We start from the raw sequence: 56,425 nt of genomic DNA on the forward strand, positions 1-56,425 counted from the left end.
GATCCGGCGCACGTGGTGGACGCGGTCGGCCGGTTCGGCGTGCGCACCATGTTCGCCTCCCCCGCCGTGCTGATTCCGCTGCTGCGCCACATCGAGGACACCGGCGCGGAACTGCCCACCCTGGACAGCATCTACTCCGGCGGCGCACCCGTCCCGGACTGGTGCATCGAGGGCCTCCGGCGGGTGCTGCCCGAACACGCCCGGGTGTACTCCGGCTACGGTTCCACCGAGGCACTGCCCATGGCCACCATCGAATCCCGGGAACTGCTCGGTGAGCTGGTCGAGCAGGCGCACAACGGATCCGGCGTCTGCGTCGGCCGCCCCGCCCTGCACGTGCGGGCCCGCATCATCCCCGTCACCGACGACCCGCTGCCCACCTGGGCCGACGTCGAGGCCCGCACCGTGGACCTGGCGCTCTCCCGCGGCATCGGCGAACTCGTGGTGACCGGACCCAATGTGAGCACCCGCTACCTCTGGCCCGAACAGGCCAACCTGGTCGGCAAGATCGTCGACGGGGACGTCGTCTGGCATCGCACCGGCGACCTGGCCTGGCTCGACGACGAGGGCCGGATCCGGTTCTGCGGGCGCAAGAGTCAGCGCCTGGACACCGCGGCGGGCCCGATGTTCACCGTGCAGGTGGAGCAGGTCTTCAATACCCTCCCCGGCGTCGCCCGCACCGCCCTGGTCGGCGTCGGCGAACGCGGGGCGCAACGACCGGTGCTTTGCGTGGAACTCGAGGCCGGCGCCGATCAGCAGGAGGTCGAGGACCAATTGTCCAAGCGCCGGGACGAATTCGAGATCACCGCGCCGGTCACCGGTTTCCTCTTCCACCCGAAGTTCCCGGTCGACATCCGCCACAACGCCAAGATCGGCCGGGAACGGCTGACGGTCTGGGCCGCCAAGCAGCTCAGCGAATAGGAGGCAACGCATGAGACAGCTTGCCCTGCAGGCAGTCCCGGTGCTCGGCGTACTGAGCACCGTCACCGGCATGTTCGCCGTCGTGCGCATCTCGGTCCGCATGGTCGCCGACGAGCTGGCCAGCCGCAGCGTCCGGGAGACGGTGTGAAGGCCCTGGTGACGGGCGCCTCCGGTTTTCTGGGCGGCGCGCTGGTGCGACGGCTGGTCCGCGACGGCAACCACGAGGTGGCGATCCTGGTGCGGCCCACCAGCAATCTGCGCGACCTGGCACCGGTGCTGGGCCAGGTCCGGATCGTCACCGGGGACCTCTCCGACGCACAGTCCCTGGACCGCGCCGCGACCGGGATCGATGTCGTATTCCACAGTGCCGCACGGGTGGACGAGCGCGGAACGCGCGCACAGTTCTACGCGGAGAACACCGCCGCCACCGCGCGGCTACTGGCCGCGGCCCGATCCGCCGGCGCGGGACGATTCGTTTTCGTGTCGAGTCCTAGCGCGCTCATGGACCGTGATGGCGGCGACCAAATCGATATCGACGAGTCGGTTCCGTATCCGCGGCGCTATCTCAACCACTACTGCGAAACCAAGGCCGAGGCGGAACGCCTGGTGCTGCAGGCGAATACGCCGGAGTTCACCACCTGCGCGCTGCGACCCCGGGCCATCTGGGGCGCCGGCGACCGCTCGGGGCCGATCGTGCGGCTGCTGGAGCGCGCGGCGGCGGGCACCCTGCCGGATCTGTCCGGCGGCCACGAGGTATATGCCTCGCTCTGCCATGTGGACAATATCGTCGACGCCTGTGTCAAGGCTGCCACCAGCGAGAATGTCGGCGGCAAGGCGTATTTCATCGCCGATGCCGAGCAGACGAACGTCTGGCGCTTCCTGGTGCGGATCGCCACCGAACTCGGCTATCAGCCGCCGCGGCGCAAGCTGGATCCGCGGCTGGTGCGGGCGATCGTCGAGATCATCGAAAACCTCAGGCGCGTACCGTATCTGGCCACGCACTGGACGCCCCCGCTGTCGCGGTATTCGGTCGCGGTCATGACCCGGTCGGGCACCTACGACACCGCGGCCGCCACCCGCGATTTCGGATACCGGCCCGTAATCGACCGGGATACCGGCATGACCGAACTGAAATCCTGGCTGCGCACCGGGGAGGTGGATCGCCGAATAACACGCTGACCAGCAATCGGACGCAATCCTGCGAACCTTGTGTTACGCCGAGTACCGGCTAGCATGGGTGGCACTGCCGCGCGCGACGCGCGACACCGCTACTCAATGAGGAGAGCGCCCGATGCCGGTGTTCGACTATCACGGGGTGTCCGTCACATACGAACACGCCGGATCGGGTGATCCGATCGTATTCCTGCACAATATCGGCGGCGACCGCCGCATCTGGGTGAACCAGATGCGGGCGCTGTCGGGGACGAACAGCGTGTACGCGCTGGATCTGATCGGCTACGGCGAATCCGATACCCCGGCCGGCGGATACACCATCGAGAACTATCTGCGGATGCTGACGGAGTTCATCGAGGCCCAGCGGCTGCACCGGGTGACGCTGGTGGGGAACTGTTTCGGTAGCGCGCTGTCGCTGCTGTACGCGCGGCGGAATCCGGCGAACGTGCGCGCACTCGTGCTGTGCAGTCCACTGACGGCCAATACGCTGCGGCCCACCCCGACCGGCCTGACCGCACGGCTGGCGAGCCGCATGAAGCTCGATCCCGTCGCCGGCGTGATCCGATTGCCCGCGCTGGCAGCCGGACTGGTGGTGCGCGAACAGCTCGGGCCGCGCGGACGCACCATGGACCGCGCCGCCTTCGCCGAACTGCGGCACCGGTGGGCCGAGCCGCAGCGGCTGCTGCCGCCCGCCGCCATCGCCCGCGATCTGCCGAAACTGGCTGTGCTGGACGGCTTCCGGCCCGATGCGGACTTCCCGCCGATCACCACCGTGTGGGGTGCGAAGAACCACATCCTGTCCGCCGCCGCCGGGGCCCGGCTGAACGAGACCCTGGCGCCGGTGCGGGCGATCACGCTGCCGGAATGCGGGCATCTGGTGATGCTCGAGGATCCGGACGCCGTCACCACCGCCATCCGCTCGGCCACCCGCACCGCCATGGCGGGCTGACAGCCCCGAAAACGCAGCGCACGGACCGTTTCGGTCCGTGCGCTTTTCGGCGCTTGCAACCGTATCAATGAGACTATAAGCTCGTCTCAACGCAACAGTATCAATGAGACTATGGAGCTCGAATGACCACCCAGACCGCCCCCGCCGTCCACCCCGAACTCGCCGGCATCCTGGCCGCCCTGCCCCACCGACCGGGCACCTTCACCGATATCGAGGCCACCCGGCGCAACTTCCAGGCCGCCATGGACCGGCTGCCCCTGGACACCTCGCGGGTCGAGATCCGGAACCTGGAGCTCGACGGGCCCGACGGGAACAAGATCCCGGTCAGCGTCTACCGGCCCCGGGGCGTGCAGGGCACGCTGCCCGCCGTCCTGCACATCCACGGCGGCAGCTTCGCCTTCGGCGCCTCACAGCCGGGCCAGGACCGCACCGCCATCGAGATCGCGGAAGTCGTCGGTGCGGTAGCCGTTTCGGTCGACTACCGGCTGGCGCCCGAAAACCCGTATCCGGCCGGGCTCGAGGACTGCTACACCACCCTCGAATGGATGGTCGCGCACGCCGCGGAGCTGGACATCGACACCGACCGCATCGCCGTCACCGGAAAGTCCGCCGGCGGCGGCCTCACCGCGGCCCTGGCCCTGCTCACCCGGGACCGCCGCGGCCCGGCCATCGCCTACCAATCCCTCATGATCCCGACCACCGACGATCGCCACGACACCGAATCCGCGCGCGCCATCACCGACCCGCGCATCCTCAACAACACCGATATGAACGAGACCTACCGCCACTACCTGCGCGGCACCACCGATATCCCGATCTACGCCGGCCCCGCCCGCGCCACCGACCTGTCCGGCCTGCCCCCGGCCTTCGTCCTGGTCTGCGATATGGACCCGCTGCGCGACGAGGCCCTCGACTACGCCCGTCGCCTCATGGACGCCGGCATCCCGGTCACCGTGCGCAATGTCCCCGGCGCCTGGCACCTGTTCGAACTCCACGGACCCGAGACGAAGCCGGCCCGCACGATGATTCGCGGCTGGCTCACCGATCTCCGCACGGCCCTGGAGGATTGACCGCTACCGCCCACCCCGGCATGACAATTCCCGGCACGCCGGTAATGATGATCTTCGGTCCCGATCGAGACGACACCGTCCGGTCAGCCCACCGCCGTGCTGACCGAGACAATGACAGGAGCGCCCCGTGGCACCGAATCCCCAGTCCACGCCACCTCCGGCCATCGCGGACACCACCGAATCCGCCGCCATCGCAGACCCCTCGGTCAGCGCCGAATCCCCCGTTATTGCCGATTCCCCGGGCACTGCCGAATCCTCGGTCATCGTCGAAAACTTCGGGACCGCGCGCATCGGTACTCGCATCGTGGATCCCGTCCTGCGGACGACACTGCAGCAGGTACTGCGCGCCGCCGCGTGGGTGGGGAATCAGGGCCCGCGCGAGGCGGAGTTCGTCTTCCTGGCCGGTCGGTACTCCGAGGCGCCCGCCCGCATCATCGGCGGGACGCCGCGCGGCATCCGGCGGCGGCCGGTGCGGTTCGAGCACTGCGAGGCCGAATGGCTCTGGGATGCACGGCTTCCCGATCCGAGCGCGGAGCACGATGCCGCGATCCTCTACTTCCACGGCGGCGCGTTCGTCGCGGGCGGGCTGAACAGCTACCGGCGGTATACCGCCCGCATGGCGCGCACCAGCGCGCTGCCGGTGCTCACCGTCGACTATCGGCAGCTGCCCTACAACCACATTCGCGACAGCCTGCACGACGGGCTGGAGGCCTACCGCTCCCTGCTGGATGCCGGTTTCCCGGCCGGGCGGCTGATTCTCGCGGGTGATTCGGCCGGCGGCGGGCTGGCCCTGCGACTCGCACTGGCGGCCCGGGACCTGGGAATGCCACTGCCCGCGGGCATTTCGGTCACCTCACCGTGGGCCGATTTCGACTCCACGGCGCGCCTCGCGCACCCCAATGCGCGCCATGATGCGGTCCTGCCCACGGCCGGGCCGGACATGGTCGTGCGGCGCGGTATCGCCATCGACGGCAAGGTCGATCCGCGCTGGTCGGTGGTGAACCACGACTTCACCGGTCTGCCACCGATACTCGTGCAGGTCGGGTCCGAGGAGATGCTGCTCAGCGACGCCCTCGAGATCGCGAAGCGTTGCGAGGAGGCCCATGTCCCGCTCCGCCTGCAGATCCGCAGCCGGACCCCGCACTCCATGATCTATCTGGGTGCGGGCCTGCTCGGCGACGGCCGCGCGGCCATGGCGGATGCCGCCGCCTTCCACCGCGGCGTCCTCGACACGCCCGCCGGCGGCACCCGGGTTGCCTGAAGACCGGCCGATGGCAGACTGAACGCGATCGGATCCGATGCAGGAGGCTCGAATGTCCCAGCCCACTGATGCTTCCCGGCGCGCGGTGTTCATCACCGGCGCGGGCGCCGGTATCGGACGCGCCATCGCCTTGCGCTTCGCCGCCGAGGGCTGGACGGTCGGTCTCTACGACGTCGACAAGGCCGCCGTCGCCCGGGTCGCCGGTGAGATCGGCGGGCCCGTCGTCCAAGGCTCGTTCGATGTCACCGATCCGGCCGGCTGGGAGCGCACGCTCACCGAATTCACCGATGCCACCGGGCGTTTGGATCTGCTGGTCAACAATGCGGGGATCCTGTACTCCGGACCGCTCGCCGAGATCGATCTCGAACGCCAGCATCGGCTGATCGACGTGAACCTCAAAGGCGTACTGAACGGCTGTCATTCCGCGCTGCCGCACCTGCGCCGGACGCCGGGCAGTCAGGTCATCAATCTCGCCTCCGCCTCGGCGCTCTACGGCCAGCCCGGACTGGCGACCTACGGCGCCACCAAGGCGGCGGTCCGAAGCCTCACCGAGGCACTGGATCTGGAGTGGCGGCACTACGGCATCGCCGTGCGCGACATCCTGCCGCTGTTCGTCGCCACCGGCATGATGGTCGAGGTCGAGCGCGGCGCGAAGAGCGCGGGGCGGCTCGGCGTGCACCTCACACCCGAGGACGTCGCCACGGCGGTGTGGGAGACCGCCACCGCGCGCAGCCCGTTCCGCGGACCGCACGTACTGGTCGGAATCCAGACCAAACTCACCAGCGTGGCCCAGCGCCTCGGACCGCCGTGGCTCACCCGCTGGGTCGTCGGCGTCCTCAGCCGGGCGGACTCCCTCTAGCCTTGCGCGCGTTCCGGTCCGGAACTCTCCTGCAACGCGCTGACCTGCACGGACTTCCGCACCGGCATTGAGTGCGAATCCCCCGCAGCCCACAGTTGTCTGGTGCGAAGTGGTGAGGTTTTTGCGGGATACCGGATCGAACGCGAACTCGGAACAGGCGGTGCGGGAACGGTATATCTGGCCCGGCATGCACGACTACGCCGGCGCGATGCCCTGAAGGTGCCCAGCACGGTGAGCAGCCGGCGAGATTTCCCGGAGCACTTCCTGCGCGAGGCCGAATTCGCCGCCCGGCTGCACCACCCGAATGTCGTCGCCATCCACGGCAGCGGCATCCACGAGGGCTGCCCATGGATCGCCATGCAATACGTATCAGGCTGCGATGCCGAACAATTGGCGCGCGCCGCCGCACCCTTGCCGGCCCGGCGCGCGGTGCACATCATCACCGAGGCCGCCCGCGGACTCGACGCCGCCCACGCCGCCGGACTACTGCACCGCGATGTGAAACCCGCCAACCTGCTCATCGCACCCACCGCCGCGGGACCGGACCGGGTCCTGGTCACCGACTTCGGCATCGCCAGGGCGACGGATCCGTCCGGATCGCCCGCCACGGACTGCGAACTCACCGCCACCCCGGCCTATGCCGCACCCGAACAGATCTCCGGCATCCCCGTCGACCGGCGCGCCGACGTCTACGCCCTGGGCGGCACCCTGTTCCGGCTGCTCACCGGTGCGCTGCCCTTCGCCCGCCGCACACCGGAAGCCATGCTCACCGCACACCTCTACGCACCGCCGCCGCAACCCAGCGCCGTGAACCCCGCGGTCCCACCCGAATTCGACGCCGTCATCGCCCGCGCCATGGCCAAGCGGCCCGCGGACCGCTACCCCGGCTGCGGCGCACTCGCGGCCGCCGCGCGTATCGCACTGTACGGCGCCACGCATCGGGAGCCGGTCCTCGTTTTCGCCTAGCCCTGACAAGCCGCCCCAAATGCGCTCGGATACAAGGGCTGACGTGCGAACTCCGGTCCGAGATGAGATCGAACGCGCCCACTCGTAGAATGCGAAACACGAACAGAAGATTTCGCGAGAGGGGAACGGTGCTCACCATCGGGCAGCTCGCCGATGCCGCGGGCGTGACCGTGCACACCGTTCGCTGCTACCACCAGCGCGGCATCCTCCCCGAACCCGAGCGCGACGACACCGGCTACCAGCGCTACGACGCGCAGGCCGTGGTCGACCTGATTCGCATCCGGACCCTCGCCGACGCGGGCGTCCCGCTCACTCGCATCGACAGCCTGCTCCGCGCGCGGCCCGCCGAATTCGCCTCGGCGGAAAGAGTTTTCCTACCCCTCGAGGTGGTCGATGTCCTGGAACGCATGCGCGCGCTGAGAGTGAGCGAACGCATGATCCGGCTCGAACGCGACGCCTGGATCCTCATGGTCGCCATCGACGCCGACTCGGTGCCGCAGTGGGTGCGCCAGAAGAACGCCGCCTTCGACGATCCGGAACTACGCAACCTCTATCTCACCTGCGACCAGGCCTTCGACTGGCCGCCCCGCGATCCCCGCGTGGACCGGCTCATCGACACCATCGACGCCTGGGACGCCGCCCACCGCGACGGCCCGAGCCAGGCCGATTCGCTCGCCATCATCCTCGACCGCATGCAGGAACACTCACCGGCCTGGCAGCGCATCCTGGATGTCTTGGCACTCCGGTCGCGCCGCGGCGGCTGACTCGATTCGCGCGCAATCGGGCACATTCGACAGTGCTGAACGACGCGAACAATCGGTTAACAATCCGCCGGTAATCCGAGGTCGGCGACTATCGAGACCGGCGTCATGACGGTCCTCGCCATGACCTCGAAACGACTTCTTAACGGAATGATCGTCGTCACCGCAATTTCTCGGCAAACGGCCCATAGTCTGCTTCCAGCTGGACAACCGACCAACATCTCTAGGAAGCAGTACCCCGCATGTCGCACATTCTTCGCACGCGGCGCCGCGCCGCGGTCGTCCTCACCGCCGCCCTCCTCGCCCTCGGCGCGAATTCCGCTGCGGCCATGGCGGATCCGGACACCATCCCCGGCTCCCACTCCTCCGACACCGTCGGCTACGGGCCGGAACTCACCGACGAAGCCGCCGCCGTCGCCTACGGACTCGCCAATCCCGATGTGGCGCCGCAGGGCTCGAACGACTGGGGCTGCAAACCCGACGCCGCCCACCCGCGGCCGATCGTGCTGGTGCACGGCACCTGGGCCAGCGCCTTCAGCGCCTACTCCTACATGTCACCGCAATTGGCCAAGGCCGGCTACTGCGTCTTCACCTTCAACTACGGTCGCGCCGACTCCCCCGGCCAGGGCCTGGTGCAGCCCACCATCGGCGCCACCGGCTACATCGAGGACTCCGGCGCCCAGCTGGCCGGCTTCGTCGACCGCGTACTCGCCGCCACCGGCGCCGCCCAGGTCGACACCATCGGGCATTCGCAGGGCGGGGTCGTCATCCGCCAATACCTGAAATTCGACGGCGGCGCGGATGCGGCGAACCCGGCGAACAACAAGGTGAGCCACGTGATCACTTACGGCGCAACCAATCACGGCACCACGCTGAGCGGGCTCGGCAATCTGCTCGGCGCCTTCAAGGGCACGCTCGGACTGGACCTGAACAACCCCACCGAAACCCTCATCGGCCACGCGGGAATTCAGCAGTTGGTCGGCTCGCCCGTGCTCACCAGGCTGAACGAGGGCGGCGACACCATGCCCGGCATCGACTACACCATCGTGGGCGACCAGTACGACGAGGTCTCCACCCCCTACACCGCCACCTATCTCACCGCCGGCCCCGGCGCCACCGTCCACGACGTCCTGCTCCAGGACGGCTGCGCCCTCGACACCTCCGACCACAACTCCATGGTCTTCTCCCCGCGCGCCGTCTCGCTCGCCCTGCACGCCATCGACCCCGCCGCCCACCCCGATCTGGTCTGCACCACCAACCCCTGGCTGCTCTGACCGGACACGAAAAAGGCCGGGCCCCAACCGGGCCCGGCCTGCCGTAGCGGCGACTCAGCCGAAGTGGCACACGTAGTGCACGGGTTCCAGCACCTCGATCTCGAAGCTGGAGTTGCCCGGCACCGAGAACGACTCGCCGCCCTTGTAACTCGTGGCCTCGGACTCGCCCGCCAGCTTGACCGTGCAGGCGCCCTCGATCAGCTCCATGATTTCCGGCGCGCCCGTATTGAACGTCAACGTGGCGGGCAGGATCACACCGACCGACTTATTGGTGCCGTCGGCCAGCTCGATGCTGTGGCTCACGCATTTCCCGTCGAAGTAGACATTCGCCTTCTTCGTGACGGTGACATTCTCGAACGTCGTCATGGACTCTCCTCGCAGATAGGGAACCCGGACAGCCTACTGTGCCCGGTTCCGGGCAATTCGCTCAGACGATCATGAACACTCCTCACTTCGGCGTCATTTGGCGTCTGCGTAACATTCCACCACCGCGGTGGTGAAAGGGAAGCGAACCGGGGTGGGGCCGAAGGCAATTCGGCCCGCGGTGGCAGCCGCGGTCGCGATCATTCCGGCGACCTTCTCCGCTTCCTCGGCCGGGCAGTGGACTATCACCTCGTCGTGCTGGAAGAAGACGAGTTCGGCCTGTAGGCCCGCGTGGGTCATGGCATGGCGCAGACCCGCCAGGAGCAGGAGGGTCCAGTCCGCCGCGCTGCCCTGGACGACGAAGTTGCGGGTGAAGCGGCCCCGGGCGCGCGCTCTCGGGGTGCTGCCGTAGGCGACGGGCTGTCCGTCGTCGAGGTTGGCGTCGTCGGAGGCGGCGGCGGGTGGGCTGGTGCGGCCGAACCAGGTGCGGACGAGGCGGCCCTGTTCGCCGGCGGTGGCGGCATCGTCGACATAGGCCACCGCGGCCGGGTAGCGGCGGCGGAGTTCGGCCATGTGGGTGAGGGCGTCGCCGGAGGTCTGACCGTAGATGGCGCCCAGGAGGGCGATTTTGGCCTGGGCGCGGTCACCGCCGAAGGCGCGGGCGGCCAGGTCGGCGTAGAGGTCCTCGTCGCGGCCGGCCACCTCCATCAGGCCCGGATCGCGCGAGATCGCCGCGAGGACACGGGGTTCCATCTGGTCGGCGTCGGCGACCACCAGGCGCCAGCCGGGATCGGCGCGGATGGCCTGCCGAATCACCTTCGGAATCTGCAGGGCGCCACCACCATTGGCGGTCCAGCGGCCGGTGACGGTGCCGCCCGGCACGTATTCGGGCCGGAAACGGCCGTCATGGACCCACTGCTCGAGCCAGGACCAGCTGTGCGCGGTGTACAGGCGGTAGAGCTTCTTGTAAGCCAGCAATGGCTCGACCGCGGGGTGATCGACCTCCTGCAGCTCCCACTTTCGCGTGGACGACAGCGAGATGCCCACGCGCCCGAAGGCTTTGATGATCTCGTTCGGCAGATCCGGCCGGACCCGCACACCGCCGAAGGCCCGCGCTATCTCGTCGGTCAGCTCCACCATGCGCCGCGGTTCCATCCCGCCCGAAATCCGTTCGCCCAGCAGGCTTTCCAGCAACTCGCGATGGACGTCCGCGTGCCACGGGATCCCGGCCCGGGACATTTCCGTGGCCACCAGCATGCCCGCCGATTCGGCGGCGAGCAGCAAGCGCATCCGCTCCGGATATTCGGTCTTCGCCGTGCGGGCCACCTGTCCGGCGTAAACCTCCAGCAGCGCCGCGAACTCGTCCGTCCCGGACGGCAGCGGCACCGGCCCCGACTCGAACAGGGACGGCTGCGTCTCGGCGGTCCGCACCGGCGCGTCGGGAGGGACCGGCAACCTGTGCAGGCGCGCCCAGGCGGCCGCTAGCGAACGGGCCTGCCCCGACTGCCCTTCCTCGTGCCCGATCAGCAACGCCTCCGCGGCCTCCACGTCATAACACCGCTCGACCCGCACCCCGGCCGCCAGCAGCCGCCGATAGATCTCCGGCGTCGATCGCCACACCCACCGCTCCGCCTCGGGCCGCGACCGCACCGCCGCCGCGAGCGAGGACTCGTCCACCACCGGTCCGGCAGGCCGACCGTCCCGATCGAGCGGACACACCCGTGCCCCGCCCTCCCCCGTTTCCGCCACCGCCCATCGCATACCGAGAAGTCTCCCAGTGGCCACAGACATATTCGCCGACATCCACCCGGTAGGGTAGCCGGGAAGTTGCTACCAGCCGTTGGGTAGTTCCCGGCGGGGACGAGGAAGTCGACATGAGGGTTCGCGCGTCCGGATTGATCGTCACCGCCGTCATCCCGGTGCTGGCCATCGCCGGTTGTACCAACAGTCAGAAGTCATCGGATGCGACGGTCACGACCACCGCGACCACCAAGGGCAGCCCCACCCCCGCACCGTGCATGGACGAGAACGGGCACGGACCGGACGGCGCGCAACCGTGCGATACGAATCCGGCCAAGGGCCAACCGGTTCCGCTCGGTGCTGCCACCGAGGTGCCGACTCCCGCGGACGCATATATGGCGATCTACGCGCCCGCTCGGTGGGAAGGGGCCGCGACCGCGATCAGCTGCACCGCCACCGATGCGTCGAATCAGCCGATCACCGTGCAGCCGCCCAGCGCGGAACAGGTGGGTAGCAAGGAGATCGACGGCTCCGCCTGGAATGTCGTGTTCACCTATGGCGCCGCACCGGGCAAGACCACCCTCACCTGCAGCCCGAGCGGCAATGGCGCCCTGCCCACCGATGAGGGACCGCTGTTCGTGCGGGTCATGCCCGTCGGCATGCAGATGCGGTGATCCGGTCTGTCTTGCGGTGCCAGTGAAATGCCAGCGCGGCCACCCAGACTCGGACGCGGCAGTCACGTTCCGGCGTTGCATCTCGTCCACGGAGCAGCGACGAGATGGGAAGAGGTAGCGAAAGATGAAGGCAGCGCGCATTCACCAGCGTGACGGCGAGGGATTGGTGTACGAGGACGCGCCCGCACCGGTACACGTGACCGGCGATGTGGTGGTCGAGGTGCGGGCGGCCTCCTTCGTCCCGGACGAACTGAACTGGCCCGGCACCTGGGTGGATCGCGCCGGGAAGGACCGGACGCCGTCCATCCCGGCCCACGAGGTGGCCGGTGTGGTGAGCGAAGTCCATTACGGCACCACCGGTTTCGCCGTCGGCGATCGGGTCTTCGGGCTCACCGACTGGCATCGGGACGGCGCCGCAGCCGAATTCGTGGCCGTCGAGGCGCGCAATCTCGCACTGCTGCCGGCGGCACTGGACTTCACCTCGGCCGCCGCGCTCCCCCTCGCCGGTCTGACCGCGTGGCAGGGTCTGTTCGTGCACGGCGGACTGCAGGCGGGCCAGCGGGTGGTCATACACGGTGCGGGCGGCGGCACCGGGCTGCTGGCCGTGCAACTCGCGCACGATGCCGGCGCACACGTCATCGCCACCGGGCGCGCCAAAGCGGCCACGATCGCGAACGAGTCCGGCGCCTGCCGATTCGTCGATCTGGAACACGATCGGCTCGAAGACATCGAGGACGTGGACCTGGTATTCGACACCATCGGCGGCGATATCCTCGCCCGCTCGGCCGGGCTGCTGCGCCCCGGCGGCGCATTGGTGTCCATCACCGCTCCCCCGCCGGTCGCCCCCGCCGACGGCCGGACCGCCTTCTTCATCGTCGAGCCCAACCACGAGCAGCTGGTCGAACTGGCGCAGCGCGCGGAGGCGGGCCGGATCCGCCCGCATGTGGGCGCGGTGTTCCCGCTCGCGGACGCGGCGCGGGCGTTCGCCACCAAGCGCGGCACCCTCGGCAAGGTTGTGCTGCAACCCTGACGGGTTACGGTGGGGTGCACCTGGCATCGATCGGCCTCGGGGAGGCGACTTGCGCACCACCGTTCGCGTTCTGTTCGTTGTACTGGCTCTGATCTGCGGTTCGGGGCTGTGGTCGCCCATGGCGGGCGCCACGCCCACCGCGAATATCGACGATGCCACCTCCGCGAAGCTCGACAGTCTGCTGGCGCTGCGCACCGGGATTCCGGCCGGCACCGCGAGAGGTGATGTGATCGACCAGCTCTCGGCGCGCTTCCTCGGCACCCCGTACGGCCCGGACATGCTGATCGGCTCGGCCACCCAGCCGGAACAGCTGGTCGTCGACCTGCGGCGGGTGGATTGCTTCACGTTCCTGGATTACGTGGAGGCGCTCAGCAGGTCGTCCGACCGCGCCGATTTCATGAACAAGCTGGTCGAAACCCGATATACCAACGGCCAGATCGACTTCCAGCATCGCAAGAACTTCTTCACCGACTGGGCGAATACGCCCCGCGTCGCCGCCACCGATATCACCGGCACGCTGAGCTCGTCCGCGGTCGTCCTCACAAAGCAGCTCAACGCGAAAGCCGATGGCGGCAACTATCTTCCGGGCATTCCGGTGGTGGCCCGCAACATCACCTACATCCCCGCGAATGCCGTGAACGACGCGGTCATCTCGCAGCTGCACACCGGTGACTACATCGGCGCCTACGCCGACGAGCCCGGCCTGGACGTCACCCACGTCGGTATCTTCGTCCAGACCGCCAACGGCCCGGTATTCCGCAATGCCAGTTCACTGTCGGCCTACCAGGTCGTCGACACCCCGTTCTCGCAGTACGTCGCGACCACGCCCGGCATTCTGGTGTTGCGGCCCAACTGATTCCGGCCGGGCCGCCGTCCCGTCAGGCCGCCGAGGTCACGCGGTAGACGTCGTAGACGCCTTCCACATTGCGGACCACGTTCAGCAGATGCCCGAGGTGCTTCGGGTCGCCCATCTCGAAAGTGAACTTGGAGATGGCGACTCGATCACCGGAGGTGGTGACCGCGGCGGACAGGATGTTCACCTTCTCGTCGGCCAGCACCTTCGTCACATCGGACAGCAGCCGGGTGCGATCCAGGGCCTCGATCTGAATGGCCACCAGGAAGACCGAGGACGGCGACGGCGCCCACTTCACCTCGATGATGCGTTCCGGTTCCGCGCGCAGCGAATCCGCATTGGTGCAATCGGTCCGGTGCACGCTGACCGCGCCGCCGCGAGTCACGAAACCCATGATCTCGTCGCCGGGCACCGGCGTGCAGCACTTGGCCAGCTTGGAGACCGTGCCGGGCGCGCCCGGAATCTCCACGCCCGCATCGCCGGTCGTGCGCTGCCGCGCCGGAACCGTGGACGGAGTGGACCGTTCGGCGAGCTCGTTCTCCACATCGCTGACACCGCCGAGCTGCGCCATGAGCCGCTGCACCACATGATGCGCGGACACCTGGTTCTCGCCGACCGCCGCGTACAGCGCGGAGATATCGGTGTAGTGCAGTTCGTGCGCCAGCGCGGACATGGCGTCCACGCTCATCAGCCGCTGCAGCGGCAGGCCCGAGCGCCGGACCTCCTTGCTGATCGCGTCCTTACCGGCCTCGAGGGCTTCCTCGCGGCGTTCCTTGGCGAACCACTGCCGGATCTTGGCCTTGGCGCGTGGGGACACCACGAAGTTCGACCAGTCCCGGGAGGGTCCGGCGTTCTGCGCCTTCGAGGTGAAGATCTCGACGACCTCACCGTTCTCCAGCTGCCGTTCCAGCGCTACCAGGCGCCCGTTGACGCGGGCGCCGATGCAGCGATGCCCGACCTCGGTGTGCACGGCGTACGCGAAGTCCACCGGAGTCGACTTCTGCGGCAACGTGATCACATCGCCCTTGGGCGTGAACACGAAGATCTCCGGCGATTTCAGGTCGAAGCGCAGCGACTCCAGGAACTCGGCCGGGTCCGCGGCTTCCCGCTGCCAGTCCAGCAGCTGCCGCATCCAGGCCATATCGTCGACCTCGGTGGAGTCCGAGGAATGCTTGCCCTTGGTCTCCTTGTATCGCCAGTGCGCGGCGATGCCGAATTCCGCGGTGCGGTGCATGTCCTGGGTGCGGATCTGCACTTCCAGAGGCTTGCCGTCCGGACCCACGACCGTGGTGTGCAGCGACTGGTAGACGCCGTAGCGCGGTTGCGCGATGTAGTCCTTGAACCGGCCGGCCATCGGCTGCCACAGCGAATGCACCACGCCCACAGCGGCATAGCAGTCGCGCACCTCGTCGCAGAGGATGCGGATGCCGACCAGGTCATGGATGTCGTCGAAGTCCTTACCCTTGACGATCATCTTCTGATAGATCGACCAGTAGTGCTTCGGACGGCCTTCCACGATGGCCTTGATGCGACTCGCCTCGAGCGTGTTCACGATCTCGGCGCGCACCTTGGCCAGGTACGTGTCACGTGAGGGCGCGCGATCGGCGACCAGGCGCACGATCTCGTCGTATTTCTTGGGGTGCAGGATCGCGAAGGCGAGGTCCTCCAGCTCCCATTTGACCGTGGCCATACCCAGCCGGTGCGCCAGCGGCGCGATCACCTCGAGGGTTTCGCGCGCCTTCTTGGCCTGCTTCTCCGGCGGCAGGAAACGCATGGTGCGCATGTTGTGCAGCCGGTCGGCGACCTTGATCACCAGCACGCGCGGGTCGCGGGCCATGGCGATGATCATCTTGCGGATGGTCTCGGCCTCGGCGGCGGCGCCCAGGTTGACCTTGTCCAGCTTGGTGACGCCGTCGACCAGGTGCGCGACCTCGGACCCGAAGTCGTTGGTCAGCTCTTCGAGCGAGTAGCCGGTGTCCTCGACGGTGTCGTGCAGCAGCGCCGCGACCAGGGTGGTGGTGTCCATGCCGAGTTCGGCCAGGATGTTCGCGACGGCCAGCGGGTGCGTGATGTACGGGTCGCCCGACTTACGGAATTGGTGCTGGTGCTTCTCGTCCGCGACATCGAAAGCTCGTTGCAGCAGCGCGAGATTCGCCTTCGGGTACAGCTCACGATGCACGGTGGCGAGCGGTTCCAGCACCGGCTTGACCGCGGCGATGCCGCGCTGACCGGTCATGCGGCGGGCGAGGCGGGCACGCACACGGCGGGAGGCGGAAGTGGGTACGGCAGCGGAGGCATTGCGTGGAGTCGCGGCGGGCTGTCCGTTTGCCGGGGTGGCGGACGAACCGTTGTCGGATTGCCCGGCGTTCGCTTTCTCCAAATGCTGTGTCATGCCACCGCCTCTCTCGGCCTCGATTCGGATCACCTTATCGGACCGTTCAACCACCCGGACCTCCCACTTTAGTCCTGGATTCACATGGACACCGGGACGCGGATCCCGGCGGCAGCGGTAAGGGCCGGAGAGCAGAGGATACCGCCGTCGGGGCCCGGTTCGAGGCAGCATTGCGTCCGGATTGCTCAGGTGTCCGCAATGCGCCTCGACAGTGTGCTGTCACTCCTGCCCGACAGCGTGCTGTCACTCGGACCCCGCCGGCGTGCTGTCACTCCTCCGCGATTTCGATGAGCCCGTCCGCGGACAGCCCGAGGCGACGGGTCACCCCGATCTCGTCCAGGAACCGGGCATCGTGGCTGACCACCACCAACGCTCCCTGGAAGCTCGCCAGCGCCTCGGCGAGGTGCCGCAGGCTGGGCAGATCCAGATTGTTGGTGGGTTCGTCGAGCAGCAGCAGCCGCGGCGCGGGTTCGGCCAGCAAGAGCATGGCCAGCGCCGCACGCAGGCGTTCCCCACCGGACAGCGCGCCCGCGAGTACATCGGCATCGGCGCCGCGGAACAGGAACCGGGCCAATTGGGCCCGAATCTGTTCCGGCTTCGCGTGCGGCGCGGCGTCGGCGACATTCTCGAACACCGACCGCTGCTCGTCGAAGATGTCCAGCCGCTGCGGCAGCAACCGCCACGGCACCTTCGGCGCTTCCGCGCAGATGCGCTGCAGCAGGGTGGTTTTGCCCGCCCCGTTGCGCCCGGTGAGGGCGATGCGTTCTGGCCCGGCGATTTTCAGGGTCACCATCGGGCCGTTGGCCAGCACCACCCGATCCAGTTCGATCACGTCCTGCCCCGGGTAGAGCCGGGTGCCGGGCAGGTCGACCCGGATTTCCCGGTCGTCGCGCAGCAGCTCCTGAGCCTGTGTCAGTTGATCCTTGGCCTCCTCGACCTTGCCGATGTGGTTATTGCGCAACTTGCCCGCCGAGACCTGGGCCTGGCGTTTGCGTTCGGACATGATGATCTTGGGTTCGCGTTTCTGATCCCACATCTTCTGTCCGTAGCGCAGCCGCTTATCGAGTTTGATCCGCGCCTCGACCAATTCGCGGGATTGTTTGCGCACATCGCTGCGGGCATCGCGGACGGCCGCACGGGCCGCCTCCTGCTCGATCTCGATGATCCGTTCGTACTCGGTGAAATTGCCGCCGAACGAGCGGATCTCACCCTGCCGCAGTTCGGCGATGGCGTTCACCCGCTCCAGCAGCTCCCGATCGTGGCTCACCGTCAGCACTGTGCCGGGGAACTGGCCGACCACCTCGTAAAGGTGTTCGCGGGCAACCTGATCCAGATTGTTGGTCGGTTCGTCCAGTAGCAGCACATCGGGTTCGCGCAGCAGTTCGGCGACCAGGCCGAGCAGTACCGTCTCGCCGCCGGACAAGGTGTCCAGCCGGCGGTCCAGTTGCGCGACATCGCCTGCGACATAGTGCAATCCGAGCTTGCCGAGCAGCGCCACCGCGCGTTCCTCGATATCCCAGGCGGCGCCCACGAATTCGAAGTCGGCCTCGCCGCCGGTACCGGATTCGATGCGGTGCAGTGCTTTTCGCACCTCGGCGATGCCCAGCACCGCGTCGACCCGCTGCCCCGCGGCCAGGCCGATGTCCTGGCGCAGGTAGCCCAGGCGGCCGGGCAGCGTGATCGAGCCACGCTGGGGGCTCAGTTCACCGGTGATCAGCCGCAGCAGGGTCGATTTACCGGCGCCGTTGCTGCCCACCAGGCCGATATGCCCGGCGCTCAGTACGGCGTCGAGGCCGTCGAAGACGGGGGTGCCGTCCGGCCACGCGAAGGTGAGATCGGAAATAGATACAGAAGTAGATGACATACGAGCCTCCCGAGGGGTAACGCGAAGAATGCGGCGCACGTATGCGGGCCGCGCAGCGCTTACCTCAGAAGACCAACGTCATGACTCCGATCGACGGCAATAAGACTCGTAGCAAGTTACTCGCAGCAACGATGCAGTGCAAGAACATATTCCGGTGAGCCGGGTCTCAGCGCGCCATGCGGCGGGCCTTCATGCCGTTGAGCAGGGGCACTTGCGACACCTGACCGTTCTGTTCGGCGTGCAGCATGCGGCCGCTGCCGATATAGACGCCGACATCGGCCGGACCGCGCGGGCCGAAGTGGCCGAACACCAGGTCACCGGGCTTCGCATTGATGAGCGGCACCTCGACGCCCTGTTCCCACTGCTGTTCGGCGGTGCGCGGCAGATTGACGCTGCCGCCGGTGGCGGCGAAGACCGCGGCGGCGGTGAAGCCCGCCTCGTCGAAGCCGCCGCTGGTCGGTCCGCCGGGCCCGCCGCCGCCGAAAACGTATGGCGTGCCGAGCCATTGCTCACCGGCGGACACGATCTGGGGTCCGAGATCGGCGTTCGAGTCGGGCTGGAAGCGGCCGTCGCTGCCCATGCTGCGGTAGTTGGGCTCGGACTGCAGAATGCGCTCCACGTAGGGCCGCGTCTCGGTGAAGTGGCGCGGAATCTGGTCCGGCATACCGCCGGAGGACAGCACCGCGCCCTCGCCGGCGTTGTAGGCGGCGATGGTCAGCGCGGTCAGGTCGCCGGACACCTTGCCCTGCGCCATCCAGCCTTCGATGGTCTTGGCGATGGCGCACATATAGCGGCCCTGGCCGATGATGCCGTCGGCCGGATCCATCGGGTCGGCGTAGCCCTTGCCGTCGGCGTCTATGACGAACGGCTGCCCGTCGGGGGCCAGTTCCTTGGCGGTGCCGGGCATGAACTGCGCGATGCCCTCCGCGCCGTCCGGGGAGATGGCGCCGACATTGAAGCCGGATTCGGCGGCGCCCTGCGCGGCCAGCAGGGAGGCGGTGATCTCGGGGCAGATCGACCCGGCGCGGCGGTACCAGACCTCGAACTGGGCGGGCACCTTGCCGGAGGCGAGGTTGCCGCCGGCGGTGCCGAATCCGTTCTCGCAGTACGGCATGACGGGTGCGGGGATGGTGCCGCCCTGCAGCCAGGGCATGGGGTCGACCTGATGCCCGCCCGTCAACCGGCCGCCCGGTACGAGTTCGAAATGCAAATGCGGGCCCGAGGATTCACCATTACTGCCGACATCGGCGATGTGCTGGCCCATGGTGACGATGTCGCCGGTCTTGACGTAGATGCCATTGGCATACATATGCCCGTAAACCGTCGAGAAACGAGCGCCGCTCCCATCGACCGAGTCGATGACCACCCAGTCACCGAAGCCCGACGCGGCACCGGACGCGACCACCAGACCATCGGCGGCCGCGTAGATCGGAGTGCCCGCCGGAGCCGCGAAGTCCACGCCCATATGCGTGCCGCCGCGCGCGCCGAAACCATCGGTAATGGTGAATTGCCCTGGGGGAATCGGGTATCCGTGCCGCCCGCCGCCGCCGATGGCGCCCGCCTCGTTCACGGTGCCGGGCGCGGCGGCCAGCGAGACGTTCGGCGCGGACACACTGGGTCCGGCATCGTCGCCCTTGATGGTCACCTGGACCCGATCCATCCGATTGCTTGCCGGGTTCCCGCGGTCGTCCAGGGGCTTCCACTGAATGCCGGAGGCGGCGCCCGGAGTCCAGCTGCGCTGCTTCCAGATCACATAGTCGATCTTGAAGTTGGCGGCGCTCTCCTGCAGGAACTGCACGATCGCATCGCCTTTGGCCTGATCCGCGCCGACGATGAATTCCACCGCGCGCCCGGCCTTCAGATCCGGGAAGGCGGGATCATTGACGACGCCGCGCATATCCATCATCCCGAATCGCGCGACGGTGCAGCGCAGCACGCGCAGGGCGCCGTCCTGCAGGCCGGCCTCGGCGGCCGAACCGGTGGCCGGGCAGTTGGGTTCGGTGAGCGCGGGGGTGGCCGACGGAATCGCGGGTGTGCCCGGCGAACAGTTGGTTTCGGTCGAGGGCAGGATGATGACGACGACCAGGGTGATCAGCGAGAGGACGGCGCCGGCGGCGATGCCCAGGACGACTTTGGGCTTCACGCCCGAACGCTCACGACCGCCGCGGTGATCACCCGGACATCATGCCATGTCCGACACCCACTTTCACCGACCGCGGAGTCCGTTTCAGTCCGCGATCTTGGCGGCCGTTCCGACCGGCGACCTCTGATTGAACTGCCAGTTTCCGGGCATAGCGTGGGATATGCCCTACTATTACCCCCGCTCTTACTCCGAGGGCGCCGCGGCACGAATCGTCAGCCTCGTCGGTGGCCTCTTCGCACTGATCGAGGGCGTCTACATCCTCATGATCGTCCTCAACGCCGATGAAGCCAACCGCTTCTTCACCTTCATCAAGGGACTCGCGGTGCCGCTGGCGCTGTTCTTCCCCGGACTCTTCCACACCGGCAACGCCCATCTGGACGTGGTCGTGAACTACGGACTGGCAGCGCTGTTCTGGCTCGTCGTGACCGGGTTCATCGCTCGTCTGGTGGCGCGCTACTGACGACACCCCGAGGGTGCAGTTTCCGCGCGGCAGGCAGCGGGAATTCCCCCCGAATGCCGTACGTCGCCCGCAACGAGGCCGCCGCCGCCCGCATCATCGGGACGGTCGGCATGCTCTTCGCCCTCATCGAGGGCCTGTACATCCTGATGCTGGTACTGAACGCGGATCAGTCGAACCGCTTCTTCACCTTCATCAGGTCACTCGCCGAACCGCTGGCACTGTTCTTCCCGGGACTGTTCCACACCGGCAGCCACAATCTGGACATCGTGCTGAATTACGGTTTGGCGGCGGTCTTCTGGCTCATAGTCAGCGGATTCGTCGCCCGGGTCGTCGCACGCTGACCACCGGTGCCGCGCCGCCTACAGGTCGGCGCCGGCGAGATCGAACGCGGTCAGGGCCGCGGCGAACAATGGCGTGTGTTCGGACCGGCCCGGATCGTAGCCGGTGAGCGCGGCTATCCGGTTCAGCCGATAGTTGAGCGTATTGCGGTGTACCACCAGGGACTCCGCGGCCGCGACACGATTGTGGTCGTGTGACAGATAGGCGCGCAGCGCCTGCATGAGATGCGGGTGATCGGTCAGCGGCCCCAGCAGTCCGAGCAGCCAGGCGCGCGCGGGACCGGGACGCGCGAACTGATACTGCAGGGCGAGATCCGACATGCGGTACACACCGGTCGGCCGCCCGAGACCCAATGCGAGCCGGGCGATCTCCCCCGCCTCCTCCGCCCGCGCCGGAATCTCGGAAACCATTGCGGCCAATGCCGTTCCAGCTATCACCCGGACACCCGCAGCGGCGGCGATCCGGCCCACGGCGGTGTCGAGGCGGGCGCTCGGCTCGGTCGCCGGGACCAGCACCCAGCCGCCGGCCCGATCCAGCACGGTGAGCGCCTGCGGAGACAGGGCATCGATCTCGCCGTGGATCACCCGCATGGCCGGGCGGACACCGTCACCGCTCTCGGTGGCTTCGGGCGTGCGCAGCGCCAGCACGTGATAACCGCCCAGGGTGATGCCGAAGCGTTCGGCCAGCAACTCGGCGGGCTTGCCCTGCAGGAGGGCCTGTCCCAGCGCGCGTTTGGCCTCGCGCTGCTCCCAGTGCAGGTCCTGGCGCTCGTCCAGATAGGAGGCGGCGACACCCGGCACGACCGCGCCGAGATAGCCGAGCAGCAGCGGCACCGCGGCCAGCAATTCCTCGCGCTCGCGGTCGGTGCCGGCGACGGTGGCCAGGTAGTTCCAGGCGGCCAGTGCGCCGCGGTGATACACGGCCAGCACGGCGTCCAGCGGAATGCCCTCGCGCGCACGGCGAACCGCCACATCGATCATGGCGGTCATGTCCTCGGGGCGCGGATCGCGGTGTTCGCCGAGCAGGCGCAGGAACAGCTGCAGGTTCTCCTCGGCGCGGCGCACCAGATCCTGTTCGATCAGGTCGTGCGGCAACCGCTCGTAGTCCGGGACGGTCTTGATCACTGCCGTCACCATTTCCCGCGCGGCCTCGGGGAGGTGCGCGGCAAGGAATCCCGCGAAGGGCATATCCGGGTCATCGGGTGCGGCGGTCATCCAGTCATTGTGCGCGTGAACGAATCCCCGCGCACCGCAATCCAATACCGCAGGGTGGCGCGCGACGATATCTTTGGTTGCCTTGTCATCTGAACAAATTGCCGGGCGTAAGCCTGATTCCGTGCACAGAGACGGCGGGATACCCGCCGACTATATGAACGCCGCCGAGACGCTCATCCCCATCGCGGCGGGCGTCGGACAGGGCTGGACCGTGGTCATCCCCGACTACGAAGGCCTGATCGGTCAGGCCGTCGGCGCGGGCAAGTAGCGCCCGGCAGCGGAAAAGCGAAGGCCCGGTGACGATTCGTCACCGGGCCTTCGGTCTGTCTGTTGTCTCTCGCAGGTCAGAGCTTGACGATCGAGGTGAGCGGGTAGCTGCCCTGCTTGGCACGCCCCTCGAGGAAGGTGAGCTCCAGCACCACGGCGGCCGCGACCACCTCGGCGCCGGCGGCGATGAACAGCTCGGCCGCGGCGGCGAGGGTGCCGCCGGTGGCGAGCACATCGTCGAGCAGCAGGACCTTGCGGCCCTTCAGATCGATGCCGTCGGCCGGGATCTCCAGTGCGGCCGAACCGTATTCGAGGGTGTACTCACGGGAAATGACGGGCGGGGGTAGCTTGCCGCCCTTCCGCACCGCCACCACGCCGGTACCCAGGATCGCGGCCACGCCGGCGCCCAGCAGGAAGCCGCGCGCGTCCACGCCCGCCACCAGATCGGCCTCGGGTGCGGCGGCGGCGAAGCAGTCCAGTACCGCGCGGAAGCCCTCGGCATCCGCGAAAACCGGTGTCAGGTCCGCGAAGCGGACACCCGGTGTGGGGAAGTCGTCGTGCCAACGGGTCAGCCGCTGCACGGACCCCTCGGCCTTGGCGCTGCGTGCCCCGGCGTCGTCCGTGTCAGCCATCTCGTGCTTGCTCATCTCCACCCATTCCTCGTCACCAACGGCCCCACCGGGGTCACCGCTTCAGCACCCAGCGATCCATATTCCAACCAGCGCCGGCCCGCGTCGGGCTGGCGATACCGTTCTCCATGCCGTCGCCGAATGCGATGGTGCGCGGTCCGGCGAACAGCGGGATCGACGGCATGTCGCCCCAGAGCAGGTTTTCCTGCTCGGTCAGCAGGTTCAGCACGGTGCTCGAGTTGTCCTCGGACGCAAGCTGATCCGCGATGGCATCGTAGCGGCCGTTACCGTACCTACCGAAATTGACGCCGGAGCCGGTGCGCAGCGCCGCGATGGCGTCGGTCTCCGCGAGCGAACCCGACGGTCCCGGCATACCCGCGGTGCCGCCCAGGATGGCGTCCACCTTGCCGTCGGCCAGCTGCTGCGCGGTGAAATCCGGTGTGCCCGCGTCGACCACGGTGATGCCCGCGGCCTTGCAGGCGTCGGCGATGGCGGCCACCGTCTGCGCGCGCCGGTCATCCGGCTTCACGTAGCCGATGCGCACGGTCTGGTTCTGCAGGCCCGAGGAGCTCGCCGCCGTCACGATGCCCGGATCGCCGCCCTTGTACTTGTCGGCCGGACCGACGATGGACGGGTAGTACAGCGAATCCTGCGGCACGGTCCGGGAATTCGCGAGGCCCGCGCCCAGACCGCTCTTCACGTCGTAGCCCGGATGCCCGAACTTGTCGAACAGCGCCTGCCGCGGCACGCACAGCGCGAACGCCTTGCGCGCGTTCGCGTTCGCGAGGACACCGTTGGTGTTCAAGGTCAGCTGCTCGACGCCGCGGCCGGGCAGATTCTCCTTCGAGAAGCCCGACAGGGGCACGTCACCCAGCGAACCGGCGCCGATGTCGAGCACCCCGATCGCCTTGTCCGACAGCTTCGACTTCAGATCGGAATGCTTGTCCCACACCACGATTCGCGGCGTCGCGGCGGCATTGCCCCACCACTTCTCGTTCTTCACCAGGACCAGACCGTCCTTGTCGGTGAAGGATTCGATCCGGTACGGGCCGGAGGACGGCAGTACCGTCAGGTCCGCCTTGCCGGGCGTGAGATTCCAGCCGGTGTTCCAGAAGTCGGCGATGCGTTCCATGGTCGGCTGATCGCCGGTCTGTACGGCAGTCACCACATTCGGCAGTTTGAGCTGGTTCGCGATGGTGTGCGCCGGCATCATCTCGTCGGCGTTGAAGAGGGTCTTCCACTGCGAATAGTGCTTGCCCGGCCGGAAGACGACGGTGGCGTCCTTCGAGCCGGCCTGGCAGTCCACCCGCTCGATATCGCGGTAGCCGTCGGTGCTCGCGGCATCGAACATCGGGATCGGGCCGCCCGGACCGGCCTTGGTGAACCGGCCGTTGCGCGCCGCCCACGCCAGCACCAGATCGTCACACGAGGTGGGGGTGCCGTCGGAGTACACGCCGTCCGGATTCAGGCGGTACTGGATGGTCTGCGCATCGCCGGGCACTTCCTTGGCGGTGCCGGTATCGGTGTCGGCCACCGGCTGCCCGTCCGGACCGGTGTAGAAGAACCCGGTCAGCACGCGCGAGAACACCGCCGCCGCACCGCTGTTGGCGCCGAGGGTGCTGCTGCCGTTGTAGCTGGCGATGACCGCGTCCACGCCGTAGCCGATGGACGGCACCTGATTCTTGCTACCGCAGGCCGTCAGCCCGCCGACCGCGAGCGCACCCGCCGCCGCGACGGCCAGGCCGCGCCGCACCAGCACGGTACGACGCGTTCCCTGTTGCCTCACTACGCAACCCCCCTGCGCTCGCCTCAGTGCCTTCTCTTCTGCCGTTTCCCGGTAGGTCGTGCACCGGGACGCGGCGCACCCGAAGCACCCGCCGCCGCGGCGCGCGGACGACCGGCGGCGGCGAAGCCGTCGAAACCGTCTTCCGCCTCGACCGCACGGCTGGCCGCACCCGCCCGCTTCGCGGCCACCTCGGTCGCGCGCGCACCGGCCACCCCGGAACGCCGGTTCTTGACCTTCCTGGTGTGCGCGGCCACCGGGCCGAAACGCTCCTTGATGGACACCAGGATCGGCACCGCGAAGAAGATGGAGGAGTAACCACCCACGATCATGCCGACCAGCTGCACCAGCGCCAGGTCCTTCAGCGTGCCCACACCGAGCAGCCACACCGCGATCACCAGCATGCCGACGATAGGCAGGATGCCGATGATGGTGGTGTTGATCGACCGCATCAGGGTCTGGTTGGCCGCCAGGTTGGCCTTCTCGGCATAGGTATGGCGACTCAAATGCAGTACGCCGCGCGTGTTCTCCTCGACCTTGTCGAAGACGACCACGTTGTCGTACAGCACATAACCCAGAATCGTGAGCAGGCCGATGACCGCCGCCGGCGTCACCTCGAAGCCGACCAGCGAGTAGATGCCCGCTGTCACAACGAGATTGAACAGCAGCGAACCGATGGCCGCGATGGCCATATCCCGTTCGAAGCGGATCGTGATGTACACCATGACCAATGCCACGAACACCAGCAGCGCGAGCACGGCCTTGTGCGTGACCTGATTACCCCAGGTCGAGCTGATATCCGACACCGAGATGGCATTGCGGCTGGGCTGCCCGTTGGAATCCTTCGGCTGGAACGCCTCGAACAGCGCGTTCTGCAGCTTGTCGCTCTGATCCTGGTTCAGGGTGTCGGAGCGGACCTGGAAGGTCGCGGCCGAACCCGAGCCCGCCTTCTGCACGGTCACCGGATCGTGGCCGAGCGCCTGGTGGTAGACGTCCTGCACCTTCGAGGTGGTGGCGTCACCGGTGGCGGGCAACTGGATCTGCGAGCCACCCTCGAAATCGATGCCGAGGGTGAACCCGCGCAGCGCGATGCTCAGGATCGCGATCAGCATCAGGCCCGCGGCGATGCCGTAGAACAGCTTGCGGCGCCCCACGATCTCGAAACCGCCGGTGCCCGTGTACAACCGCTCGAACAGGCTGTGCTTCTTGACCGATCCGGCGGCCTCGTAATCGAGTTCGGAATCGGTATCCATGACGGGACTGGTCTTGGCCATGTTCACGCCTCCTTCACCAGGACGCCGGCCGCCGCCTTGCGTTCCCGGGCAATCTCTGCAACGGCGCCGAGACCGTTCACCGACGGCTTCGCCCAGAACGGCGAATGCGACGCCAGCATCATCAGCGGCGAAGTGACCAGGTACAGCACGATGACGTCGAGCACGGTGGTCAGACCCAGGGTGAAGGCGAAGCCCTTCACCTGGCCCGCCGCCAGCAGGTACAGCACCGCGGAAGCGATGAGCGACACCGTCTTACCCGACAGGTTGGTGCGCTGCGCGCGAGCCCAGCCGCGCGGCACCGCCGAACGGAAACTGCGGCCCTCGCGCATCTCGTCCTTGATGCGTTCGAAGAAGACGACGAACGAGTCCGCCGTCATACCGATACCGATGATCAAACCCGCGATACCGGCGAGATCCAGCGTGAACCCGATCCACCTGCCCAGCAACACGATCAGCGCGTACACCGCGACACCGGCGGCGACCAGCGAGAAACCGGCCAGGAAGCCGAGCATGCGGTAGTAGAGCAGGCAGTACAGCAGCACCGCGATCAGGCCGATCGCACCCGCGATCAGACCGGCGTGCAGCGAGGACATGCCCAGCGTCGCCGACACCGTCTCCGCCTCGGAGGTAGTGAACGACAACGGCAGCGAACCGTACTTCAGCGAGTTCGCCAGATCCTTCGCGGCCGAACCGCTGAAGTTGCCGGAAATCTGTGTGCTGCCACCGAACTGGTTGCCCGACTGCACCTGCGGCGCGCTCACCACGCGCGAGTCCAGCGCGAACGCCAGCTGCTTGTTCAGGTAGGTGTTGGTCAGATTGCCCCAGGTATCGGAGCCGCCGCCCTTGAACTCCAGGTTGACCACCCAGCCGCCGCCGCGGGTATCCAGGGTGGCGGTGGCGTCCTTGATCTCGGTGCCGTCCAGCTTGGACTTGTCCAGCAGGTAGATCTGGGTGCCGTCGGTGCTGCAGGTGACCAGGGGCAGGTTCGGATCGTCGTTGCCCTGCAACGGATCCGGCTTCGAGCAGTCCAGGGTCTGCATGGCCGCCAGCTGCGTGGCCTGATCGGTGCTCTGGCGCAAGGCCTTCGCGTCCGTGATCTCCTTCTGCGTCTGCTGCTGCGGGCTCAGACCGCCCGGATTGGCGGGATTACCGCCGGGAGTGGCCGGCGGGACCGGGGTGGTCGGCGCCTGCGCCGGGAAGACACGGTTCTGCGGAGCCGGATTCGGGGCCGGAGCCTCACTGGGGGCCGGGGCCTCGGAGGGCGCGGGCGCATCGGTCGTCGGCGGGGTACTCGGCGGCACCGCGGTATCCGTGGCACCGGGCACGCTCGGCGCGGGCGCATTCGGGGCGCCCGGCGCACCCGGCGCGGCGCCCGGCTGCTGCGCGGGCAGCTTGCCGCCCGGCGCCGGAATGTCCTGCAGCACCGGCCGCACGTACAGCTTGGCGGTGGTGGCCAGGGTCTTGGCCTGTGCACCGTCCGAACCCGGGACCGTGATCACCAGGTTGTCACCCTCGATGACGACCTCGGAGCCGGCGACGCCGAGACCGTTGACGCGCTGCTCGATGATGCTCTGCGCCTGCTTCAGGCTGTCCTGGCTGGGCTTACCACCGTCGGGGGTGCGCGGCGTCAGCGTGACGCGGGTACCGCCCTGCAGATCGATGCCGAGCTTCGGCGTATGCGACTTCCCGACGAAAAAAATCAGGCCGAACATCAAAGCCACCAGCGCGGCGTAGACGCCGAGCAGTCGCAGCGGATGCGCCGTTCCTTGAGAAGGTGGCACAGTACTTATCTCCTAGGCGGGATTCGGGGGCGGAACGAGCGGGCACACACCGCAGCGCCACCGGCCGCCTGATCTCCTGGGCGGCCGATGGCGCTGAGTCTGTCAGTCCTTGGTCAGGCGCGAGGCGTCCTGGGCGTCGGAACTGCCATTATGCGCAGCATCATTGATGCTGTGGGCAGCGCCGTTGCCGTTCACCTCGTGGTTCGTCTCGGCACCCTCTAAAGAGGTGTTGCCGGGGGACACGGTCTCGACGGTCTCGGCCGTGGTGTCCTCGGTGGTGTCGACATCGTCCTTGCGCACCTCGCGGATCGCTTGGCGCAGCCAGGTGGTGACGATCTCCTCGGCGATCTCCAGATCGACCGAGGTGTCATCGATGTCGACAACGGTGCCGTAGAGCCCCGACGTGGTGACGACCCGGTCGCCGATCTTCAGGCTGTCCTGCATCTCGGTGACCTTGGACGCCTCCCGCTTTTGTTTGCGGACGCCGAGGAACATCGGGATGAGCAGAGCAACCAGCAGCAGCGGCAGCAGAAGGTCCATCGTCGAAGTCAGCCCCTAGTCATGGGTAGTTTTGGGTGCGTATCCCCCACAGTCTGCCAGTTCTCCCTGAGACGCGGCGCGCCGACCTGTATTGATTTTCCGCAAAGCGAACCGACCGCCGTCCCCGCTCAGGCCGATTGCTGCCCGTAGGTGTAATCGTCGAGCGGGAAAGTGACCGCTTCGCGGTGGGCGTTCAGGGTGCTGGTCGGACGCAGCAGCGCGGCCTCGCCGTGCTGATTGAAGTAGTAGCTGCGGGCCGTCGAGCACTGGCCGCCGTAGAAGACGGAGTTGCCCAGCTTGTCGGTGACGCGGTCCAGGAATTCGGTATTGGCTTCCTCGGTGACCTCGAAGACCTGCTCGCCGCGGCGGAACATCTCACCGAAGAGGCGGCCGATGTGCTTCATCTGCGCCTCGATGGTGGTGAAGTAGGACAGCCCGCTGTACGAGTACGGGCTGTTGAGGCACAGGAAGTTGGGGAACTTCGGGACGGTGACACCCTCGTAGGCCTGGAAGCGGTTGTCGCGCCAGAACTTTCCGAGATTGCGGCCGTCACGGCCGATGATCTCGATGGCCGGGAAGTTCACATCCCACAGGTTGAAGCCGGTGGCCAGGATCAGCGTATCGATCTCGGTCTTGTGGCCGTCCTCGGTCACGATGCCGTCGGCCTCGAGGTGATCGATGGAGTTGGTCTCCAGCCGGACGTGCGGCTCGTTGAACGTCTTGAAGTACAGGTTGGAGAAAGTGGGCCGCTTGCAACCGAAGTCGTAGTGCGGGGTCAGCTTCTTCCGGGTTTCCTTGTCCCGCACCGAGGTCCGCAGATGCGCCTTGGCGAGCAGGCCCGCAGCCTTGTTGAGCGGCTTGGCCTGCTTGAAGTGCAGCACGCCGACCACCATGAGCGCCTCCAGCATGGTGGTGTTCACCAGGCGGGCGGCCTTCTGTGTCAGCGGAACCCGCGCGAACAGGTTCTGCACGGCCGGCGGGATCGGCGCGTCGACCTTGGGCACCACCCAGATCGGGGTGCGCTGGAAGACGGTGAGCGCCTGCGCCTTCTTGGCGACCTCGGGGATCAGCTGCACGGCGGTGGCGCCGGTGCCGATGATGGCGGCCTTGCGTCCGGTGAGGTCGAAGTCGTTCTCCCACGCGGTGGTGTGGATGATCTTGCCCTGGAACGAGTCGATGCCCGGGAACGGCGGCGTGTAGGGCTGCGACAGGAAGCCGGTCGCCGCGAGCAGGTAACGCGCGGTGAGGGATTCACCGTTCTCGATGCTGACCACCCACTGCTGGTTCTCCTCGTCCCAGCGGGCCCCGCCCACGACGGTGTCGAAGCGCATGCGCCGGCGCAGGTCGTACTTGTCGGCGACGTGCTCGGCGTACTTCTTCAATTCGGCGCCGGGCGCGAACAGCCGCGACCAGTGCGGGTTGGGCTCGAAAGAATAGGAGTAGGTGACCGAGGCGATGTCGACGGCCAGCCCCGGGTAGTGGTTGACGTGCCAGGTGCCGCCGAGGTCGTCCTCGCGCTCCAGGATCACGTAATTACTCAGGCCGAGCCGATCGAGCTCGATGCCCGCGCCCATACCGCCGAACCCGGCCCCGACCACGATGGCGTCGTACTGAGGTGCCACGCCGAACCTCCCTGCGAGTGTCCAACCAGTGGATCTGAATCACATGTCACGGAATGACATCTCATTCCGTTTGTGACCACCGTATCATCGAGGTCGTGACGAAGCCATCCTCGAGAATCGAACGCCGTAAGGCCGAACTCCGCCAGGAGATCATCGACACCGCGTTCGCCTGTTTCGCCGAGAAGGGCTATCACGCCACCGGCATCGCCGATATCGCCGGTCAGCTGGGGATCGGGCACGGGACCTTCTACCGGTACTTCCAGAACAAGCGCGACATCATCGACCACGTCATCGACGATCTCGCCGCCCGCATCATCGAGACGCTGGGCACCGACAACGCCCCGGACGCCGCCGAGAGCCTGGTCGAGTACCGGGCGCAGGTCAATCGCATCGGCGACGCGCTGAACAGCATCTTCCTCGAGGACCAACGGGTCGCGCAGCTGCTGCTGTTCCAGGCCACCGGCATCGACGCCGAGCTCACCGCCCGGCTGTACGGCTTGCTCGACACCGCCGACGCGCTGACCGCGGGCTATCTGGAACACGGCGTGGAACAGGGCTACCTGCGCGCCGACCTGGACACCACCAATACCGCTCGCGCGGTGACCGGCATGATCCTGGCGGCCATCATCCACGGTCTGCGGCAACCCGACGCGGCCGCGGTGAACGATCTCAGCCAGGCCATTCGCCGGCTGCTCATCGACGGCGTGCGCAAGGACCCCGCATAACCCGCCCGCCGGTCCCGGACCGTTTCGTCCCATGCGGTCTATTCGCAAGGGGCGGAAGCAATTCGGACATCGGGCGGTTGGCACAATGACCCGCGTGACTCCCGACGACGTACGCCGCAAACGCTTCGGCACACCGCCGTTGGGGCACGACGCCTACCACCCGGCGCAGGTGGACGCCTTCACCGCGCGCATCGCCGACGCACTCGCGGGCCTGGACCACCTCACCTCCGCCGACATCCGGCTGGCCGAATTCGACGCGCCGCCACCCGGAAAGCCCGGCTACGACTCCCAGCAGGTCGACGAGTTCCTCGATCGACTCTGCATCGACCTGGAGCACTTACGCCGCGGGCGCTGCCCCGTCCCCGCCGGGCGCGACGCCGACCCCCTCACCCACGACGATGTACTGCGCATCCGGTTCTCCGCGCCGCCACACGGCCTGCCCGGTTATGCCGCCGAAGAGGTCGGCAGATTCCTGGACCGCCTCGCCGCCACCCTCGCGCACAACGGCCCCAACGGCCTGACCGCGGATGATGTGCGCGCCACGACATTCCACCGCGCCGCCACCGGCACACCGGCCTATCACCGCGAGGAGGTCGACGCCTTCCTCGACCTCGTCGCCGGGCAACTGGCGCGCATGCGCACCGCCGACTCCGCGTAGGACTAGTCCTCGACGGCGAGCGCCTGGCGAATCGTCAAGCGGCGCTGGGTCTGCAGCAGCGAGCGGCGATAGATCCGCTCCGCGATCACGATGATCCCGTAGGTCGCGGCGATCATGATCGCCAAGGCCGGCAACGGTTCCCACCAGGACGCCGTGCCCTGCGCGACCCTGCTCGGCATCGCGACGATCGACACGATCGGCACATACGAGATGACCGTCAGGAACACGCCCTTCGCGAAGATGCCCGCGAACAGCACGACCATCACCAGCATGGACAGCGGCGTGGCGGTCGACTGCAGATCCTCGGTACGCGTGGCCAGCGCACCCGCCACCGCCCACAGACTCGCGAGGGCCAGGAAGCCGACCAGGAAGAACACGATGAACCAGCCTGCCGCACCGGCGATCTGCGCGATCTGATCCCCCTTGCCGATGGCGGTCAGCCCGATCAGCCCCGCGCCGACGAACAACCCCAGCTGGGCCAGCGCCATCACGGTATTGCCGACCACCTTGCCGATCAGCAACTGCCGCACCGGAATCGCGCTGGCCAGGATCTCGACGATGCGATTCTGCTTCTCCTCCACCACGCTCTGCGCGATGGCCATGCCGAACAGGATGGAGGACAGATAGAAGAGGAAGGCGAACGCGAACGCCACCACCTTGGACAGGCCGGGATCGATGGCGCTCGGCGCGAGCAGGTCGTAGCTCACCGCACCGCCGCGCGCGAGCTGATCCAGTGACGTGCCCGCCGCGTCGGCATTGTGCTGCATGGCGAATTGCCTGGCTGCCGCGGTCACGTACGTGGTGGCATTGTCGTTCGTCGCCGACTTGCCGATGAGCCGCCAGCCGCCGTCCACCGGAACCAGCCCGGCATCGACCGCGCCGCCGCGCACCTGCTGTTCGACCGCGGCCGTATCGGCGGCGGGATGCGCGCTGAAGGCAATCTTCTTACCGGCGGCGTCGGCCAGACCGGTGGCGGCGGCCACGATCTGCCCGGCCTCGGGCCCCGCGGTCGCCACCTTCACATGGTCCGTGCGATTGGCCATGATGCCGCTGATGGTCAGGGACGCCGCGATGACGACGATGGTGATGAGCGTGGAGATCAGGAAGTTCCGGTCCCGCAGCTTCACGCCGATCTCACGCTGGGTGACGATCACCCAGAGATCACGCGGGAACGAGTCCGCGGCTTTCGCCTCGAGGCGGCCGGGCGCGCTCATGCCGTCACCGCCCGGTAGATATCGGCCACCGAGGACCGCACCTCGGCGAACTCCCGCACCGAGCCGTGCGCCAGTGCCGCCCTGAGCAATTCGTCCGGCGTCGCACCATCGAGCTCGAGCAGCGCGTGGGATCCGCTGGTATCGAGCAGGTTCGCACCGGCGAATCCGGTGAGCCAGCCATTGTCACCGTCCATGACCAGCCGGTAGCGCGTGCGCCCGGCGGCCCGCAGCCGTTCGACCGGCCCCTGCGCGACAATGCGGCCCCCGGCCAGGATCACCAGCTGATGACACAGGCGCTCCACCAGCTCCAGCTGATGCGAGGAGAACAGCACCGGAACGCCTTTCGCCGCATACTCGGTCAGCAGTTCGGCCATGGCGTCGACGGCGACCGGATCGAGTCCGGAGAACGGTTCGTCCAGGATGAGCGCATCGGGTTCGGCGATGACGGCCGCCGCGATCTGCACCCGCTGCTGATTGCCCAGCGACAGCGATTCCAGCTTGTCCTTACCGCGCGCGCCCAGCTCGAACCGCTCCAGCAGTGCGGTGGCCCGGCCCCGCGCATCGGCGGCCGAAATACCGCGCAGCCGGGCCAGATACACGAGCTGATCGAGAATCGGCTGCTTGGGATACAGGCCCCGCTCCTCAGGCATGTACCCGAACCGCCGCCGATCGACGGCGGTCACCACACGCCCCTTCCACCGGATCTCGCCGCCCTGCACGGCCAGCACACCCATGATCATCCGCATGGTCGTGGTCTTACCGGCCCCGTTCCCGCCGACGAACCCGGTCAGGGCCCCGGCCGACACCTCGAACGAAACATCGTCGACCGCAACCTTTTCCCCGAACCGGCGCGTCAGGTGTGCTACTTCGAGCATGGACTCCCCTCCTTGATCGAAATCCACCCTACCGGCCGCGCACACCGGCCGAATGCCGCTGACGCAGCGGCGACCGGGCGAGCGCGGGGCTCGCCCGGTCGCTCCCGTGAGCCGTCAGTGACTGCCGACCGGCTCCCGCATCCCGGCCGGCAGCGGACGAGTGTGAATCACGTGCAGCCGCTGCGTAGCACGGGTGAGGGCGACATAGAGATCGGCCGCACCGTAGGTGGATTCCTCGAGGATGGTCGCCGGTTCCACCAGCACGACCACATCGAACTCCAGACCCTTGGCCGCCGCGGGGGTCAGCACCTGGACCGGGAGATCGAGGGCCAGACCTTCCGGGGCGATGACCGCCAGCGAGCCGGTCTCCGGGTTCGCTTCCTGTGCGAGCTCGGCGACCGCGGCCGCCAGATCATCGTCCGGTACCTGCGTGGTGGTGGGCCGGACACCGGTGTGGCGCACCGATTTCGGCGGCACCGCCGCCGGATCCACCAGGGCGAGCACGCCGCCGGCCACCTCCATGATCTCGCCGGGCGTGCGGTAGTTGATGGTGAGCGTGCGGTAGTTCCAGCGGCCGGGCGCGTAGCGGTCGAGCATCTGCGCCCAGGTGTGCGCGCCGGCCGGGGAGCGGCGCTGGGCGCGGTCGCCGACGATGGTCATGGACTTGCCCGGGCAACGGCGCATGAGGACCCGCCACTGCATTTCGGACAGCTCCTGGGCCTCGTCCACGACGATGTGGCCGTAGGTCCATTCCCGGTCGGCGGCAGCGCGTTCCGCCAGGGTGCGGTGATCGCGTTCGACCTGACGTTCGGCGAGGGTCTCCGCGTCGATGGCGTCGGTCACCCGCATGGCATCGTCCTCGTACTCCTCATCGGGGGTATCGATGACGGCGAGCACGTCCCGGGCGTAGCGGATGCGCAGCTGCCGGGCGCGTTCCGCCGCCATCTCCTCCTCGTAGCGGTCGACGCCGAGCAGTTCGGCCGCCTCGTCCAGCAGCGGCACATCCGAAATGGTCCAGGCCGCACCGTCTTCCCGATGCAGCAGGGCGCGGTCGGCCTCCGGCAGGCCGGCCGCGGCCGTCTCCAAGCGGTCCTCGGAGCCGAACAGTTCGGCGAGCAGATCCTGCGGAGTCAGCTCGGGCCACAGGCGATCCACCTCGAAGCGCACCTCGGAATGGACCTCCAGCTCATCGCGGGCCTGAACGGCCAATTCGCGGCGCAGGGCGGTATCGCTCCGGGACAGCCAGCCCTCGCCGATCCTGCGTACCGCGCGTTCGGTGAGCCCGTCGAGCAGCCGCTCCCGGAAGTAGCGGCGGGCCTGATTGTGCGGCAGGCCGCTGCCGCGGGCATGCTCGCGCGCCACCGACACCACCTCGTCGTCGAGATCGATTGTCACATCGCTCAATTCGATGGGAATCTCGTAGCCGGGCAACTCCTGGCGATCCGAGATCGCCGCCGCCAGCACGGCCACCATGGCGTGACTGCCCTTGACCCGCTCGGCTTCCGGCGTTTCGACGACCTGCGTGTCCAGCCCAGGCAGGAGTTCACCGGGCGTCGCGAACACGACGTCGGTCTCCCCCAGCGACGGCAGCACGCTGCCGATGAAGGTCAGGAATCCGGGATTCGGCCCGACCACCAGCACGCCCTGCCGGGAGAGCTGATCGCGCCGCGAGTAGAGCAGGTAGGCCACCCGGTGCAGCGCCACCGCGGTCTTGCCGGTGCCGGGCCCGCCCTCGATCACCACGATGCCGGCGTGCGGCAGCCGGATGATCTCGTCCTGCTCGGCCTGGATGGTGGCGACGATATCGCGCATGGTCTGCTCGCGCGGTGCGTCGAGTGCCGCGAGCAGGGCCGCATCGGCGTCGGCTCCCTCCGCACCGCGGGCGAAGACATCGTCGTGGAAGCCGGTGACCTCCTTGCCGTGCGTGCGCAGGTGCCGCCGCCGCGCGATGCCCTCGTTGCTCGCCAGGGTCGCCGTATAGAACGGCTGTGCCTGCGGCGCACGCCAATCCATCAGGTAGGACTCGAAATCGCGGGTCGCGTCGAAGAGCCCGATGCGACCGATGTAGGTCGAGCCGCCGGTCTCGTGGTCGATCTTGCCGAAGCAGAGCCCGTTTTCGGCGGCCCGGTACCGGCCCACCCGTTGCTGCAGGGTGCCGACCGACACCTCACGCTGCCAGCGGTCGGCCGAGGTGGTCGCGTCCTTGTCGCGCAGCGATACTCCGAGCGCGTTCGCCGCCGCCGTTTCCTCCGCATTCAGCTGCCGGTACAGAAATGCGACATAGTCGCGTTCGGCCGACAATTCGGTTTCGTAGTCGAAATTTGACAAACCAACCTCGCTGTGGGACACTTTAATTGGAACCTCTTCTGTGCTGCCATAAATTCGAGCGACTCCTAATGTTAGAGCCATTCTTCGAATTCGCCGCAGAGGTCTTTATCACCCAATCAATTCAGGGCATCGGCCCCGGTCCGGAACGTACGCCGGTAAGCTAGAGGTGAGACGCCGATCGTTTCGTGCAAATGCTGACGCAACGATGTGCCCGTCGCGAAGCCGACCTCCCCCGCAATGCGGTCGACGGAAAGATCGGTGGATTCCAGTAATTCACGAGCCCGGAACACACGCTGCTGAATCAGCCAGCGACCGGGACTCATTCCCACTTCATCACGGAAGCGGCGCGCGAAGGTGCGGCCGCTCATCCGCGCCCGGGCCGCGAGATCCGCCATGGCGAGGGGTTCGTGCAGATTCTGCAGCGCCCACTGGCGCGCGGCCGCGGTGCCGGCGTCCGAGGCCGGCGGCATGGGCTGTTCGATGAACTGGGCCTGCCCGCCCTCCCGCCACGGCGGGACCACACAGCGGCGGGCCACCATATTGGCCACTTCGCTGCCGTGATCACGGCGAATCAGGTGCAGGCACAGATCGACTCCGGCCGTCGCGCCCGCCGAGGTGAGAATGTCGCCGTCGTCGACGTACAGGACATCGGGATCCAGGCGGACGTCCGGGAAGGCGCCACGGAAGTGATCGGCCAGATTCCAGTGCGTGGTGGCGGGGCGGCCGTCGAGCAGGCCGGCCGCGGCCACCACCACCGCGCCGGTGCAGATGGAGACGATCCGGACGCCCGGGCGAATGCGAGCGAGCGCCTCCGAAACCTCCTGGGGCAGACCGTCGTTCAGGATGGGCAGCACATCACACGGCGGGATGATCACGGTGTCGGCGGTGGCCAGCACCGAACTGTCCTGTGCCACCGCGATATCGAAGTCGGAGCTGCTGTGGACCGGGCCGCCGTCCAGTGAACAGGTGACGATCTCGTAGCGGCCGTCGGCGGTGCCGAAAACCCGGTTCGGGATGCCCAGCTCGAACGGGTATACGCCGTCGAGGGCGAGCACGACGACTCGATGCGGACGGGCGGGCGCGGACTGCTCGGCAGGATCGGATGGCATGGCACGATTCTATCGAATAATGGCAATCGCGCCATTTCCCGGACCGGCCCGAGACGGCAAGCTGAGGAACATGAGCGCGAAGGACATCACGATTCCCGAGACCATGAAGGCCATCCGCCAGGAAGTCCTGGGCGGCCCCGAGGTACTGCACGAGGTGGAACTGCCCGTCCCGCAGCCGGGGCCGAGCCAGATCCTGGTGCGGGTGCGCGCCACCAGCCTGAACCCCACCGACTGGAAGCACCGCGCCGTCGCGGGCTTGTTCCTGCCGCCCCCGCCGCACGTCCTGGGCTGGGACGTCTCGGGTGAGGTGGCAGCGGTCGGCTACGGCGTCACCCTGTTCAAGCCGGGCGACGAAGTCTTCGGCATGCTGCCCTACCCGCACGGCCACGGCGCCGCCGCCGAGTACGTCACCGGCCCGACCCGCGCCTTCACCCACAAACCCGCCAACCTCGACCACATCCGGTCCGCCGCCATCCCCCTCGCCGCCCTCACCGCCTACCAGGCCCTGGTCGACACCGCGAATGTGCAAGCGGGACAGAAGGTTCTGATCCACGCCGCGGCGGGCGGGGTCGGCCACTTCGCCGTCCAGATCGCCAAGTCCCGCGGCGCCCACGTGATCGGCACCGCCAGCGCGGCCAACCACGACTACCTGCGCGGCCTCGGCGTCGACGAGGTCCTCGACTACCGCACCACCGACTTCACCGAAGCCGTCCGCGACGCCGACATGGTCCTCGACCCCATCGACCTCGCCCACGCCCTCCGCTCCCTGCGCAGCCTCCGCCCCGGCGGCATCATGGTCGCGATCCGCGCCGGCAGCTCCGCGGAACTCGACGCCGCCGCCGAAGAACTCGGCGTCCGCGCCGAGGGCCTCCTCGTCGAAGCCGACCACGCCGGCATGGAAGCCCTCCGCCAACTCGCCGAATCCGGCGCCCTCCGCCCCACCATCGCCGGCATCTTCCCCCTCGCCGACGCCGCCAAGGCCCACGCCCTCGGCGAAACCAACCGCACCGTAGGCAAACTCGTCCTCACCGTCGACTGACGCCCGGCAGGAATCCGGACAGCGCCCGGCTCGGGAACCCGAGCCGGGCGCACATACCGTTCACGAGACGCCCGCCCGCGCAGCATTGGGGCGGGCGCCCTGCTGCGCGCCACCGGGCTGCATCGGATACCACGGTCCGAGATGCGCCCCGCCGGAAACGAATGCGCACCTTGACAATCCTGCGCGATCGGACCGGTGCGGGGCAGTGACCGCCTGACGTGATCGGCGGTCGGTTTCACCATTACCGCCCTCGCACAGGAAGCCGCCCGAACGGCGGCAGCCATCATGTCGTCGCAGCCGGCCTCACCCACCTCACCGCGAGAGTGGCCTGCTCACGAGCAACCGAGATCGCCCGCCGGGCAATGGATCTACGGTTCGAAAAGGTCCATCTGGGGTTCGCGAGGGCGGACCTCTATGGAACCGAAGACCAGATCGGGCGGTGGTAGCAGGCCGAGGTGTTCCCAGGCCGCCGCGGTGGCGACGCGGCCGCGGGGGGTGCGGGCGACCAGGCCGGCGCGGACCAGGAAGGGTTCGCAGACTTCCTCGACGGTGGCGGCTTCCTCGCCGACGGCGACGGCGAGGGTGGAGACACCGACCGGGCCGCCGTTGAAGCTGCGGATGAGGGCACCCAGGACGGCGCGGTCGAGGCGGTCCAGGCCGAGGACGTCGACGTCGTAGACGGCGAGGGCGGCGTGGGCGATCGGGACGGTGACTATGCCGTCCGCTTTGACCTCGGCGTAGTCGCGGACGCGGCGCAGGAGGCGGTTGGCGATACGGGGCGTGCCGCGGGAGCGGCCTGCTATTTCGGCGGCGGCGTCGGATTCCAGGTGGACGCCCAGGATTCGGGCGGAGCGCTCCAGGATCTGTTGCAGCTCATCGGGTTCGTAGAAGTCCATATGGCCGGTGAAGCCGAAGCGGTCACGCAGCGGGCCGGTCAGGGCGCCGGATCGAGTTGTGGCGCCCACCAGGGTGAACGGGGCGATATCGAGTGGGATCGAGGTCGCGCCCGGGCCTTTGCCGACAACCACGTCGACGCGGAAGTCCTCCATGGCGAGGTACAGCATTTCCTCGGCGGGCCGGGCCATGCGGTGGATCTCGTCGATGAACAGCACATCGCCCTCGACCAGATTGCTGAGCATGGCGGCCAGGTCGCCGGCGCGTTCCAGTGCCGGGCCGGAGGTGAGGCGCAGGGCCGTGCCGAGTTCCCCGGCGATGATCATGGCCATACTGGTCTTGCCGAGGCCGGGCGGGCCGGACAGCAGCACGTGATCCGGTGTGCCGCCACGCATTTTCGCGCCGCGCAGCACCAGGGCCAGCTGTTCGCGCACGCGTGGCTGGCCGATGAAATCGTCGAGGGATTTCGGGCGCAGGCTGGCCTCGATCTCCCCATCGGACTGCAGATAGCTCGCGTCGACCGCAGACTCCTCCGGGTCGGCCGACTGATAGGCCGTGCCGAAGGGAACCTCGCGCGGGAACTCCTCCGCGCTCGAACCCGGATAGCTTGTGCCGACCGGGAATTCGCCCTCATCCATATCGTCGATCATGGTGGCCTATCGGTTCTTGCCGAGCAGTCCGAGCGCGGTCCGCAGGGCCTGCGAGGTGCCGATACCCGGCTCGTCGGCGAGTACCGCGTCCACCGCGCCCTCCGCCTGCCGGGCCGGGAACCCGAGGCCGATGAGCGCGTCCACCACCTGATCGCGCACCGGCGTGACCATGGGCGCGGGCCCGGATCCGGGCGGACCCGATTGCACCGGAACCAGATTCACCTTGTCGCGCAATTCCACCACCATGCGTTCGGCGCCGCGCTTGCCGACGCCGGGCACGCGGGTCAGCGCCGCCACATTGGATTCGGCGAGCGCCTTGCGCAGCGCCTCGGGTTCCAGCACCGAGAGGATGGCCATGGCCAGTTTGGGGCCGACGCCGGTCACCGTCTGCAGCAGCACGAACAGATCGCGTGCCTCGGTGTCGGCGAAGCCGAACAGCGTCATGGAGTCCTCGCGCACGATCATGGTCGTGTAGAGGCGGGCATCCTCGCCGCGTGTCAGCGTGGCCAGGGTGGCGGGGGTGGCATTGAGCCGGTATCCGACACCCGCGGCCTCCAGCACCACATGGTCGAGCCCGATCTCGAGCGCCTCACCGCGTACCGACGCGATCACCGCGTTACCGCCTTTCCTTCTCGGCCATTACGGCGTTGCTGGGCAAGCCTTTCCTCGTACATGCGCCGCTGCGCCGCGGCCATGGCCTCCGCCTTCGCCATGCGGTCCAGCATGGGCGCGCGCCAGCAGTGGCAGATCGCCAGGGCGAGCGCGTCGGCGGCATCGGCCGGTTTCGGCGCGACGGCCAGCCCGAGGATACGGGTAACCATGGCGGTCACTTGCGCCTTGTCCGCGGAACCGTTTCCGGTGACCGCGGCCTTCACCTGACTCGGGGTGTGGAAGTGCACCGGAATCTTCCGCCGCGCCGCCGCGAGCGCGATGACGCCACCCGCCTGCGCGGTAGCCATGGCGGTGCGCACATTGTGCTGGGAGAAGACGCGTTCGATGGCGACCACCGCGGGTTCGTGCTTGTCCATCCACATTTCGGCGGCATCGGAGACGAGCAGCAACCGCTCGGCCAGATCCATCTCGGGCGGGGTACGCACCACGTCGACCTCCAGGGCGGTCACCGACCGCCCCACTCCCCCCTCGACCATGCTGAGCCCGCACCGGGTGAGCCCGGGGTCGACGCCCATCACCCGCACCAAAGCCCCTCTCACCGAAGACGAACAACTGTTCGAGAGTCTAACGGACCCTCGAAGCGCCATTGTCCACCGACACGGCCTCAAGGGCAGACAGGTTCCAGGTTCAGCAATGTCGGATCCTTTGCCCGAATTGCCCACTCGCGCGCCGGATCCGGCACCAGTTTGCGCGCGCGTAGATCCATCAGTCCACTGACATAGCTGATGGTGGCGGACAATTCGCCATCGGGCCGGGTGAAGGCGTGCTCGACCCGATAGGTCTTGCCCGCACCCCAGACCCAGGCGCAGGACACATCCACCCAATCCCCCGCGCGTAGTTCCCGCTGATATTTGATGACGGTCTCGAGATTCACCGGCCCGAAGCCGTCGCGCAGCAGATCATCGACCGAAACCCCCGCGGCCCGAACACATTCGAAGCGCGAGTGGTCGGCGTACTGCTGGTAGGCGGCGCCGGTGACATGCAGTTGCTGGTCCAGGTCGGAGACCCGGACATCGACGCGGATACGGAAGGGCTCACGCTCGGTCACCCGTAGACCATGACAGAGCCCACCGACAAGTTTCCGCGCCGAGGCCCGGGCACGGCCCCGACTAGGAAGAGCCGGTGCTCGGCTTCAGTTTCTGGTCGTTGTCGACGGTGGCCGTCTGCCAGTCGATGGACACCGGGTAGTTACTGGTCCAGGTGCCCGGCGACTGTGTCGGCGGAGCCATCTGCATGGCCCCGTCGGGTCCGATGGTCGGCGGTCCCTGTTCCATGGTGCCGGGGGTGTAGTCGCTGGGACAGCTCATCGGGATCGGGTCCGTGTGGTGGCGGCCCACGTATCCCGAGAACGATTCGACCGAACCCGGGAAGCCCGAGCAGGTCACCTGCCCGGTGATGTAGTAGATGTCGTCGGTGTCGTTGCGGCAGAAGCCGTTGTCGCCGCAGGAGACGCCGGGCGCGAGGTCCTTCGCGGCGGCCTGCGGTGCGAGCACGCCGACAGCGCCCGCGATGAGTGCGCCGATGCCCAGCCCGACGGTCAACCGTTGAGACATATGAATTGTCAACTCCTCTGAACAGCCCCGACCAATAACGAACCCCGACTCCAAAACCTCTGTACAAGTGGGATATCCGGGCCGACGGTCGTTCGGTTACGACGAAGGCCGCCCCCAATTCCAGGGGCGGCCTTCGGGAGTCGCTGAACTCAGGCGTCGAGCTCGGCGAGCACCTCGTCGGAGACATCGATATTGGTGTAGACGTTCTGCACGTCGTCGCAATCCTCGAGCGCGTCGACCAGCTTGAACACCTTGCGGGCCAGGTCGGCGTCGGCGGGCACGGTCACCGACGGCTGGAAGCCGGACTCGGCGGAGGTGTACTCCATGCCGGCCTGCTGCACCGCGGTGCGCACGGCGATCATGTCGCTCGGATCGGAGATGACCTCCCACTCGTCGCCGAGGTCGTTGACCTCTTCGGCGCCGGCGTCGAGCACGACCATCAGCACGTCGTCCTCGGACAGGCCGTTCTTCTCCAGGGTGACGACACCCTTGCGGGAGAACAGGTACGACACCGAACCGACGTCGGCCATGTTCCCGCCATTGCGGGATACGGCCACGCGCACCTCACCGGCGGCGCGGTTGCGGTTGTCGGTGAGGCACTCGATCAGCACCGCCACGCCGTTGGGGCCATAGCCCTCGTACATGATGGTCTGCCATTCGGCGCCACCGGCCTCTTCGCCGCCGCCACGCTTGCGGGCACGCTCGATATTGTCCAGCGGGACCGAGTTCTTCTTGGCCTTCTGGATGGCGTCGTAGAGGGTGGGATTGCCATCCGGGTCACCGCCACCGGTGCGCGCCGCGACCTCGATGTTCTTGATCAGCTTGGCGAAAAGCTTGCCTCGCTTGGCGTCGATGGCAGCCTTCTTGTGCTTGGTGGTGGCCCATTTGGAGTGGCCGCTCATTCCCTACTTCCTCGTTTCAGGGGGTCTGTTTGGTTTCCAACATTCGAGGGTACGTGATTCGCGTCAAACTCCGGCGCGAGGTCGTACCACGGTATCCACGAACAGTTTGTGCACGCGTAGGTCACCTGTCACCTCGGGGTGGAAGGAGGTCGCGATCACATTGCCCTGCCGCACCGCGACGATGCGCCCGGCCGCAGGGCCCGCGGGCACCCGCGCCAGCACCTCGACGGCGTCGCCGGCCCGCTCCACCCAGGGGGCGCGGATGAACACCGCCCGCACCGGGCCGTCGTCCAGACCGGCGAAATCCAGATCGGTTTCGAAGGAATCGACCTGACGTCCGAAGGCATTGCGCCGCACCGTCATATCGATGCCGTGCAGGGCCTGCATATCGGGGCGGGTGTCGAGCACCTCGGAGGCCAGCAGGATCATGCCCGCGCAGGAACCGTAGGCGGGCAGGCCGTCACGCAGCCGCTGCCGCAGCGGTTCCAGCAGGTCGAAGACCTCGAGCAGCTTGCTGATGGCGGTGGACTCCCCGCCGGGGATGACCAGACCGTCGACGACCGCGAGCTCGGATTCCCGCCGCACCGGAACGGCTTCGGCGCCGCACTCGTGCAGCGCATGCACGTGTTCGCGCACGTCACCCTGGAGAGCCAGCACACCAATCGTCGGTTTCACGCCGTCGAGCATACGTTCGGGCGGCGGCCGGGCCCGAACTCACCCCGGTCGGCCGCGGCACCGGCGGCAGGAACCGGCCCCGGCAGCTGAACTGCAGGTCCACCTGGCCGTGCGGTTCGGCGTAACCGTCGTGCAGCATGTTCTCGGTCGGCGCGAGATAGGCCTCACCCGGGCGGACGGTGATCTTGGTGACGGGGTAGTCCGGGAACACCTGCATGAAGCGCGCGCCCAGCGCGAACCGCGGATCGCTCACGCCGTCGAGCAGGCCGCGGTCGCGCAACGCCGCGGCCATGACCTGGAGCGGCGCATTGACGCACAACAGAAAACGTTCGCGGGCACCGAGATTCACGGAGATGCGATTGGGCGCCGCCGCACGCTCCGCCAGCGAGTTGTCGTACCAGGTGTCGACGTGCAGCCCGACCCGGCGACCGTGACCGCCGATGGTCATCGTCAGATTCCCGGCGGGGGTCATGCCGTAGAGCAGCGGAGCCTCGATACCGGGGCGCGCGGGATCGGTCAGGGTGGTGGCCCACCGGATCAATTCGACCAGGGCCATGCGCCCACCCGGACCGGCGATCAGGGACCGCACGGCCTGCTCGGCGCCGGCCGCCGCGGCCGCGCGCAGGTCGGCGCAGGCTTCGAGCACCCGCTGCGGCACCGGCAGCAGGGCTATCCATTCGCCGGGCAGCGCACCGGGTGTGCCGTACAGCAGCGAGGATTCGTGACAGCTCGGCGGACGCCACGGCGGGCGAGGCACGCAGCTGCCAGGTGCGTAGGTGCCCGGAAGCGGGCCTTCGGCCGCGGGCAGGAAGCCGGAGCTCAGTTCGACCCGTCCGGCGTATGCCGCGCCGGGCGGGAACTTCAGGGTCATGCCGTCGAGCAGACCCGGATGGTCGATATCGTTCGGGCGGAGGATCATTGCGCGTTCCCCGGGACTGTGTGTCGAAAGATGGTGCGGCACGGGCGAATCAGGCGAGCGCATGCCGCTGCCGCCAGTGCGCCACGGTGTCGGGTACCCGGCCGTGCAGCTGTTCGGCGATATAGGCGATCACCGGCCGGGCCGTGCACAGCAGGGTGCCGTGACCGTCCTGATCGCGTTCCCGCGACTCGGTCTCGGCGACCAGCGACCCACCGCAGGCGTCGAAGAACGGGCAGGACAGGCAGTTTCCCGCCACCCGGCGTTCCGCCGCGACCGCGCAACGCTCGAACACCGGGCTCGCCAGCAGTTCGGCGAACGGTTCGGTGCAGATGTTCCCGACCGACCAGTGCGGATCGCCGTACGGTTCGCCGTAGGTGTAGCCCGAGCCGTCGATGTCGACCAGCAACAGCGGAAGCCATTCGCGGCGGTCGTGATACTCCGGTCCGTCGGTTCCGGCCAGGTAGCGGGCGGCGATCTGCACATAGCCGTCGAGGGGTGCGGGCGGGCGTTGCAGGGTGTCGCCCGCCAGCCACAGGTCGACCAATCGCGCGAGTGCGGACAGTTCCCGTTCCCGGGTGACCTCGAACGGCGTGGTCTGGCCCGGCGCACCGGTATCGAACAGCGGTAGCACGCGGAAGTTCAGGTTCCGCGCCTCGAAGAAGCGGAAGACCTCGTCGACGGCATCGATGTTCTGCGCCGTCAGCACCGATATGCAACCGACCCGTACGCCCGACGCGGTCAGCTCGTCCAGGTTCGCGGCGACGCGGGTCTGCGAGTCGCGGCCGGCCCGGTTCACCCGCAGCCCGCCTGCCACGTCCAGGGAGACGCCGACCGAGTCGAAGCCGTCGCGCAGCAGTGCGCGGCGTTCCTCGTCGAGGATCATCAGATTGGTCTGCACCGAGTTCGAGATCGCGATGCGTTCGCCGAAGATCTCCCGCTGGTCGGCCAGGGTCTGCCGGTAGAACTGCACGGGTTGCAGCAGCGGCTCGCCGCCGTGCCAGACGAACTCCAATCGTGTTCGCGCACCGTCACGTTCGTCGGCCACGAGCAGGTAGTCGTGCAGGTTGCGGTACATCGCGGTGACCTGTTCGCGGGACATGGCCGCGTGATTGGCCAGGTGCGGGTACTCGTAGCAGTACCTGCAGCGCAGATTGGAGAACTTCGAGACCTTCACCACGATCTGCAGGTTCCGGTTGATCGGTTCCATTCGGCACCCTCTGTTCGGACGGACGAGATCTAGGGATCGACCAACTGGATGAAGGGGTTGCCGGGCGCCTGATGGAACGGCACCGCCTGGTTGAACCCCTGGTGGAATCCCTGACGGAACGGACCGGCCTGATGGAACTGATGGAACGGGGTCGGTTCGGTCGCGGCGGGCCGGATGCGGTCGGCGGCGGCGATCGGGGCGAGCGTGATGCCCTGATCGATCAGCGTCGCCAGGTGAGCGCGTGCCGCGGCGCCGAGGACGGCGCTCTGTTCCGCCGGAGCCGTTGCCGCACCGGCGGTTCCGCCGATCGTGACGGCGACGACCGGTACGGCGGCCATGGTCGCGGCGATCGCGGCGAGCCGGGCGACGGCGGCCGAACGGCTGCTGCTTCGAGGTGACATTCGGATTCCCTTCCCATCGGGCCCCGCCGAACCCATGGCCCCGGGTATCAGGGGACTCGGCCGGACATCTCTAGATAGGCCGTTGGTTACGTCCGGGACCGCATGTCCGGATCGTCGTGATCGTGTGGCCCTACTCACCCGGCCGTCAGGGAATCGTCAGGAGGGGTGTTCCCGAGTTGATTTCGGACAACACTCCGCTATGTGACTGATGTGTTGCCGCCGAGGACGACAGGATCGCGTGGCGGAATCGACGTACCGCAGGCCCGCCACGGGCTGACCGTCTCCACCGGGCTCGCCGGACTGTCCCTGGACGCCATGGCCTCGGTCGCTTACGGTCCCGAGGCGATCGTGCTGGTGCTGGCCGCGGCCGGCTCCGCCGGACTCGGCTTCACCTTGCCGGTGACCCTGGCGATCGTGGTGTTGCTGGCCGTGCTCATCGCCTCCTACCGGCAGGTGATCGCGGCGTTCCCGAACGGTGGCGGCGCGTATGCCGTGGCCAAATCGCAGTTGGGGCGGCGGACCAGTCTGGTGGCGGCGGCGTCGCTCATCGTCGACTACATACTCAATGTGGCGGTGTCCATCGCGGCGGGTGTGGCGGCGCTGACTTCGGCCTTCCCCGGACTGTTCTCGTACACGGTGTGGATCTGCCTGGCCGTGCTCGCCGGGATCACCGTGCTCAATCTGTACGGCATCCGGGAGAGTGCGCGGGCGTTCATGGCGCCGACCGTGGTGTTCGTACTCGGCATCTTCGTAGTGATCGTCGCGGGTCTGCTGCGAGCGCATCCGGAGACGGTCGCCACGGGCACCGTGGTGCAGGAGAACGCGCGCACCATCGGAATCCTGTTGCTGCTCAAGGCCTTCTCCAGCGGCTGCGCGGCGTTGACCGGTGTGGAGGCCATCGCGAACGCGGTGCCGAGCTTCCAGGCGCCGAAGGTGAAGCGGGCGCAGCGCGCCGAGGTGGCGCTGGGTGTGCTGCTGGGGCTCATGCTGATCGGGCTGGCGACGCTGATCGGGAAGTTCTCGATCCATCCGATCGACGGCACCACGATCCTGTCGCAGCTGACCGAGGCGGCGCTGGGGCACGGAATCACCTACTACGTGGTGCAATTCGCGACGGTGATCCTGCTGGCGCTGGCCGCCAATACTTCCTACGGCGGCCTGCCGACGCTGACCAAGATCCTGGCCGACGACAATTGCCTGCCGCACCGTTTCGCGGTGAGCTCGCAGCGGCAGGTGTATCGGTTCGGTGTTCTCGCGCTGGGCATTTCGGCGGCCGTGCTGTTGATCGCCTCGCGCGGCAATATGAATGCGCTGGTGCCGCTGTTCGCGATCGGCGTGTTCGTGGGCTTCACCATCGCGCAGGTCGGCATGGTGCGGCATTGGCTGCAGGTGCGGACCGACGGCTGGCGGTGGCGGATCGCGCTGAACGGTTTCGGCGCGGTGCTGACCGCGGTCGCGACCGTCGTCACCACCGCCATGAAGTTCATGGAGGGCGCCTGGCTCATCGTGCTGGTGCTGCCGCTGCTGGTGGTTGCCATGGAACGAGTTCGCTCCACCTACGGCAAGATCGAAGGCTGCCGCGGCCGGGGGTGCCTGCCGGAGGAGCCGCGGCCGACGGAGACCGCCATCGTGGTGCCGGTGTCGGAGGTCTCGGAACTGAGCCGGGAAGCGTTGTCGGCGGCCATGTCCCTGGGCCGCGATGTGACCGCGGTGCATGTCTGCCTACCGGATGAGAACATCACCGTCTTCACCAAGGAATGGGAATCGTGGCATCCCGGCGTGCGGCTGATCCTGCTGGAGGACGGCGATGCGACCGTCGGCGGACCGGTGGCCCGCTATGTCCGCGACAACTTCCCGGGTCGCCGCAAGGTGGTGGTGATCGCCGAGGTGGAGCCGCCCGCGGGCTGGAACCGCGTGCTGCCGAGTCACCGCAGCGATGAACTGGAGAAGGTACTGCGCAAGATGTCCGACACGGTGGTCTGCCACCTGCGGGTGCAGACGGCCTGACTACCGCGAAAAGTGAAGGCGTGCCGACCGTTTCACGGTCGGCACGCCGTCCTTGTATCCGGGGGTTCAGTTGGTGCCGGGTGGGAAGGACTCGGTGTGCTTCTCGCGGAAAGTGCGAATCAGCCCTTCCTGCATGACAACTGCGACCATTTCACCCTGCTGGTTCCAGATGCGTCCGCCGGTGAGCGCGCGGCCCGCGCCGGCCGAGGGCGACTGCTGGTCGTAGAGCAGCCAGTCGTCGGCGCGGAAGGGGCGCAGGAACCACATGGCGTGATCGAGCGAGGCGTTCTGGGTGGGCTCGTCCGGGTGGATGACCTTGGACGATCCGAGCAGCGTCATATCGCTCATATAGGCGAGGGTGCAGACATGGAACAGCGGATCGTCGGGCAGCGGGTGCCGGTAGCGGAACCACACCTGCTGCTGGGCGATCAGTCCGTCGCGGCGCGGGATCTCGTCCTGCGGGACGGTGCGGATATCCCAGTGCTCCCATTCGCGCATGGCCCAGAGCCGTTCCGGGCTCATGGATTCCGCGGCGTCGGGCAGTTCCTCGGGCACGGGGACGACCGGCATGGCGTCCTGATGCTCGGGTCCTTCGTCGCCGATATGGAAGGAGGCGGACATGGTGAAGATCGCTTCACCGTTCTGCACTCCGGTCACGCGTCGCGTGCAGAAGGATCGCCCGTCCCGGATGCGGTCCACCAGGTAGACGGTGGGTTGTTCGGGATGTCCGGGTCGCAGGAAGTAGCCGTGCAGCGAATGCACCTGATAGTGCGGGTCGACGGTGCGGACCGCCGCGACCAGCGCCTGCCCGGCGACCTGGCCGCCGAAGGTGCGCGGCAGTTGCGTCTTGGTGGACGCACCCCGGAAGATGTCGCGTTCGAGCTGCTCTATCTCGAGCGCCTCTTCGATAGTCGCCATGCACGCTTCCTTCCCGTTCGTCGGGCTCAGGCTAACAACGAGCGCCCCGCCGACCTGCCGCGACCTGCTCGGGATACCGGATCGATGCCGGAGACTGTTAGGCTAGCCTTACATAAATTCCGAAGGAGGCTGGTGTGCGCGTCGTAATTCTCTTCGGTTCCGAACTGGGAACCTCCGAGACTGTCGCGGATTGCGTAGCGGACGAACTGTCGAGTCATGACGTCTCGATCTACGACATGACCGACTTCGACCCGGGCGACCTCGACCGCACCGACTTCCACGTCGTCATCTGCTCGACCTCCGGCGACGGTGACCTCCCCACCGGCGCCGAACCGTTCTTCGACATCCTCGACGCGACCAGTCCCGACCTGGCCGGTCTTCATTTCGCCGTCTTCGGCCTCGGCGACAGCGTCTACGGCGACACCTTCAATCGCGGCGGGGAAATCGCGGCCGAGAAGCTCACTGCCTGCGGCGCTACTCAGGTCGGCGACCATGCCCGCCACGACGCCTCCACCCCGATCAGCCCCAAGGACATGGCCCGCGACTGGGCCGAAACGCTTCCCATCCCAGCCCTCACCCCTCACTGAGGCGGCGGGTGAGGCGGGTGAGCAGCTCGACGCAGGTGCGCAGGTGCTGCTGCTCATCCGGGTCGAGGGAGTCACGGATGGCCGCTTCGAGGGAGTCGGCGCGTTGGGAACGCTCCGCATGAAGGCGGGTTCGACCGGCATCGGCGAGGTGCAGGAGGAGTTTTCGGCGGTCCTCGGGGTGGGGGTGGGCGGATATCAGGCCCAGGGCGAGTAGTTCCTTGACGGATTTCGCCGCCGACTGGTGGGTGACTTTGCGGCGTTGCGCCAGGTCGGTTGTGGTCAGCGGGCCACTGCGGTCCAGGTAGCCGAGGATGGCGGCATGGCCGGGGGGCATGGTGTCGACGGTTCTGACGGCGCGAACCAGTTCGCCGACTGCCTGCCGGAGGTCTGCTGCGAGGGCGTCGTCCACCAGCGGAGTTTAGCCAGGGCCTGGACAGTTTGTACAGTCTGGTTGTACAACTTGATTGTATAAATTCCGATGGCGAGAGTTGAGGAGACGCGTCATGCAGCTCACCAAGTTCGGGCATGCCTGCGTACGGATCGAGAAGGACGGCCGGCGTTTGGTCATCGATCCCGGCGGACTGACCGAACCGCATGCGCTCGACGGTGCACATGATGTGCTGGTCACGCACGAGCACTTCGACCACTTTTCCGAGCAGACGCTGCGTGCGGCCGCGGAAGCCGATCCGGCACTGCGGATCTGGACCAATACGGCCGTTGCGCGACAGCTCGACGGCCTCGGGGGCCGGGTCACCGCGGTCGGGGAGGGTGAGGTGTTCGATGCCGCCGGTTTCGAGGTCAAGGTCTACGGCGCGTGGCATGCGGTCATCCACCCGGATATTCCGCGGGTGGGGAATATCGGATTCTTCATAGACGACACCGTTTTTCATCCCGGCGATGCCCTCACGGTGCCGGATTCCACCGTCGATACCCTGCTGCTGCCGGTGCACGGACCGTGGTCCACCACCGGTCAGCTGATCGACTATGTGCGCGAGGTGTCGCCTCGACTCGCATACGCCATCCACGACGGAGCCCTCAACAACATCGGTACCGCGATGGTCGGCGGCCTGCTGGGAGCGAACGGGCCGGGAGCCGGTGCCCCTTACTCCCACCTCGCTACCGGCGGCACGATCGAGATCGGCTGAGACGCTTCCAGTTCCGCCAATTCGACCAGGACGGCCGCGGTATCGGCGCCGGGTAGCGGGGCCGGGGTGCGGACGCCCGCAGGGGTGCGGGAGAAGCGGGCCGGATGCGGGATGGCGTGATAGCGGCCCGCGAGGGGGTGGTCGGAGAGGGGAAGGCCGGCGGTCAGATCATCCAGGGTGCCGATGCGGCTTACCGGGATACCTTGTACCGTACAGATATTCAGGATCTCTTCGGTCGTGTAGTCGGCTGCGATCGCACGGACGTCGCGGTAGAGGGAGTCGGAGTTTGCTATGGCGGCTTGCCGGGTGGCGTAGCGAGGGTCGTCGAGTAGATCGTCACGGCCGACGCCGGCGAAGAGGGCGGCGTAGTGGGCGGGCTGATAGGGCAGGATGTGGACCCAGCCGTCTTCGGTGGGACAGGGGCGGCGTTCCGGAGAGAGGATCCGGCGGTATCCGGCCGGGGCCGCGGGAGGTTCGCTGATGGCACCCGCGCCGTGCTCTACGAGCATGAACGAGGTCATGGCCGTCGCCATGGGGAGTTCGATGTGCTGGCCTTCGCCGGTGCGCTCGCGGTGGAGCAGGGCGGCGGTGACGGCTTGGGCGATGAAGATGCCGCAGACCTTGTCCGCGAGGATGGTCGGTACGAGGGCGGGCGACCCGTAGGTGCGCTGCATGACGTCGGCGATGCCGGTGGCGGCTTGGATGACGTCGTCGTAGGCGGGGTCGTCGGCGCGAGGGCTGTCGAGAGGCCAGCCCTGCGCCTGGCAGTAGACGATGTCGGGGCGTCGCGCAGCCACCGTGGGATAGTCCAGGCCGAGGCGGTCGATGGTGCGGGGGCGCAGGCTGGTGATCACCACATCGCATGTCGCAGCGAGCCTTTGCGCCAGGTCCCGGCCCTCGTCGGTGGCCAGATCGATGGTCACCGAGCGCTTGTTGCGCATCAGGTTCAGGCTGGTGCCCGACAGTTGGGGATGCGGGCCCGCGCCCATCACCCGGTTGGTGTCGCCCTGCTCGGATTCCAGCACGATCACGTCGGCGCCCTGATCGGCAAGCAGCTGAGTGGCGTACGGGCCCATCACGACGTGGGTGAGGTCGAGAATCCGGATGCCGGCCAGCGGTCCCCGTGGGAATGCGGTTTCGGCGGATGAGGTGGGCAAGATTGCCTCCCTTGTTAATCGGATGGACGGGCCGGGTAGCTAGTCGAATTGTCGCGAGGGCAGCGGTCAGCTTGTGGCTCCCGGGGCGGTCAGCTCCCAGAGCTGCGTCTCGGTCAGGACAGCCGGGTCGGTGGTTGTGCGCCCTTCGTCGCGGTCGGCCCAGAGCAGCGTGGTGCGGTGGTGCAGGCCGGATTCGGCGGTGATACCCATTGCGCCGTGCAGTTGATGGGCGGTCGATGCTACGAATCCGGCTGTGGTGGCGGCGATCTCGCGAGCCGCTGCCAGCGCGAACCGGGGACGCTCGGATGCTTCCGGCAGTCGGCGGCCCACCTCGCGCAGGGCGGCGTGCAGTTGCCCCTGGGCCACCGACAACTCACCGAGCGTGGTCTTGACCGCGGGGATGGAACTCAGCGGGCGGCCGAATTGGATGCGCTGGCCGACATAGGCGCGGGTGAGGTCGACCGCACCGTCGACCGCTCCGGTGATCTCGTGCAGCAGTAGATAATTCGATACCGCCGATTGCCTGTCGGCCAGCTGCACCGGGCGTGGCACCGGTGCGGCGAGCGGTCGGCCGGCTATGTCGAGATGCTCCGCCCGGCTCGGAGTCTGCGTGCGAACCTCGCCGTTCGGGGCGACCACGACAGCGGCGATCGGCTCCCACAGTCCTGTCCCGTCGTCGAGCACCGCCACGGCGGCTTCGTCGAACGATTCCCGGGCCGCGGTGCGGGCCAGCAATGTCTGACGTACAGGCAGTTTCGCACCGGCACGAGCCAACGCGGAGACTGCCGCGCCTGCTGCTTCCAGCAATTCGCGCCCTTGCTCGTCGGCGAGTTCGACATCGTCGAGTATGGTCGTCCACCCCAGGCTCACGGCCAGATCCCAGTGCTGCGCGAAGGTTTCGTCCTGCGAGACGTCGGCGCCGGGCTGCGGCCGATCCCAGGCGGCCGCGGCCTGTGTCACGGCGGCGTGCAAATCGGCTGCGGCGCCGGTGTATTCGTAGTTCACTTGCTCCCCTTCGCGATCATCGACAGCATGACCGGTGCGGCCCCACCGCGGATTCCCGATTTCGGCGAAGCCAGCGTGGCTTCCCAGTACATGCGGTGAATGCCGGCGTCACACCGTGGCAGCAGTTCACGCACGAATTCGATGCAGTCCAGTTCGAATCGATTGCCGAGGTACTTACCGGTGGCGGCCTCGACGACGGGACTGTATCCGGCGTCCATCGCCAGCGCGGTCTCGCGCGCCCACGTGCGCAGCACCATCAGCCGAGCCATCAACGCGTGTAGTCGGCTGCGGTCCTCGGCGCCGAGCACTCCCCCGGCGTCCAGCACCGCTTTCAGCAGCGGGTACATGGACAGAAACCGTTCGGGCCCACCCCGTTCGAACGCCAGTTGCCCGACGACCTGCTGCCAGCCGTTGCCGACCTGCCCGATCACCCAGTGGCCGGGTGTCCACACTTCGTCGAAGGTCACCTCGTTGAAGTGGTGTTCCCCTTCCATGCCGATGATCGGCCGTACGGTCACTCCGGGCGCGGTGCGTTCGACGATGAATTCGGTGAGGCCAGCATGCTTGTCGTCCTCCTTCGAGCTGCGGGCCAGCACATACAGGTGAGTGGCGACGTGCGCGCCACTGGTCCAGATCTTGCGGCCGCTGATCCGCCAGCCGGCACCGTCGGGGGTCGCGGTGGTGCGGACCGCGGCCAGATCCGAGCCCGCGTCGGGTTCGGACATGCCCAGTGCGAAGCCGATTTCCGCGGCGGCGAGCCGTGGGCAGAACTCCTCCTGTAGTGCGGGTGTGCCGTGCCGGATGAGTTCGGGCCCGATCTGCCGCTCCCCCAGCCAGTGCGCCGATACCGGCGCCCCGGCGCGCAACAGTTCCTCGGTGATCGCGAGCCGCGCGATATTGCTGTCCTCCGCGCCACCGAGATGTTTCGGCCAGGTGCGGGCCAGCAGGCCGCGGCGGGCGAGTTCGCGACTGAATTCCGGGTCGTAGCCGCCGATCCAGGAATCGACACGCGGGGTGTAATCCCATTCGGCGCAGAGTGCGCGGACACGCTCGCGGAGTTCCTGTTCGTGCGTGGTCATTTCGTCATTTTCCTTCGAAATGCGGGGTGCGGCGTTCGCGGAATGCGTCCATGGCCTCGCGGGAATCGGCGGTCGACTGCACGATGGCCTGATGCGAGGCGATCAGGTCGAGCGCCGTGCGCAGATCACCGGGAATCGATTGGCGCACAGCTCGTTTGATGAGTTGCACGGCCACCGGCGGCTGCGCCGCGATCTGCGCGGCGAAGGCGGTGAGCCGCGCGTCGAATTCGCCGTCCGGGCATACTTCGTCGACGATTCCCCACTCCAATGCCTGTGCGGCGGAAACGAATTCGCCGGTCCACAGTAGCCGCAGCGCCTTGGATGTCCCGATCAGCCGGGGCAGGTAGTAGCAGCCGCCGTCGCCGGGTACCAGCCCGACCCGCACGTAGCCTTCCGAGAACCGGGTGCGATCGGCCGCGATGCGGTAATCGCACATCAACGCCATATCCATGCCCGCGCCGACGGCAACCCCGTTCACGCCCGCGATGAGCGGCTTGTTCAGGTCCTCGACCGCGCGGGCAACCTGGTGCACGTGGTCGGTCATGAGCCGGCGCGCTTCGAGGGGAGTCCGGTCGGCCGCGGCCAGTCCGTCGACATCACCGCCCGCGCAGAAGGCGTCGCCGGCGCCGCGGACGACCACCACCCGCACCTCCCGGTCAGCCTCGAAATCGCGCAGCGCCCGCGTCCAGCGCAGCAGCATGTCGCGGTCGAGGGCGTTCTTCTTCTCGGGCCGGTTGAGCACGATCCAGCCGACATGGTCCTCGACGCGGACCTCGACTCCGGTCATGGCGGTTGTCATTTCCACTCCTGACGATCAGATTGGATCCAATCCTAGGAGTGGTAGCGAGTTAGAGTCAATGAATTGGATCCAATTGCCGGTCCGGTAGCCAACGACCGACACTGTGGCAGCCACCGAACGAAGGAGACCCCGATGCCGACGGACCCGCGCGACGGCGAAGCCGCGACCGGCGCGGTACAAGCGGTGATCGATGCCATCTACGACTCGATCGCGGCCGGCACCCTCAGCCCCGGCCAGCCGATCCGCCAGGAACTACTGGCCGACCGACTCGGCCTGAGCCGCCAGCCGGTCCGCGAGGCCCTCCGCACCCTCGCCTCCGACGGCCTCCTCACCTACCGGCGCAATGCCGGCTTCTGCGCCCGCGAACTGAGCGTCGCCGAGTTCGCCCAGGCCTACCGCCTACGCCAGCTCCTCGAGAACGAAGTCCTCTGCGACATCAGAGAAGTCGCCCCCGCCGCCATCACCCGCCTGCGCGAGATCAACACCGCGATCACCGCCGCCGCGGCCCGCCACGACCTGGGCGCCTTCCGCCGCCTCAACACCGACTTCCACTTCACCCTGTTCGAACTCTCCGGCCTGGACCTCTTCGTCACGGAACTCCGCCGAATCTGGTTGCTCACCAGCATCTACCGCGCAATCTACGCCTCGGACCCCCGCGTAATAGACCGCATCATCGCCGAACACGCCGCCATAGTCACCGCCTTGGAAGCAGCCGACCTCCCCCGCCTGGTCGCCCTCCACAACCAGCACCGCGAAGGCACCATCGAAGCCCTCACCGACCGCCTCCGCGCCACCGAAACCCGCACGGCAACAGCCTGATCCACGCCGCCCGCATAAGGCGGTCACCGCACGCGTCGTGCCGCGAAGGCGCCGTTGAGTATTCGCTCGGCGACGTTGTCCTTTCCGAACTGGAAGGCGATGTCCCACCGGTGGTTGGAGGTGAATGCGTCGTCGGCGGGCAGGAAGCGGTCCTCGCCGAGCGGCAGCAGCTGCGAGGACGCGACGGATTGGAGACTCGCCTGACCGTCGGGGCCGACTACTCGCACATCCAAGTGCCCGACCAGGCGAGGGCCCTGCGCTTCGATCCGGAAGACCATGCTCGCGCTCTCGTAGGTGCCGGCGTATCGAGCCGGATCGAAGGACACGCTGTCGTCGGGCTGCGGACGCTGTGGTGCGTCGATCTGTAGTGCGGTGCGGACGACCTCGCGAATCACGGTCTCCGCGAAGGCGTATCCGCGATTGGCCACATTGACGACGGTAGCGATCGCGGCGCCCGCTTCCGGCAGCCACTGCAGTGTGGAGGACGCGCTCGGGGTGGTGCCGCTGTGACCGTAGACCGCGACTCCGTCCCACACCTTGCGGTACGGGCCCAAGCACCACTGGTCGGCGAACAGTTTGGCAGGCACATCGACCTGCGGCGTGTGCATCTGCCGCACCGTGTCTTCGGAGAGGATCCGGGTGCCGTCCTCGGCGAGCCCGCCCCGCAGGAACAGCCCACCGAACCGCACCATGTCCCCGGCACTTGCGCACAGCGTGCTGCCTGCCGGGCCCATGCCGCGGGAAAAGGTGAACGGCCGCACGATTTCCGGCTTACCGTCGCCGTCGCGAGTGTGCCCGACCGCAATGTGATGGTAGGGCAGTTCCTCGAAAAGGCTTGCCGATCGGGTCAATCCGGCCGGCCGCAGCAACCGCTCGGCGAGCGCATCAT

General features: G+C 67.7%; 55 protein-coding genes and 1 pseudogene (2 of these 56 cut by a window edge). 23 read left to right on the forward strand and 33 right to left on the reverse strand.

Features of this window, described 5'->3' with window-relative positions:
* From ACIP5Y_RS30395 to ACIP5Y_RS30440, 10 genes are all read left to right on the forward strand, one after another.
* Positions 1-918 carry the 3' portion of a fatty acid CoA ligase family protein gene (locus ACIP5Y_RS30395; protein WP_400355218.1) on the forward strand. 747 nt of this gene lie to the left of the window's left edge, so 918 of the gene's 1,665 nt are visible here — the last part of the coding sequence; the start codon falls outside the window, past its left edge; it ends in the stop codon at positions 916-918.
* 10 nt (positions 919-928) lie between these two features.
* Entirely contained in the window at positions 929-1,066 is a 138-nt protein-coding gene (locus ACIP5Y_RS30400) for a hypothetical protein (protein WP_400355220.1), read from the forward strand.
* Positions 1,063-2,097 carry an NAD-dependent epimerase/dehydratase family protein gene (locus ACIP5Y_RS30405; protein ID WP_400355222.1) on the forward strand — a complete coding sequence of 345 codons (1,035 nt, stop codon included), beginning with the start codon at positions 1,063-1,065 and terminating at the stop codon, positions 2,095-2,097. The genes ACIP5Y_RS30400 and ACIP5Y_RS30405 overlap by 4 nt, the downstream gene beginning before the upstream one ends.
* 112 nt (positions 2,098-2,209) lie before the next feature.
* Complete coding sequence (locus ACIP5Y_RS30410) at positions 2,210-3,040, forward strand: alpha/beta fold hydrolase (protein WP_400355224.1); 831 nt, start codon at positions 2,210-2,212, stop codon at positions 3,038-3,040.
* Between the two features lie 122 nt (positions 3,041-3,162).
* Entirely contained in the window at positions 3,163-4,110 is a 948-nt protein-coding gene (locus ACIP5Y_RS30415) for an alpha/beta hydrolase (protein ID WP_400355226.1), read from the forward strand.
* 127 nt (positions 4,111-4,237) lie between these two features.
* Positions 4,238-5,371 (forward strand): alpha/beta hydrolase, encoded by a 1,134-nt coding sequence (locus tag ACIP5Y_RS30420; RefSeq protein ID WP_400355228.1) that lies wholly within the window; start codon positions 4,238-4,240, stop codon positions 5,369-5,371.
* Positions 5,372-5,423: 52 nt separating this feature from the next.
* Positions 5,424-6,230 carry an SDR family oxidoreductase gene (locus tag ACIP5Y_RS30425; RefSeq protein ID WP_400355230.1) on the forward strand — a complete coding sequence of 269 codons (807 nt, stop codon included), beginning with the start codon at positions 5,424-5,426 and terminating at the stop codon, positions 6,228-6,230.
* Positions 6,231-6,332: 102 nt separating this feature from the next.
* Positions 6,333-7,196 (forward strand): serine/threonine-protein kinase, encoded by an 864-nt coding sequence (locus ACIP5Y_RS30430; protein WP_400355232.1) that lies wholly within the window; start codon positions 6,333-6,335, stop codon positions 7,194-7,196.
* A 128-nt stretch (positions 7,197-7,324) separates the two neighbouring features.
* A complete protein-coding gene (locus ACIP5Y_RS30435; protein WP_400355234.1) occupies positions 7,325-7,960 on the forward strand; it encodes a MerR family transcriptional regulator in 636 nt (211 codons plus the stop codon).
* Between the two features lie 239 nt (positions 7,961-8,199).
* Positions 8,200-9,231 carry an esterase/lipase family protein gene (locus tag ACIP5Y_RS30440; RefSeq protein ID WP_400355235.1) on the forward strand — a complete coding sequence of 344 codons (1,032 nt, stop codon included), beginning with the start codon at positions 8,200-8,202 and terminating at the stop codon, positions 9,229-9,231.
* Positions 9,232-9,285: 54 nt separating this feature from the next.
* Here ACIP5Y_RS30440 and ACIP5Y_RS30445 read toward each other — a convergent pair whose 3' ends face one another.
* Positions 9,286-9,597: a pyrimidine/purine nucleoside phosphorylase gene (locus ACIP5Y_RS30445; protein WP_400355237.1), complete on the reverse strand. Its 312-nt coding sequence runs from the start codon at positions 9,595-9,597 to the stop codon at positions 9,286-9,288.
* Between the two features lie 93 nt (positions 9,598-9,690).
* Positions 9,691-11,355, reverse strand: a complete 1,665-nt coding sequence (locus ACIP5Y_RS30450; protein ID WP_400355239.1) for a bifunctional 3'-5' exonuclease/DNA polymerase — start codon at positions 11,353-11,355, stop codon at positions 9,691-9,693.
* Positions 11,356-11,468: 113 nt separating this feature from the next.
* Here ACIP5Y_RS30450 and ACIP5Y_RS30455 point away from each other — a divergent pair, with 113 nt between their 5' ends.
* The 3 genes from ACIP5Y_RS30455 (at position 11,469) to ACIP5Y_RS30465 (ending at position 13,894) form a co-directional block, all read left to right on the forward strand.
* A complete protein-coding gene (locus ACIP5Y_RS30455; RefSeq protein WP_400355241.1) occupies positions 11,469-12,008 on the forward strand; it encodes a hypothetical protein in 540 nt (179 codons plus the stop codon).
* Between the two features lie 124 nt (positions 12,009-12,132).
* Positions 12,133-13,038 (forward strand): NADP-dependent oxidoreductase, encoded by a 906-nt coding sequence (locus ACIP5Y_RS30460; RefSeq protein ID WP_400355243.1) that lies wholly within the window; start codon positions 12,133-12,135, stop codon positions 13,036-13,038.
* A gap of 49 nt (positions 13,039-13,087) precedes the next feature.
* Complete coding sequence (locus ACIP5Y_RS30465) at positions 13,088-13,894, forward strand: DUF1460 domain-containing protein (RefSeq protein WP_400355245.1); 807 nt, start codon at positions 13,088-13,090, stop codon at positions 13,892-13,894.
* 22 nt (positions 13,895-13,916) lie between these two features.
* On the opposite strand, the gene ACIP5Y_RS30470 is transcribed toward ACIP5Y_RS30465, so the two are convergent.
* From ACIP5Y_RS30470 to ACIP5Y_RS30480, 3 genes are all read right to left on the reverse strand, one after another.
* A complete protein-coding gene (locus tag ACIP5Y_RS30470; RefSeq protein WP_397001306.1) occupies positions 13,917-16,283 on the reverse strand; it encodes a RelA/SpoT family protein in 2,367 nt (788 codons plus the stop codon).
* Positions 16,284-16,551: 268 nt separating this feature from the next.
* Positions 16,552-18,147 (reverse strand): ABC-F family ATP-binding cassette domain-containing protein, encoded by a 1,596-nt coding sequence (locus ACIP5Y_RS30475; RefSeq protein ID WP_400355247.1) that lies wholly within the window; start codon positions 18,145-18,147, stop codon positions 16,552-16,554.
* A 166-nt stretch (positions 18,148-18,313) separates the two neighbouring features.
* A complete protein-coding gene (locus tag ACIP5Y_RS30480; RefSeq protein ID WP_400355249.1) occupies positions 18,314-20,290 on the reverse strand; it encodes a peptidoglycan DD-metalloendopeptidase family protein in 1,977 nt (658 codons plus the stop codon).
* A 160-nt stretch (positions 20,291-20,450) separates the two neighbouring features.
* Between ACIP5Y_RS30480 and ACIP5Y_RS30485 the strand changes: the two genes are divergently transcribed.
* Both ACIP5Y_RS30485 and ACIP5Y_RS30490 read left to right on the forward strand, forming a co-directional pair.
* The gene (locus tag ACIP5Y_RS30485) at positions 20,451-20,750 is read left to right on the forward strand and encodes a hypothetical protein (protein WP_400355251.1); all 300 of its coding nucleotides are present in this window, start codon (positions 20,451-20,453) and stop codon (positions 20,748-20,750) included.
* A gap of 53 nt (positions 20,751-20,803) precedes the next feature.
* On the forward strand, positions 20,804-21,091 hold the full coding sequence (locus ACIP5Y_RS30490; RefSeq protein ID WP_400355253.1) for a hypothetical protein: 288 nt from the start codon (positions 20,804-20,806) through the stop codon (positions 21,089-21,091).
* Between the two features lie 18 nt (positions 21,092-21,109).
* Here ACIP5Y_RS30490 and ACIP5Y_RS30495 read toward each other — a convergent pair whose 3' ends face one another.
* The gene (locus ACIP5Y_RS30495) at positions 21,110-22,303 is read right to left on the reverse strand and encodes a PucR family transcriptional regulator (protein ID WP_400355254.1); all 1,194 of its coding nucleotides are present in this window, start codon (positions 22,301-22,303) and stop codon (positions 21,110-21,112) included.
* 121 nt (positions 22,304-22,424) lie between these two features.
* Here ACIP5Y_RS30495 and ACIP5Y_RS30500 point away from each other — a divergent pair, with 121 nt between their 5' ends.
* Entirely contained in the window at positions 22,425-22,571 is a 147-nt protein-coding gene (locus ACIP5Y_RS30500; protein WP_400355256.1) for a hypothetical protein, read from the forward strand.
* Between the two features lie 76 nt (positions 22,572-22,647).
* On the opposite strand, the gene ACIP5Y_RS30505 is transcribed toward ACIP5Y_RS30500, so the two are convergent.
* The 6 genes and pseudogenes from ACIP5Y_RS30505 to ACIP5Y_RS30530 all read right to left on the reverse strand — a co-directional run bounded on the left by ACIP5Y_RS30505 (position 22,648) and on the right by ACIP5Y_RS30530 (position 30,199).
* On the reverse strand, positions 22,648-23,202 hold the full coding sequence (locus tag ACIP5Y_RS30505) for an adenine phosphoribosyltransferase (protein ID WP_400355873.1): 555 nt from the start codon (positions 23,200-23,202) through the stop codon (positions 22,648-22,650).
* Positions 23,203-23,254: 52 nt separating this feature from the next.
* Positions 23,255-24,985, reverse strand: a complete 1,731-nt coding sequence (locus ACIP5Y_RS30510) for an ABC transporter substrate-binding protein (RefSeq protein ID WP_400355258.1) — start codon at positions 24,983-24,985, stop codon at positions 23,255-23,257.
* A gap of 23 nt (positions 24,986-25,008) precedes the next feature.
* Positions 25,009-26,256, reverse strand: coding sequence for a protein translocase subunit SecF (gene secF / locus ACIP5Y_RS30515; protein WP_400355259.1), 1,248 nt, complete (start codon positions 26,254-26,256; stop codon positions 25,009-25,011).
* Between the two features lie 2 nt (positions 26,257-26,258).
* On the reverse strand, positions 26,259-28,037 hold the full coding sequence (secD, locus tag ACIP5Y_RS30520; protein ID WP_400355261.1) for a protein translocase subunit SecD: 1,779 nt from the start codon (positions 28,035-28,037) through the stop codon (positions 26,259-26,261).
* Between the two features lie 300 nt (positions 28,038-28,337).
* Positions 28,338-28,577: pseudogene (yajC, locus tag ACIP5Y_RS30525) on the reverse strand (preprotein translocase subunit YajC); the annotation flags it as partial.
* A gap of 128 nt (positions 28,578-28,705) precedes the next feature.
* Complete coding sequence (locus tag ACIP5Y_RS30530; RefSeq protein ID WP_400355263.1) at positions 28,706-30,199, reverse strand: flavin-containing monooxygenase; 1,494 nt, start codon at positions 30,197-30,199, stop codon at positions 28,706-28,708.
* 53 nt (positions 30,200-30,252) lie between these two features.
* Here ACIP5Y_RS30530 and ACIP5Y_RS30535 point away from each other — a divergent pair, with 53 nt between their 5' ends.
* Together ACIP5Y_RS30535 and ACIP5Y_RS30540 are read left to right on the forward strand one after the other, a co-directional pair.
* On the forward strand, positions 30,253-30,924 hold the full coding sequence (locus ACIP5Y_RS30535) for a TetR/AcrR family transcriptional regulator (RefSeq protein WP_400355265.1): 672 nt from the start codon (positions 30,253-30,255) through the stop codon (positions 30,922-30,924).
* Between the two features lie 85 nt (positions 30,925-31,009).
* Positions 31,010-31,582: a DivIVA domain-containing protein gene (locus tag ACIP5Y_RS30540; protein WP_400355267.1), complete on the forward strand. Its 573-nt coding sequence runs from the start codon at positions 31,010-31,012 to the stop codon at positions 31,580-31,582.
* A gap of 2 nt (positions 31,583-31,584) precedes the next feature.
* On the opposite strand, the gene ACIP5Y_RS30545 is transcribed toward ACIP5Y_RS30540, so the two are convergent.
* The 4 genes from ACIP5Y_RS30545 to ACIP5Y_RS30560 all read right to left on the reverse strand — a co-directional run bounded on the left by ACIP5Y_RS30545 (position 31,585) and on the right by ACIP5Y_RS30560 (position 37,108).
* Positions 31,585-32,796: an ABC transporter permease gene (locus ACIP5Y_RS30545; RefSeq protein ID WP_400355269.1), complete on the reverse strand. Its 1,212-nt coding sequence runs from the start codon at positions 32,794-32,796 to the stop codon at positions 31,585-31,587.
* Positions 32,793-33,671 carry an ABC transporter ATP-binding protein gene (locus ACIP5Y_RS30550; RefSeq protein ID WP_400355271.1) on the reverse strand — a complete coding sequence of 293 codons (879 nt, stop codon included), beginning with the start codon at positions 33,669-33,671 and terminating at the stop codon, positions 32,793-32,795. The genes ACIP5Y_RS30545 and ACIP5Y_RS30550 overlap by 4 nt, the downstream gene beginning before the upstream one ends.
* A 114-nt stretch (positions 33,672-33,785) precedes the next feature.
* Positions 33,786-35,999 carry a UvrD-helicase domain-containing protein gene (locus ACIP5Y_RS30555; RefSeq protein ID WP_400355273.1) on the reverse strand — a complete coding sequence of 738 codons (2,214 nt, stop codon included), beginning with the start codon at positions 35,997-35,999 and terminating at the stop codon, positions 33,786-33,788.
* 116 nt (positions 36,000-36,115) lie between these two features.
* Positions 36,116-37,108: a GlxA family transcriptional regulator gene (locus ACIP5Y_RS30560; RefSeq protein WP_400355275.1), complete on the reverse strand. Its 993-nt coding sequence runs from the start codon at positions 37,106-37,108 to the stop codon at positions 36,116-36,118.
* Between the two features lie 70 nt (positions 37,109-37,178).
* Here ACIP5Y_RS30560 and ACIP5Y_RS30565 point away from each other — a divergent pair, with 70 nt between their 5' ends.
* Positions 37,179-38,147 (forward strand): NADP-dependent oxidoreductase, encoded by a 969-nt coding sequence (locus ACIP5Y_RS30565; protein WP_400355277.1) that lies wholly within the window; start codon positions 37,179-37,181, stop codon positions 38,145-38,147.
* A gap of 368 nt (positions 38,148-38,515) precedes the next feature.
* Here ACIP5Y_RS30565 and ruvB read toward each other — a convergent pair whose 3' ends face one another.
* From ruvB to ACIP5Y_RS30615, 10 genes are all read right to left on the reverse strand, one after another.
* Entirely contained in the window at positions 38,516-39,679 is a 1,164-nt protein-coding gene (gene ruvB, locus ACIP5Y_RS30570; protein WP_400355279.1) for a Holliday junction branch migration DNA helicase RuvB, read from the reverse strand.
* Between the two features lie 18 nt (positions 39,680-39,697).
* Positions 39,698-40,303 (reverse strand): Holliday junction branch migration protein RuvA, encoded by a 606-nt coding sequence (gene ruvA / locus ACIP5Y_RS30575; protein WP_400355281.1) that lies wholly within the window; start codon positions 40,301-40,303, stop codon positions 39,698-39,700.
* Positions 40,300-40,887, reverse strand: coding sequence for a crossover junction endodeoxyribonuclease RuvC (gene ruvC, locus ACIP5Y_RS30580; RefSeq protein WP_400355875.1), 588 nt, complete (start codon positions 40,885-40,887; stop codon positions 40,300-40,302). The genes ruvA and ruvC overlap by 4 nt, the downstream gene beginning before the upstream one ends.
* An 80-nt stretch (positions 40,888-40,967) precedes the next feature.
* A complete protein-coding gene (locus tag ACIP5Y_RS30585) occupies positions 40,968-41,411 on the reverse strand; it encodes an acyl-CoA thioesterase (RefSeq protein ID WP_400355283.1) in 444 nt (147 codons plus the stop codon).
* A gap of 61 nt (positions 41,412-41,472) precedes the next feature.
* On the reverse strand, positions 41,473-41,916 hold the full coding sequence (locus ACIP5Y_RS30590) for a hypothetical protein (protein ID WP_400355285.1): 444 nt from the start codon (positions 41,914-41,916) through the stop codon (positions 41,473-41,475).
* Between the two features lie 149 nt (positions 41,917-42,065).
* Complete coding sequence (locus ACIP5Y_RS30595) at positions 42,066-42,818, reverse strand: YebC/PmpR family DNA-binding transcriptional regulator (protein ID WP_397001259.1); 753 nt, start codon at positions 42,816-42,818, stop codon at positions 42,066-42,068.
* Between the two features lie 63 nt (positions 42,819-42,881).
* Positions 42,882-43,505: a pyridoxal 5'-phosphate synthase glutaminase subunit PdxT gene (pdxT, locus tag ACIP5Y_RS30600; RefSeq protein WP_397002282.1), complete on the reverse strand. Its 624-nt coding sequence runs from the start codon at positions 43,503-43,505 to the stop codon at positions 42,882-42,884.
* Positions 43,456-44,412 (reverse strand): hypothetical protein, encoded by a 957-nt coding sequence (locus ACIP5Y_RS30605; RefSeq protein WP_400355287.1) that lies wholly within the window; start codon positions 44,410-44,412, stop codon positions 43,456-43,458. The genes pdxT and ACIP5Y_RS30605 overlap by 50 nt, the downstream gene beginning before the upstream one ends.
* Positions 44,413-44,461: 49 nt before the next feature.
* A complete protein-coding gene (locus ACIP5Y_RS30610) occupies positions 44,462-45,619 on the reverse strand; it encodes a radical SAM protein (protein ID WP_400355289.1) in 1,158 nt (385 codons plus the stop codon).
* Between the two features lie 29 nt (positions 45,620-45,648).
* Positions 45,649-46,020, reverse strand: coding sequence for a hypothetical protein (locus ACIP5Y_RS30615; RefSeq protein ID WP_400355291.1), 372 nt, complete (start codon positions 46,018-46,020; stop codon positions 45,649-45,651).
* A gap of 315 nt (positions 46,021-46,335) precedes the next feature.
* Here ACIP5Y_RS30615 and ACIP5Y_RS30620 point away from each other — a divergent pair, with 315 nt between their 5' ends.
* A complete protein-coding gene (locus ACIP5Y_RS30620; protein ID WP_400355877.1) occupies positions 46,336-48,027 on the forward strand; it encodes an APC family permease in 1,692 nt (563 codons plus the stop codon).
* A gap of 66 nt (positions 48,028-48,093) precedes the next feature.
* Here the strand turns inward: ACIP5Y_RS30620 and ACIP5Y_RS30625 are convergent, their stop codons facing one another.
* On the reverse strand, positions 48,094-48,945 hold the full coding sequence (locus ACIP5Y_RS30625) for an acyl-CoA thioesterase (RefSeq protein WP_400355293.1): 852 nt from the start codon (positions 48,943-48,945) through the stop codon (positions 48,094-48,096).
* Between the two features lie 134 nt (positions 48,946-49,079).
* On the opposite strand from ACIP5Y_RS30625, the gene ACIP5Y_RS30630 reads away from it, so the two are divergent.
* Entirely contained in the window at positions 49,080-49,532 is a 453-nt protein-coding gene (locus ACIP5Y_RS30630; protein ID WP_400355295.1) for a flavodoxin domain-containing protein, read from the forward strand.
* Here the strand turns inward: ACIP5Y_RS30630 and ACIP5Y_RS30635 are convergent.
* The gene (locus tag ACIP5Y_RS30635) at positions 49,519-49,941 is read right to left on the reverse strand and encodes a MarR family winged helix-turn-helix transcriptional regulator (protein WP_400355297.1); all 423 of its coding nucleotides are present in this window, start codon (positions 49,939-49,941) and stop codon (positions 49,519-49,521) included. The genes ACIP5Y_RS30630 and ACIP5Y_RS30635 overlap by 14 nt on opposite strands.
* Positions 49,942-50,035: 94 nt before the next feature.
* Here ACIP5Y_RS30635 and ACIP5Y_RS30640 point away from each other — a divergent pair, with 94 nt between their 5' ends.
* Complete coding sequence (locus ACIP5Y_RS30640) at positions 50,036-50,677, forward strand: MBL fold metallo-hydrolase (protein ID WP_400355299.1); 642 nt, start codon at positions 50,036-50,038, stop codon at positions 50,675-50,677.
* Here the strand turns inward: ACIP5Y_RS30640 and ACIP5Y_RS30645 are convergent.
* From ACIP5Y_RS30645 to ACIP5Y_RS30660, 4 genes are all read right to left on the reverse strand, one after another.
* Complete coding sequence (locus ACIP5Y_RS30645) at positions 50,635-51,834, reverse strand: CaiB/BaiF CoA transferase family protein (protein ID WP_400355301.1); 1,200 nt, start codon at positions 51,832-51,834, stop codon at positions 50,635-50,637. The two genes, ACIP5Y_RS30640 and ACIP5Y_RS30645, sit on opposite strands and share 43 nt — an antisense overlap.
* A 66-nt stretch (positions 51,835-51,900) precedes the next feature.
* The gene (locus tag ACIP5Y_RS30650) at positions 51,901-52,839 is read right to left on the reverse strand and encodes an acyl-CoA dehydrogenase family protein (RefSeq protein WP_400355303.1); all 939 of its coding nucleotides are present in this window, start codon (positions 52,837-52,839) and stop codon (positions 51,901-51,903) included.
* Positions 52,836-53,918: an acyl-CoA dehydrogenase family protein gene (locus ACIP5Y_RS30655; RefSeq protein ID WP_400355305.1), complete on the reverse strand. Its 1,083-nt coding sequence runs from the start codon at positions 53,916-53,918 to the stop codon at positions 52,836-52,838. The genes ACIP5Y_RS30650 and ACIP5Y_RS30655 overlap by 4 nt, the downstream gene beginning before the upstream one ends.
* A 4-nt stretch (positions 53,919-53,922) precedes the next feature.
* On the reverse strand, positions 53,923-54,717 hold the full coding sequence (locus tag ACIP5Y_RS30660) for an enoyl-CoA hydratase/isomerase family protein (protein ID WP_400355307.1): 795 nt from the start codon (positions 54,715-54,717) through the stop codon (positions 53,923-53,925).
* Positions 54,718-54,849: 132 nt separating this feature from the next.
* Here ACIP5Y_RS30660 and ACIP5Y_RS30665 point away from each other — a divergent pair, with 132 nt between their 5' ends.
* Positions 54,850-55,536: a GntR family transcriptional regulator gene (locus ACIP5Y_RS30665; RefSeq protein ID WP_400355308.1), complete on the forward strand. Its 687-nt coding sequence runs from the start codon at positions 54,850-54,852 to the stop codon at positions 55,534-55,536.
* 23 nt (positions 55,537-55,559) lie between these two features.
* Here ACIP5Y_RS30665 and ACIP5Y_RS30670 read toward each other — a convergent pair whose 3' ends face one another.
* On the reverse strand, positions 55,560-56,425 hold the 3' portion of the coding sequence (locus ACIP5Y_RS30670; RefSeq protein ID WP_400355310.1) for a serine hydrolase domain-containing protein. The gene runs 517 nt beyond the window's last position; 866 of the gene's 1,383 nt are visible here — the last part of the coding sequence; its start codon lies beyond the right edge, outside the window; the stop codon is at positions 55,560-55,562.

The organism is Nocardia sp. NPDC088792 (genome assembly GCF_044750615.1).
GTDB lineage: Bacteria > Actinomycetota > Actinomycetes > Mycobacteriales > Mycobacteriaceae > Nocardia.

What these genes read in the sequence shown, in the direction of transcription:
- ACIP5Y_RS30400 (WP_400355220.1), top strand. Translation starts at nt 929, where the DNA reads ATGAGACAGCTTGCCCTGCAGGCAGTCCCGGTGCTCGGCGTACTGAGC.
- ACIP5Y_RS30410 (WP_400355224.1), top strand. Translation starts at nt 2,210, where the DNA reads ATGCCGGTGTTCGACTATCACGGGGTGTCCGTCACATACGAACACGCC.
- ACIP5Y_RS30415 (WP_400355226.1), top strand. Translation starts at nt 3,163, where the DNA reads ATGACCACCCAGACCGCCCCCGCCGTCCACCCCGAACTCGCCGGCATC.
- ACIP5Y_RS30425 (WP_400355230.1), top strand. Translation starts at nt 5,424, where the DNA reads ATGTCCCAGCCCACTGATGCTTCCCGGCGCGCGGTGTTCATCACCGGC.
- ACIP5Y_RS30440 (WP_400355235.1), top strand. Translation starts at nt 8,200, where the DNA reads ATGTCGCACATTCTTCGCACGCGGCGCCGCGCCGCGGTCGTCCTCACC.
- ACIP5Y_RS30445 (WP_400355237.1), bottom strand. Translation starts at nt 9,597, where the DNA reads ATGACGACGTTCGAGAATGTCACCGTCACGAAGAAGGCGAATGTCTAC.
- ACIP5Y_RS30450 (WP_400355239.1), bottom strand. Translation starts at nt 11,355, where the DNA reads ATGCGATGGGCGGTGGCGGAAACGGGGGAGGGCGGGGCACGGGTGTGT.
- ACIP5Y_RS30455 (WP_400355241.1), top strand. Translation starts at nt 11,469, where the DNA reads ATGAGGGTTCGCGCGTCCGGATTGATCGTCACCGCCGTCATCCCGGTG.
- ACIP5Y_RS30460 (WP_400355243.1), top strand. Translation starts at nt 12,133, where the DNA reads ATGAAGGCAGCGCGCATTCACCAGCGTGACGGCGAGGGATTGGTGTAC.
- ACIP5Y_RS30470 (WP_397001306.1), bottom strand. Translation starts at nt 16,283, where the DNA reads ATGACACAGCATTTGGAGAAAGCGAACGCCGGGCAATCCGACAACGGT.
- ACIP5Y_RS30475 (WP_400355247.1), bottom strand. Translation starts at nt 18,147, where the DNA reads ATGTCATCTACTTCTGTATCTATTTCCGATCTCACCTTCGCGTGGCCG.
- ACIP5Y_RS30485 (WP_400355251.1), top strand. Translation starts at nt 20,451, where the DNA reads ATGCCCTACTATTACCCCCGCTCTTACTCCGAGGGCGCCGCGGCACGA.
- ACIP5Y_RS30490 (WP_400355253.1), top strand. Translation starts at nt 20,804, where the DNA reads ATGCCGTACGTCGCCCGCAACGAGGCCGCCGCCGCCCGCATCATCGGG.
- ACIP5Y_RS30495 (WP_400355254.1), bottom strand. Translation starts at nt 22,303, where the DNA reads ATGACCGCCGCACCCGATGACCCGGATATGCCCTTCGCGGGATTCCTT.
- ACIP5Y_RS30505 (WP_400355873.1), bottom strand. Translation starts at nt 23,202, where the DNA reads ATGGCTGACACGGACGACGCCGGGGCACGCAGCGCCAAGGCCGAGGGG.
- secF (WP_400355259.1), bottom strand. Translation starts at nt 26,256, where the DNA reads ATGGCCAAGACCAGTCCCGTCATGGATACCGATTCCGAACTCGATTAC.
- ACIP5Y_RS30535 (WP_400355265.1), top strand. Translation starts at nt 30,253, where the DNA reads ATGACATCTCATTCCGTTTGTGACCACCGTATCATCGAGGTCGTGACG.
- ACIP5Y_RS30540 (WP_400355267.1), top strand. Translation starts at nt 31,010, where the DNA reads ATGACCCGCGTGACTCCCGACGACGTACGCCGCAAACGCTTCGGCACA.
- ACIP5Y_RS30545 (WP_400355269.1), bottom strand. Translation starts at nt 32,796, where the DNA reads ATGAGCGCGCCCGGCCGCCTCGAGGCGAAAGCCGCGGACTCGTTCCCG.
- ACIP5Y_RS30550 (WP_400355271.1), bottom strand. Translation starts at nt 33,671, where the DNA reads ATGCTCGAAGTAGCACACCTGACGCGCCGGTTCGGGGAAAAGGTTGCG.
- ACIP5Y_RS30560 (WP_400355275.1), bottom strand. Translation starts at nt 37,108, where the DNA reads ATGCCATCCGATCCTGCCGAGCAGTCCGCGCCCGCCCGTCCGCATCGA.
- ACIP5Y_RS30565 (WP_400355277.1), top strand. Translation starts at nt 37,179, where the DNA reads ATGAGCGCGAAGGACATCACGATTCCCGAGACCATGAAGGCCATCCGC.
- ruvB (WP_400355279.1), bottom strand. Translation starts at nt 39,679, where the DNA reads ATGGATGAGGGCGAATTCCCGGTCGGCACAAGCTATCCGGGTTCGAGC.
- ACIP5Y_RS30590 (WP_400355285.1), bottom strand. Translation starts at nt 41,916, where the DNA reads ATGTCTCAACGGTTGACCGTCGGGCTGGGCATCGGCGCACTCATCGCG.
- ACIP5Y_RS30595 (WP_397001259.1), bottom strand. Translation starts at nt 42,818, where the DNA reads ATGAGCGGCCACTCCAAATGGGCCACCACCAAGCACAAGAAGGCTGCC.
- pdxT (WP_397002282.1), bottom strand. Translation starts at nt 43,505, where the DNA reads ATGCTCGACGGCGTGAAACCGACGATTGGTGTGCTGGCTCTCCAGGGT.
- ACIP5Y_RS30605 (WP_400355287.1), bottom strand. Translation starts at nt 44,412, where the DNA reads ATGATCCTCCGCCCGAACGATATCGACCATCCGGGTCTGCTCGACGGC.
- ACIP5Y_RS30610 (WP_400355289.1), bottom strand. Translation starts at nt 45,619, where the DNA reads ATGGAACCGATCAACCGGAACCTGCAGATCGTGGTGAAGGTCTCGAAG.
- ACIP5Y_RS30615 (WP_400355291.1), bottom strand. Translation starts at nt 46,020, where the DNA reads ATGTCACCTCGAAGCAGCAGCCGTTCGGCCGCCGTCGCCCGGCTCGCC.
- ACIP5Y_RS30620 (WP_400355877.1), top strand. Translation starts at nt 46,336, where the DNA reads ATGGCCTCGGTCGCTTACGGTCCCGAGGCGATCGTGCTGGTGCTGGCC.
- ACIP5Y_RS30625 (WP_400355293.1), bottom strand. Translation starts at nt 48,945, where the DNA reads ATGGCGACTATCGAAGAGGCGCTCGAGATAGAGCAGCTCGAACGCGAC.
- ACIP5Y_RS30640 (WP_400355299.1), top strand. Translation starts at nt 50,036, where the DNA reads ATGCAGCTCACCAAGTTCGGGCATGCCTGCGTACGGATCGAGAAGGAC.
- ACIP5Y_RS30655 (WP_400355305.1), bottom strand. Translation starts at nt 53,918, where the DNA reads ATGACCACGCACGAACAGGAACTCCGCGAGCGTGTCCGCGCACTCTGC.
- ACIP5Y_RS30660 (WP_400355307.1), bottom strand. Translation starts at nt 54,717, where the DNA reads ATGACAACCGCCATGACCGGAGTCGAGGTCCGCGTCGAGGACCATGTC.
- ACIP5Y_RS30665 (WP_400355308.1), top strand. Translation starts at nt 54,850, where the DNA reads ATGCCGACGGACCCGCGCGACGGCGAAGCCGCGACCGGCGCGGTACAA.